The following is a 51,780-nucleotide window of genomic DNA, read 5'->3' on the forward strand; positions in this document are numbered from 1 at the left end:
CCGGTATCAACAAACTTGGCACACTATTGAGTTCTCAAACAACAGACACACCCGGCACCACCACAACCAAACAACCAGTCGCAGATCGCTCCGGAGCAACTTCCCAAACTTACCCGAATCCAAACCACATTGCAAACCAGCGTCTCCGCAACCTGCAAACCATTCAAACTCGCCCCCACCAAACCCGGAGCGCACGAAGCGCCGACCAGATCAGGTCTTGAAATTTAGGGGATTTGTCACCGTCGGTTCCCAGCTTTCCGCTGGTCTCCCTCTCGGCGACTTAGAAAACAATACACCCACCACGCCCCCACCGCAAACCCGCCTCCATTCGGCATCCCGAACGCGAAAATCCGCGCCGTTCCGCGGAGAAAGGATGACGTCCGCAGCAAAAGCCAGGTGCCGGCGTCGTAATTCCTTGTTGTGTGCTGCATCACCCGCAACCGGCCCCGGAAATCCAGCCGCCGTCAACGCAAAGAAGGGCCGGCAACCATTCGGTTGCCGGCCCTTCTCAGGCTGGATTCAGCGGTGCTGAATTACCAGGAAGACTTGGTGATACCCGGGAGCTCACCGCGGTGAGCCATGTCGCGGAAGCGAACACGGGAGATACCGAACTTCTGGAAGGTACCGCGGGGACGGCCATCGATGATGTCGCGGTTACGCAGACGTACCGGCGAGGCGTTGCGGGGCAGCTTCTGCAGGCCGAGGCGTGCGGCTTCGCGAACTTCGTCGGTCGAGTTGGGGTCAACCAGAGCCTTCTTCAGTTCGAGGCGCTTTGCAGCGTAACGCTCGACGATGACTTTACGCTGTTCGTTCTTAGCGATCATTGACTTCTTAGCCATGTGTTTAGCGCTCCTCTCGGAATTCGACGTGCTTGCGGATCTTGGGGTCGTACTTCTTCAGGACCATGCGGTCCGGGTCGTTACGACGGTTCTTACGGGTTACGTAGGTGTAACCCGTGCCCGCGGTCGACTTGAGCTTGATGATCGGACGTACGTCCTTGTCCTTAGCCACTAGAGCTTCACCCCTCGTGCCAGGATGGCGGCGACGACTACGTCGATGCCGCGTACGTCGATGGTCTTAATGCCCTTTGCAGAGACCTGCAGGGTGACATTGCGGCGCAGGGACGGAACCCAGTAGCGCTTCTTCTGAATGTTCGGGTCGAACCGGCGCTTGTTGCGGCGGTGCGAGTGCGAAATGCTGTGTCCAAAGCCCGGCTCGGCTCCGGTCACCTGGCAGTGTGCTGCCATGACGACTCTCCTCTGAAAAATAAATGAAACGGCTGGCAGAGTTCTGCGTTACCGTGCGGCAGGCGGCGTCCGCATCCAGCCCCCACGCGTTTCCGGTTTCCGCATGCCCGAAAATACCGGCGAAAAGCCAAGATTTCCTTGCTGCGGCGAAATACGATGAGCCACGGGCACCGGGCAGTGGAAACCACTGCGAAGTACCGGGATGCTGGGCGAATACAGGAATGCACGCAACTTGAGCCCCTAACTACCGGCCATTGGGACTGTCATTTCTGCTGACAGCCGCCGCCAACCGGAGCAATTGCACACGCTCCGCGCCACCTAGCGCCTACCAAGTCTACGAGACGTGCGAATTAAAGGCTAATCCGGCGGTGGAGGGTGTATAAGGGGAGCCTGCCGGCGCCACTCCCGCTGACAGGGAAGACACATCCGGGGAGAAGGATTTTCACAGGAAAATGAAAGCCTGGCAGCGGAGTCTTGAGACATGAACACAGACCTCCTTCCTTCGCCCGGGGCCGACGCCCTTCGGCGGCCCGGTCCTGGACAGCCCGCAAATCCCGGGCGCGGCCGCTTCGCCTCGCAGCACCGGCGCCGGCTTCTCCGCGCTGACGCCCTGACGGTAGCGGCGTGGGGATCGCTGGCGGCCTCGGTTGCGTTATGGCTGGCCGACGGCGGCATGACAGGGATCTCGACGCTCGGCGCCGGGATCACGGCCTTGGGGATTGTGGCCGGTCTCGCCGGCATGGACCTGGTGCTGCTCATGCTCCTGCTCGCAGCCCGGATTCCGCTCATCGACGGCGCGGTCGGGCATGACCGTGCCTTGGAGTTCCACCGGAAGCTCGGCAAACCGTCGCTCTACCTCCTGCTGGCTCACGGTGTCCTGATTGCTATCGGCTACGGCATGGCGGAAGGGCTGGACCCCGTGAGTGAGGCCGTGGCGCTGTGGGTCCTGGTGCCGGACATGTGGCTGGCATTCGTGTCCATGGCCCTGTTCATTGCCGTGGTGGTGACCTCGCTCGTGGCAGTCCGGCGGCGCTTCCCCTACGAGTTCTGGTACGTCGTCCATCTACTCACGTATGCGGCGGTGCTGACAGCCCTGCCGCACCAGTTCAGCGTGGGGGCACTGTTCGCTCCCGGAACGTGGCAGCGCTGGTACTGGCTCGCCATCTGCATCGCCACCGGCGCGGCGCTGCTGTACTACCGGGTGATGCAGCCGGTCCTCGCCACCTTCCGGCATCAGTTGACGGTTGAGCGCGTGACGGCGGTCGCCCCTGGAGTGGTCAATATCGAGATGAGCGGCCTGAACTTGAACACCTTGGCCGGCGCCGGCGGCCGGTTCTTCATCTGGCGCTTCCTGGCCCCCGGTCTCTGGTGGCACCCGCATCCGTTCAGCCTTTCCGCCGAGCCTTTGGACGTGGACCGGAATGGCCGCGGCCGGCTAAGGATTACCGTTCGGAATCTCGGCAAGGGGTCCGCTCAGCTGTCCCGGCTGAAACGGGGAACCAAGGTTGCCGTGGAAGGACCCTACGGCCTTTTCAGTTCCGCCGCCCGCAGCAAGGACCACGTGGTGATGATCGGCGCCGGAATCGGCATCACCCCTTTGCGGGCACTGCTGGAAACGACGCCTTTTGAGCCGGGGAAGGCGACGGTGCTCCTCCGCGGCCACAGCGACCAGGAGCTCTATCTCGGCGATGAAATTCTCGAACTGTGCCGTGCACGCGGTGCCACGCTTTTCCACCTGACCGGCTCCCGGGATCCGGGCTCCCGGGAGAGCTGGCTTCCCGCGAGCGAACAGCGGGCAGGCTACAGCCTCACGGACTACGCTCCGGAGGTCGCCGGCGCCGACATCTACGTGTGTGGCCCCGCTCGCTGGGCGGAGAACGTCCTGGACGCCGCCCGCTCGGCGGGCGTCCGCGAAGATCAGCTCCACTACGAAAGGTTTGACTGGTGAGAATCAGAGCAGCGGTTTCAGCCGCCTTGGCTTCGGCCGGAATCCTCCTGGTCGGCTGGCAGTCAGGCGTCCATGTGGCCGACACCCGCAGCGCTGTTGCGGCTGCGTCCACGGGGAATGAAACCGCCGGGACTTCGGCGGGGACGGGATCATCGGACACCAGCGGCCCGGCATCGTCCGGGACATCCGGATCTTCAGGCGCTGCCGGTTCGGCGGCCAAAGCCGGCGGCACCTACGACGGCGACATCGTCCAGACCCGCTTCGGCACCGTACAGGTGCAGGTCACCGTCAAGGCAGGCGCCATCACGGACGTCACCGCCCTCAAGCTGACCGACGCAGAAGGCAGATCCATGCAGATCAGCAACTACGCCGCCCCGATTCTTCGCAGCGAAGTACTTCAGGCACAGTCGGCGGAGGTCCAGACCGTCGGCGGCGCAACGGTGACCAGCAACGCCTACCTCACCTCACTCCAGGCGGCCCTCGATGCAGCAAACCTCTGAACCCAGGCACGGTCTGCGGGCACGGACCTTCAGCTGCATGGGGACGGTCATCAGCCTCACCATGCCGGCCGGTCCGCACAAAGCACCCCATGCTGCGGACGATGAGCTGGAAGCCGCAACCGCCGTCGTCGAACGCCTTTTCGCCCGGCTGGATGGGACCTTCAGCCTGTACCGTCCCGATTCCGAAGCCAGCAGGCTGGGGCGCGGCGAACTTGGGCTGCAGGAGGCGTCGGACGAAATGCGGGCACGGTATACGGAGGCATCCGAGTGGCGGCTCCTGACCGAAGGCGCGTTCACGGCCGAACGTCCGGACGGCATCCTGGACCTCTCCGGCCTCATCAAAGGCCATGCTATGAAGGAAGCGGGGATTTCTCTCCACGCCCTGGGACTGGAGGACTGGTGCCTCAATGCCGGCGGGGATGTGCTCGTCAGCGGCTCCCCTGATCCCGGCAGCGGCGAAGCGTGGCGGGCGGGGATCGTGGATCCGGCCGACCGCAGAACGCTGCTCGCCGGCTTTCCGCTGGGTGGCTTGCCGGGCGGGCTTGCGTCTGGACTCGCGGCCGACGGCGGTGCCCCCGGAAACACCGCCTCCCGGAGCAGGATGGCCCTGGCGACCTCGGGCTCAGCCGAACGCGGCGACCACATCTGGGCCGCGGGCGGGCGTGCCGCGGAATTCTGGCAGGTCTCCGTGGCGGCGGCCGACGCGGTCACCGCCGACGTCCTCGCGACGGCGATCGTGGCCGGCGGAACCGCGATGCTAAACCGCGCAGCCGAGTTGTGGGACGTCGAGGTGCTGGCTGTGCACAGGGACGGGGACCTCCTGGCGACGGCGGGATTTCGACGTTAGGTCTCGACCGGCGTCGACAGGCTCGACCAGCGTCGACAGGCTCGACCAGCGTCGGTGGGCTGGGCCCGCAGCGCCGCCGGCTCGTTAGAGCCGGGTGAGCTGGCCGTATTTCGGCTGGAGGCCGTCGCCGGAGGATTTGCCGGTGACCCGCCGAACCACCCAAGGGGCAGCGAATTCCTTGACCCAGCGGGCATTGGCCCGCACCGCCTCAGCGCGGCTGAGCTCCGGCACCGGCGTCATGGGCGGGACCTCGATCGAATGATCGTGTTCCAGGACGGTGAGGACGCGCTTGGCCATGTTCGTGTGGCCGGCGGCAGACATATGCATCCGGTCCTTGGCCCACATTCCCCAGTCGTAGTATTCGTTGAAGCGCCAGTAGTCGACGATCAACGCACCGTGGTCACCGGCGATGCCACGGACAAGTTCGTTGTAGATGGCGGTGCGGCCGCGCATGGTGCCGAACACTTTGGAGCCGCGGGCGTCGAAGCCGGTGAACATCACCACTGTGGCGCCGGTGGCCCTGAGTTTGCGGATACCGGCGTCGTACTCCTCAAGCAGGTCGTCGATGTCTATCTTAGGCCGGAGGATGTCGTTGGCGCCGGCGTAGATGCTTACGAGCGTCGGTTTGAGGCCGACGGCGGCGTCCACCTGATCGGCCATGATCTGGCGGAGTTTCTTGCCGCGGATGGCAAGGTTTGCGTAACCGAAGCCCGGGTCCGCGGCGCCGAGCTGTTCGGCCACCCGGTCTGCCCAGCCCCGGACGCCGTTGGGTCGGGTTGGGTCGTCGTCGCCGACTCCTTCCGTGAAGGAGTCTCCGAGGGCTACATAGCGGGACGTGAAATCCATGGATCCAGTCTGCCAGCAGTTGCCGCGAGCAACCAAGACGGCCGCCGGCGGCGCGGCTTCGGCTGACTGGCCGCGGCTACGGCTGCTCGCGGAGGATCCAGTGGTTGTTGTCCAGGCGCGCCACGATCTTTTCCCCAATCCGGGCGAGATCGGCGACGTCGCGCTCGGTCAGGGCGTCAAGAAACAGCGAGCGGACGGATTCCACGTGGCCTGGGGCTAGCTCCACAATGGTGGCCATCCCCTGCTCGGTCAGGTGCGCGGTGGTCACGCGGGCATCGCCCGGGTGCGGCCGGCGCTCCACCCAGCCGCGGTTCTGGAGTTTGGTCACCACATGGGAAAGCCGGGAAAGTGATGCGCTGGTCCGGGCCGCGAGTTCACTCATTGGCAGAAAGCGCCCCTCTGCCTCGGAGAGCATGGCCAGGACGTTGTAGTCGAACAGGGACACTTTGCCCGCTGCGTGCAGCTGGGTATCCAGGGCGGCTGGCAGCATGGTGTTGATGCTCAGCTGGGCGAGCCAGGCCCGGCGTTCATCGGCGTTGAGCCAGCGCGGTTCCGTCATGACTCCATCCTAGGAGAATTAAAGCTTGACAGTTCAAGCCGGGGCCGTTGAGGCGGGCCGCGGCGCCGGCGGCTGAAGGCGGCGCCGGCGGCTGAAGGCGGGCGCCGGCGGCTGTCACAGCCAGGGTTCTCCAGTAGTGGGTGGCGGTAGGCTGGCGGACATGTACGTAGTTTCCCTCACTTACAAGGTCGCCCAAGACATCGTCGACTACCACCTGGACGCCCACGTGGCCTGGCTCAAGGACGCCTTTGACCAGGGCGTGTTCCTGGCCGCCGGCAGGAAGGTCCCGCGCACGGGCGGTCTCCTGCTGTCGAAGGCTGACCGGGTGACACTGGACGACTCTCTGGCCAAAGACCCTTTCTACGTCAACGGCGTGGCCGAGTTCGAAGTCATGGAATTCGCCGCGGACAGGGTGGCCCCGGGGTTCGAAAACCTCCTGGATGAGCCAGCGCCGCGGAATTAACCCACTTTTGGGCCCCGGACGCGCTGTCCGGGGCACCATCGGGCAGGGTGTGGCCCACAACTCGGCTGGTTCAGCCCTGGGCGGGCCGGGCTAGGACTCCAAGACCAGGAGCTGGGCGCGCCCCGGATCCCATCCCACGAATACCTGGCCGCCGGGCTCGGGCCTGCAGGCCGAGTCCGCGCTGAGCTCGCGCAGCTGAAGATCGAGGCCGCCCGCCGTCAGACGGTGGCGGACCGTGGCCCCGAGGTTGGTGGAGGACACCAGTGTTGCTTCGCCACCGTTGCCGCCAGCGCCCTCCGGGCGGAATTTGAGGTGCTCCGGCCGGATGGAGACGGCGTAGTTTTCGCCGCTCGCTCCGCGGTCTGCGACCCGCGCTGTACCGAGGCCGCCAAGATCCACCAAGGCCTCTGAACCGTCGCGTTCCAGCACGGTGCACGGAATGAGGTTGGTGTCGCCGAGGAAACTGGCCACCCAGTCCGTCAAGGGCTGGTTGTAGACGTCCTCCGGCGGTCCTGACTGGACGATCTTGCCGTCCTTCATCACCACGATCCTGTCGGACATGGCCATGGCCTCGTCCTGGTCGTGGGTGACGAACAGCACCGAGATGCCGAGGCTCTTTTGCAAGGTCTTGATTTCCTCCTGCATCTGCTCGCGGAGCCGTTTGTCCAGGGCTGCCATAGGCTCGTCCAGGAGCAGCGCGGCCGGGTTGAAGACCAGCGCGCGGGCCAACGCGACGCGCTGTTGCTGGCCTCCTGACAGCTGGCGGGGCTTGCGGCCGCCCATTTTTCCGAGGCCCACGCGCTCAAGGGCCTCTTCTGCGCGCTGGCGGCGCTCTTCCTTGGGAATTTTGCGCATCCGGAGCGCAAATTCCACGTTTTCGAGCGCGCTCATGTGCGGGAACAGTGCGTAGTTCTGGAACACGACGCCCAGGTTGCGCTCCCGCGGGGGCAGTGTGTCCACCGGCTGGCCATCGATGAGCACCGATCCTGCGGTGTGTTCTTCGAAGCCGGCAACCATCATCATGGTGGTGGTTTTGCCGGACCCGCTTGGCCCGAGCAGCGTGACGAATTCGCCCGGCTGAACCACGAGGTCCAGCCGGTCCACGGCCACAACGTCGCCATAGTTCTTGCTGACGTTGCGGAGTTCAATGGCACCACGGGACGCGCTCCCGGTGCCGGCAATTGATTCTGCGGAGATCACTGATGTGGTCATCGGCATTCCTTTACGTTTGGGCCGACACTGCCAGCGGCAGCATCCGTGCGGTGGATCGGCGCCTGAGGACAAACAAGACCTGAAGGAGGAGCCCTATTGTGGCGACGCTGACCAGAAGCGCAGATGAAACAGCGATCTTCGGGGTCAGGTTGAACTGGATGTCGGTGAACATCTTGACCGGAAGCGTGGTGGCCCCCGGGGACTGCATGAACAGTGACATCACGGTCTCGTCGATCGAGACCGAGAAGGCAAACAAGGCCCCGGAGATCAGGCCCGGCAGGATGATCGGAAGGTATACGTGCCTTAATACGGACAACGGTCCCGCGCCGAGGCTCTGCGCTGACCTCACCAGGGCCGGGTTGAGGCCCGCCAGGGCCGCGCGGGTCGTCAGGTACACGTACGGGGTGGCAATCACGGCGTGGGCCAGGCCGATCGGGATGATGCTGCCCACCATCCCGATCGAGATGAAGAACTGGTAGAAGGCGAGTGCCAGTACCACTGTGGGTACGATCATGGGAGCCAGGATCAGTCCCATCACCGCCGATCTGCCGGGGAATTTCCGGCCGTGCAGGCCGATGGCCGCCGTGGAGCCAAGGAGCACTCCGATGACGACGGCGATTCCCGCCGATTGCAGGCTGGCAGTCAGTGCCGAGGTCCATGGCTTGTCCGCGAAGAAGCCGGCGACGGCCGCCAGGGAGAATCCTTCCGGCGGAAAAGTGATGTAGCGGCTGTCATTCAGCGCCACCGGCACCACGATCGCCGTCGGAATCACCAGAAACAGAAACACGGGGACGGAGAGCAGCGCCAGCAGGCGGTGCTGCGGATTAGTTGTCTTCATGTTGGCCTCCTGCCTTGAGAACGCGCTGATACACGGCCACCATGATGCTCACCATCACCGTCAGCACGACGGCAAGTGCCGCGGCGCCCGAGAAGTCCGTGAGCTGGCGGGCGTAGTAATCGATCTGGTTGGCGATCATCATGTCGCCCGGTCCGCCCATGACGACGGGCGTGATGAAGAAGCCGGTGCTGATGATGAACACCAACAACCCCGCCGCCGAGATGCCGGGAGCGGAGAGCGGCAGGGTGATCCGGCGGAACACCGATCCTTCCCGCGCACCCAGCGACCGGGCGGCCAGGCCCAGCCGGTCGTCGATGGCGGTCAGGGAGGAGAAGATCGGAAACACGGCGTACGGAAGGAGGCAGTGGACCATGCCGATGATGACGGCGAACCGGTTATGCAGCAGTTCGATCGGCGCATGGGTGAGCCCGATGCCTTGAAGGAACGCGTTGACGATGCCGTTGTCCTGCAGCAGCACCGCCCAGGCGAAGTTTTTCACCAGAATGCCGGTCCAGAACGGCAGAAGAACGACGGCGAACAGGATCACCCGGGTGACGGTGCCGGCACGCCACAGCACGAGTGCGATCACGTATCCCAGCACCACTGTCACGATCGTGGAAGCCAGGCTGATGCTCAAGGTGTTGACGAGCGAGCGAAGCACCAGCGGATCCTCGAGCACCCGCTGGTAGGCGTTGTCGGCAAAGCTTGAGGCCACCAGCTTTCCCAGCGGCGTAAGGAAGAGGACGACGTCGAAGGCCAGGATCGGTGCAAGCAGCAGCCACCAGCCGCTGAGCCGGCGCCGGCCCTTCGGCCTTCCCTCCCCCGGCGCGTGGCGGCCCTGCTCCAGGGCCGTCTGCAGAGTTGCGGCAGTCATGTCAGCTGGCCTGCCACAGCTTGAACTGCTGCTCGGTCTTCTTCAGGTTCTGAGACCACCACTTGTCATCACGCACGAGGATCTTGTCGGCCAACCGCGGGCTCGTGGGCAGCGTGTCCGCAACTGCCTTCGGCAGCTTGGACAGGGCCGGCGTGTTGGCCAGGGTCAGGTTGGTCACCTTGTCGAATGCGGCACCTGCTTCGGCGTCGTTTGACATGAAGTTCATGAGCTGGAACGCCGCTTCCTTGTTCTTGGCGCCCTTGGGGACCACAAAGTAGTCTCCGGCGAGGACCGCATTCTCGGGTGAGAAGTTCAGCTTCGCACCGTCCGTGCGGGCGGCGTTGATGCGGTTGTTGAAGCTTGTGGAAAGTGAGACCTCTCCGGACGTGAGCTGCTGGATCGGCTCCTGGTTCGCCGAGTGGTAGAGCAGCCTGTCCTTGCCCGGATGGTGTCCGAGGACGCGAAGGGCGCGGTCCACATCGAGGGGGTAGATCTTGTCGAACGGAACCCCGTCGGCCAGAAGGGCCGCCTCCAGAACCGAGCTGTCGGAGAGCTGGTTGTAGACGGAGCGCTTGGTGTTGTACTTGTCCTGGTCGAAGAACTGCGCCCAGTCCTTCGGTGCCTTGGCGTCCGGGATGACCTTCTGGTCCCAGGCCATGACGAACAGGAAGCTCAGGTACTTGATGCCGTATTCAGCCTTGGCGTACCCGGGCAGTCCTTTGTCGCTGATGATGTCGTAGTCGAACTTTTCCAGGAGTCCCTCGGCCACGGCCGTTTCATACTCCGGTGCGGTGATTTCCACGAGGTCCCACTGCACGTCGCCGGACTGCACCTGGGCCTTGAGCGCGGCAAGGCTGGTATTGGCCAGCAGCGTGGGCTGGATGCCCGTCTTCTTGGAGAACGGATCCAGGATGGTCTGCGTCAGCTGGTCATTGTAGGAGCCTCCGTAGGACGTGACCGTCACGGTCTTGTTCGCGGCCGCACTTTGGGCCGGCTTGGCGCCGCAACCGGACAGCGCCAGCCCGGCGAACGGTGTCAGCGCCGCAGCCTTCAGGAGCTTCCGGCGGTTGAAATGGAGGGATTTGCTGTCAGTCATGGCGGTGATGCCTCTCGTGGCGTGGCTCGCCCGGAACACGCAGAAAGAAGGCCCGCGTGAATGGGGAAGCAAGAGCTGGGATCCTGCTGTCACGTCGGGTTACCGGCGACGGCGGTTCGCGCCTTCGAGCGGTCCACGCAACGCTGGGCGGACTTGAAGCTTGATGCATTGACGGATTGTCAGTGCCGCAACACTAGCTGTGATGTTGCACACAAGTCAACAGCTGTTTACACTCAAAGTATCTGCTCGCCACCACGTCCGGGAGGAGCCGCAGGGACGACGAGTTTTCTCAGGCCGCGCTTGCGCGGAACCAATACCGGCCGGGGCCATCGCGGGCTGAGGTTGTCCCCCAGCGTGACGCCGCGGAGTTTCCGCCCGAACAGGGGCAGCACCCAGTCATTCAGCCAGAGCCGCTGCCGCCGCTCCCAGTCGCGCAGCGTCATCCTGACCGGGGGCTCCCACTCCTTGAGGCTGATCTTGTGGGGCACGCCGAGGTGGTCCAGGACTTGTGCCGCGAGGTACTTGTGGCCGGCCTTGGACATGTGCAGCCGGTCCGTGTCCCACATCCGGCGGTCGTGGAAGGCCTCGAAGCACCAGTAGTCCACCAGCACAGCCCCGTATTGGGCTGCCAGTTCCCTGACCCGTTGGTTATAAGAGGCGTTTCTCTTCTTCAGCGGCTCGAGCAGGGGGGACACCTTGATGTCGAAACCCGTGAAGAGCACCAGGGTGGCGCCGGTGTCAGCGAGTTTCGCCACGAGTGCTTCGTACTGCGCCATGAGCGCGTCCATGTCCGTCCCGAAATCCAGGATGTCGTTCCCGCCGGCGTACAGCGTGATGAGGGTCGGTTCCATGGCGAGCGCAGCTTCCAGCTGTTCGTCGATGATGTGGCGCAGCCGCTTGCTCCTGATGGCGAGGTTGGCGTACTCCCAGCCCGGTTCCGCCTTGGCGAGCCTCTCCGCCACCCGGTCCGCCCAGCCGCGCACCCCATTCGGCAGATGCTTGTTCCGGTCCCCGACCCCCTCAGTGAAGGAATCCCCCAAAGCGACAAACACCCGCCGCCCATCATGATCCGGAAGCAAAGGAGAGACACCCACCCCGGCACCCTAGTCACCGAAAGAAACGACAGGGTTAACGGCCAACGACAGGAACTGCGAGAGCGTTGGCCGTTACGCGACAGGAAGTGCGAGAGCGTTGGCCGTTACGCGACAGGAAGTGCGAGAGCGTTGGCGAGGTGTCTAAAGCGACGGCAAGTCGGCGGCGGAGGCGGACCAAGCACCGCCAGAGGCTCAGAGCTCGGCCTTCCCCTGCCGCCAGTACCCCATGAACGCGACCTGCTTCCGGTCGATCCCGACGTCGCGCACCAGGTACCGGCGCAGCTCCTTGATGACGGCCGCTTCACCGGCCAGCCACGCATAGAACGGCAGGGCGCCGGAGGGCAGACCCGGGTTTTTGGTGGCACTGATCGCGGCGGTATCCATGCGGGCCGGTGTTTCCCACAGGATGTCCCGGTCCACGTTGACGTCTTCCGGCTCGGGGCCCGCCGCGGCGTCAGGGAACGTCACGCCCACCCAGCCCGGCAGCTGCACGGCAGAACGGACCGCTTCCTGAAGCAGTTGCCCGTGCGGGCGGGAGCGGCCGATCGGGGCGCCGCGGGCCAGCCAGGTGATTTCGACGTCGGCTGCCGTGCTGAGATCCAGAAAGTCGCCGGCTTCAGGGACTTCCAGGAAGGCGTGACCGGTCATGTAGCCGGGGAGGTTTTCCAGGATGGCGCTGATGGCGGGAACGGCGGTCTCGTCGCCGGCCAGGAGTACCCGCTGGGCCAGGCCGGGCCGCCACTCGATGCCCGAGTAGGTTTCCGCCGTGACGCAATGCGCGGCACGGTTGTTCGGGCCGATCAGCGTCAGGGCGTCCCCCGGCTTGGCGTTGAGCGCCCAGTTCGCCGCAGGGCCGCCGTTCCCGTCGGCGTCAAAGTGCATCACGAAGTCGACGTCGATCTCCGGATAAACGGCGTCAAGCCGGGCCTGCCGGACAGTGTACGTTCGCATGGAGCCGCGAGTGGAGATTTCCATCGCCAGCCATTCCCGGTACCAACTGCTGTTCTCCATCCGGAACGTTGGCAGCGGATGCTGCATCCCGTCGTCGGCAAGGGACGGAATCATGAGCTTGATCCGCAGGTCCATGGTGTCCCCGTGCACGCCGAAGTCCCGCAGGGAATACCCGCCAAAAGTCACCCGCCGGAAGTTGGGGCTGAGTTCCTGGACCGCGGAGACGGTGACGTTGAAGGCCAGCGTCATGGGTTCGGTGGCGGGCTGTTGCCTGGCGGCCGCACTGTTCCTTCCGGCGCGCACCGCCAGCGGTGTGCGCTCGGGGCTGGGTCCTGATTTCATGAGGCCATCTCCAAGGTTGCGGTCGGGGATTCTGGGTCTGCGTGGTGCCTGCCCAGCGGAATCACGAGCGGCGTGCCGGAGACGGGGTCAGGCACCACCCGGGAGTCCAGTCCGAACACGCCGCGGACAAGCGCCTCGGTGACCACCTCGGCCGAAGGGCCCGCGGCCACCACGCGCCCGCCCTTCAGCGCAATGACATGGTCCGCGTAGCGCGCCGCCAGGTTCAGGTCGTGCAGCACGATCGCCACGGTGGTGCCGCGCTGCCGGTTAAGGTCGGTGACGAGATCCAGCACCTCCACCTGGTGCGCAAGGTCAAGGTAGGTCGTGGGTTCGTCCAGCAGGAGAACGTCCGTTTCCTGGGCGAGCGCCATGGCGATCCACACGCGCTGGCGCTGCCCGCCGGACAGCTCGTCGACGTTCCGCCCGGCGAGGTCCTGCGTTCCCGTCGCTTCCAGCGCGCGCTGCACCGCGGCGTCGTCCTTCTCCGACCAGCTGCGGAAGAAGCCCTGGTGCGGATAACGGCCGCGGCGCACCAGATCCCGGACGGAGATGCCGTCCGGCGCTGTGGGGTGCTGCGGGAGCAGGCCGAGCGTGCGGGCAAGTTCGCGCGCCGGAAGGGAGTGGATGTCCTTCCCGTCGAGGGTGACGGTGCCGCCGGCCGGCCTGAGCAGCCGTGAGAGTCCGCGCAGCAGAGTGGATTTTCCGCAGGCGTTGGCGCCCACAATCATGGTCACCTTGCCCTCTGGGATCTCCGCCGTGAGGCCTTCCACGACGCGGCGCTGGTCGTACTGGAGGGTCAGGTTGCTGGCTTTGAGACGGGCCATGTCAGGCATCCTTTCGGTTGGAAGTGACCAGAAGCCACAACAGGAAGGGCGCGCCGAGCGCGCCGGTGACCACGCCGACGGGCAGGACGGTGCCGTCCAGCAGCAGCGGGGCGATGTTGGCGGCAAAGTAGTCAGCGGCCAGGACGATCAGGGCACCGGTAAGGGCCGACGCCGGGAGGCTGGCCTTGCCGGCGTGGCGGCGGCCGATGGGACCGGCCAGGAAGGCGACGAATGCCACCGGCCCGGCCGCGGCGGTCGCCACTGCGGCGAGCGCGACGGCGGTGAGCACCAGACCCAGCCGGGTCCGGTCCACGCGGATGCCGAGCCCGGCGGCGGCGTCGTCTCCCAGTTCGAGAATCCGCAGCGGGGCGGCCAGCAGCGCGGCGGTAGGAACCAGGACCACGAACGCCGCAATGAGGACGCCGGCGCGGTCCCAGCTGGCGGAATTGAGCGAACCGTTGAGCCAGACGAGGGCGTCGGCGGCGGTGCGGATGTCCGTCCGCGTCAGCAGGAAGCTGACCACGGCGCTGAGTGCCGCGGCGATCCCGACTCCCGCGAGGATGAGCCGGCTTCCGGCGGAGCTTCCGCGGTTGCCGCCCCCGCCGCCTGTTCCAATGGAGCCGCTGCGGGAGATGCCGTAAATCAGTGCCGCCACTGCGACGGCGCCGCCCAGGGCCGCGCCTGAAATGGCGGCCCCCGACGCACCGAAAACGACGATGGCGGTGACGGCGGCGGCACTGGCGCCGTAGCTGATGCCGATGACGTCCGGACTGGCCAGCGGATTCCGGAGCATGGTCTGGAACAAGCCGCCGGACAGCCCGAACGCGATCCCGACGAGGGTGCCGGTCACCGCCCGCGGCAGCTTGGCCTCCATCACGATAAAACTGGCACCCGGAATCTTGTCTCCAGCGGTGAAGTGGGCGGTGAGGATCGTGAGGAAGTCCGGGATGGTGACTGTGTAGCTGCCCAGCAGGATGCTCGCGGCGAAGAGAAACACGACGGCGAGCGCCAGGACCGCGGTGCGGTTCAGCAAGCTCGGGCTCGGGAACGATGCGCGGGGCTTAAGTATTCGTTCGCGCTGGTCGGTTGGGGCAGGGTGCGCAGTCACGGGTCTCATAGGCCCGCCGCCTTGCCGCGGCGAACCAGCCAGACGAACACGGGCGCGCCCACCAGGGCCGTCATGATGCCCGCCGGGACCTCGCCCGGAAGCAGGACCACGCGCCCCACCACATCGGACACGAGCAGCAATGCCGGAGCCAGCACCAGCGAGAACGGCAGGATCCAGCGGTAATCCGGGCCGACGAGAAAGCGGACGGCATGCGGCACCACGAGGCCCACAAACCCGATCGGCCCGGCGAGGGCAGTCGCAGAGCCGCACAGCAGCACGATGCCCAGCGCCGTGATGCCGCGCGCCAGGCCCACCCGCTGGCCCAGGCCGCGGGCGATGTCGTCGCCGAGGGCCAGGCTGTTGAGGGTCCTTCCGGTGAACAGCACGATCAGCGCGCCCGCCGCGAGAAAAGGCAGACCCGGCAGCACCACTGACCAGTCCCGGCCGGCTATCCCGCCCACCTGCCAGAACCGGAACCGGTCCAGCGTGTCCTGGCTCGAGACGAGGATGACGTTCATGAGCGAATACAGCCCGGCGCTCAGGGCCGCGCCCGCAAGGGCGAGCTTCACCGGCGTCGCGCCGTCCCTGCCCATGGACGCGATCAGAAAGACGACGACGGCCGCCACTGCGGCACCGGTGAACGCGAACCAGATATACCCGCTCAACGAAGAGACGCCGAAGACATAGATTCCGGTGACCACGGCCAGGGCGGCGCCCGCGTTGACGCCGATGATGCCGGGGTCCGCGAGCGGGTTGCGGGCCACACCCTGCATGGCCGCACCGGCGAGGCCCAGGGCCCCGCCCGCGAGCAGACCGAGGACGGTTCGCGGGATCCGTGCCTGGACAACCGCATGGTCGCCGTTCCCCGCATCGGAATGGACCAGCGCCTGCCAGACGGTTTCCAGGGACATCCCCCGGGCGCCCACGGCCAGTGAAGCAGCGCAGACGGCAACAAGAACAACGACGGCGGCCAACAGCCAGGCAGCCGGCTGGCCTTGAGCATTCCCCCGCCCTTCAGCGCGAACGGACAGTTGGGGCCCTGTTCCGGCGGCGTCAGGTGCCTCAAGCGTCGGTTCGCGCGCGGTGATGGGGCTGGAAGGTGCCATGGCGGCAGTGCCGGCTGGCGCCGTCGTCGTTCTTGGTGTCATGGCCCGTTACTTGACCGCGTCGGCGGCTTTGCCCAGCTGCGGCAGGAAGGTGTCGAGCGACCACGGCAGGCTCAGCGGCGAGGAAGCCGAAATGGACAGCGTCAGGGTGTTATCCGAGTCGGCCACGAGGGCGCCGCTCTTGATGGCCGGAATCTGGCCGAGCAGGGGGTCTGCCTTGATGGCTTCGGTGGCTTTGGTGTCAGGGACCCAGGTCACGAAGATGTCGGATTCCAGCTCATTGGCCTTTTCGGCGGACCAGGGCAGGAAGAATTCCTTGGAGCCCTTCGACTTCTCCTCCACAACGGGCGCGAGCTTCATGCCGATGGCGGACAGGAACCTCGGGCGGTTGTCGTTGGCGGTGTAGACGTTGACGCCGTCGCCCTTGGCCGGTTCGAGGTTGCCGTAGATGTAGGACTTGCCCTGGATCTGCGGGTACCCGGCCACCTTGTCTCTGATGGTGGCTTCCGTGTCGGAGATCAGCTTGGCGGCCTCGGTCTGTTTGCCGAGGGCCTTGCCGATGATGCTGGTGGACTCCTGCCAGGACGTGCCGTAGGCGAGCTCCGGGTAGGCAACCATCGGGGCGATCTGGCTGAGCTTCTGGTAGTCCTCTTCGCTCAGGCCGGAGTAGGCGCCGAGGATGACGTCCGGATTGAGCTTGGCGATTTCGGTGAAATTGATGCCGTCTGCCTCGGAGAACTGGACCGGAGCCTTGTCCGTGCCGAAGCCGGCGCCGAGCGTCTCGAGCGCGGCATCCTTCCAGGGCGTGGAACCCTTGCCATTGCCGCCCCAGTCGTTCTTGGGCACGCCCACCGGAACCACTCCGAGGGCGATGGCGACGTCGTCGTTGACCCAGGAGACCGTGACAACCCGCTGTGGCTGAGTCTTGATGGTGGTCTGGCCGAAGGCGTGCTTGATGGTCACCGGGAACTGGGAACTGGCGGACTGAGACGCGGCTGCCCCGGGAGCGGAGGCACCGGTCCCCGTGGAGCACGCCGTGAGGGACAGTGCCGCGGCGGCCAGGATGGCGGTCGCCTTGCCGGCTGTTTTGAGCAGGGCGCGGCGGGTGGTGCCGCAGGCCGGGAATGTGCTGCGGCCGGCCGACTGGCCGGAAGAAAGAGGGGAAGCCACGGAACTCCTTAGGTCTATGAAGCAAACCTAAGTAAGGCTAGCCTACCCTCTGCAGAATTAGGAAAGCTTTGCGTCACGTAATTGTGATCGTGACGGAAAACATGAGCCCGTTCTTTGCCGCCACGGGGTGAACAGTGGTTCACTCGTTAGGAAGTAAACGCTCGTTCACCCTGGCGTTCACCGAAATCCTTCTTTCGAAAGCTCCCCCATGCCGAGTTCCACCGCCGCCGGGCAACTGTCCCGCACCCCGTCCCCGTCCGCCATCACAGCAGTCCTTGCACTGAGCGGTACGGTCGTGGCCCTGATGCAGACCCTCGTGGTGCCGCTGCTGCCGGACTTCCCCAAGATCCTGGGCGTCACGGCAGACGACGCGTCCTGGCTTGTGACCGCCACCCTGCTCTCCAGCGCCGTAGCCACCCCCATCGTGTCCCGCAGCGCCGACATGTACGGCAAGCGCAAGATGATGGTGGTGTGCCTGGCGATCATGGTGGCGGGTTCGGTGATGGCGGCACTGGGGGGATCGTTCCTGTGGCTCATCATCGGCCGCGCCCTCCAGGGGTTCTCGTCCGCGCTGATCCCGGTGGGCATCAGCATCATGCGTGACGAACTGCCCAAGGAAAAGATGGGCTCGGCAGTGGCACTGATGAGCGCGACCCTGGGCATCGGCAGCGCCATGGGGCTCCCTCTTGCCGGCGTCCTCTACGAGAGCCTCGGCTGGGAATCGATCTTCTGGGTTGCCGCAGGGGCCGGCTCCCTGCTGCTCCTTGCCGTGGTGCTGGTGGTTCCCGAGTCCAAGGTCCGAACGCCGGGCCGTTTCGATTTCGCTGGCGCCATGGTGCTGTCCGGGGCGCTGGCCGCCCTGCTGCTGGCCATCTCGAAGGGCGGCTCGTGGGGCTGGGGTTCGGAACCCGTGCTGCTTCTGTTCCTAGCGGCCGCGGTTCTTCTCGCTGCCTGGGTTCCCTACGAACTCAAAGTGGCGCAGCCGATGGTGGATCTGCGGACCTCGGCACGCCGACCGGTCCTCATGACCAACATGGCATCGTTGCTGATCGGTTTTGCCATGTTCGCCAACATGCTCCTGACCACGCAGCAGCTCCAGCTCCCCAGCGCCACGGGATACGGATTCCAGCTGAGCGTCATCACGGCCGGCCTGTGCATGGTGCCGTCAGGCCTGGCCATGGTTGTCTTCGCGCCGGTGTCCGGCCGCATCATCCGGGTCTTCGGCGGCAAAACCGCCCTCATGGCCGGAGCAGCCGTCATGATTGTGGGCTACGTCGGACGCGTCTTCTTCTATGACTCCATCGCCTCGGTAATCATCGGCTCCACCGTGGTGAGCGTCGGCACGGCCATCGCCTACGCCGCCATGCCCACCCTCATCATGGGCGCGGTGCCCATTACCGAGACCGCCTCCGCCAACGGCCTGAACAGCCTGGTGCGCTCGATCGGCACATCGACCTCAAGTGCCGCCGTCGCCGCTGTCCTCACCTCGGTGACCATCGGATCCACGCGGCTGCCCTCGTTCGACGCGTTCAAGGACGTGTTCTGGATGGCAGCCCTGGCATCGTCCGCCTCCGTCCTCGCCGCCTTCTTCATCCCGCGGGCCGCGGCAGCGCACCGCCCGGCGGTGCCTGCCGTGGCCGCTACCGAACTCGTGGTGCAGGGGCGCGTCCTCGCGGCGGACCACCGCCCCCTGACCCCCGCCGTCGTCACCGTCCTCCAGACCGACGGCGAGCCGGTGGACTGGAGCCGGGTGGACACGGACGGAAACTATTCCGTGGCGCTGCCGGGCGCAGGCAAGTACCTCATGGTGGCGAACGCCGCCGGGTGGGCGCCGATGGCGGAAGTCTTCGAGTTCGACGGCCGCACCCTCCGGCAGAACTTCCTGCTGCAGGACCGCTTGGAACTAAGCGGGACGGCCAGCCTGGACGGCGAACGTGTTTCCGGCGCCGTGGTCACCCTGCTTCAGGCCAGCGGCGAGCATGTGGCCACCACCCTGACGGACGCCGACGGCGTGTACACACTTCCGCTGCCCGTCGCAGGCCGCTACGTGGTGACCATGCTTCATCCCGTGACGCATCAGGCCATGGCGCGGAAGCTCGCCGTCGACAACCGATCCGTGACCGTGGACCTTGCCGCCCCGCTACTGACGGAACAGGCTTCCGCGTGAGCAGCCCCAGCCATGAAGCCATCCTGGATGCGGCCGGCCGGCTGTTCGGCGAGCGCGGCTACCGTGCAGTGACCGTCCGGGACATCGCCGCCGGGGCCGGCGTCTCGGCTGCCCTGGTGATGAAGCTTTTCGCGTCCAAGGACAAGTTGTTTGCCGCCGTCCAGCCGGACGAATCGCTGCTCGCGGAACTGGACGTCCCGACGTCGGAACTCGGCAGTGCGCTCGTGTTCCGTGTGCTGATGCGGCGGGAGAGGGGCATGCAGGAGCCGTGGGCCATGATCCCGTTCAGCATCCACGACTCCCCCGACCCCGGCGCGGCCCGGGCCGAAGTGCGCGAGCGTTACCTCAGCAGCATCGCGGGGCTGATCGGGGACGCGACGCCGGAACGCCGCTTCGCGTCGACAGTGACTGCCCTGATGACCGGCTTCGGCGAGACTGTGCGGACACTCGGGCTGTTCGACGGCTGGGACTTTGACGATCTCGTGGCCCACTACGGGGCGATCGTCCAGGCCCAGATCGACGCTTGCGCGGCAACCCGCGCGTAGCCGTCCGCCCCCTCCCCCAACGCTCTCTCACCTCCCGCACACTTCCCCCCAACGCTCTCTCACCTCCCGCACACTTCCCCCCAACGCTCTCTCACCTCCCGCGTTGCCGAGATGGCCCGGATTTGGGAGGATGGCGAGGCGGGCCAGTGGTGCCCGCCGACAGGCGATGGGCATCGGCCGGGAACGAGGGGATGAGCATGCTGAGGACCACTGAGGTCATCGCAGCCGTGGGAAGCGGGGCGGCCACAATGGCCTGCTTGGCCTCTGCAGCAACGCCAGCCTTCCCGCGCCGGACCTGCCTTTAGCCGTCCCGACGAGCAATGCCCAAGAACGGGCTTTCTTTAGTGTGCGCGGATCCGCTGACACGGACCGTCATGCCCCCGAGGGGGACCATTCAAATTCGAAAGCTCATGACCATGCAAAAAATTACTCAGCAGCAGATCCGCTCGTCCTTCGTAAATGCAAGCCGCTCGGAGGCGGCCAAGCTGACGTTACCCAGGGACTTCGACACCCTGGACTGGGACAGGCTGGACTTCCTCGGGTGGCGGGACGGCAAGATGCCGCTACGCGGCTATCTGGTCCTGCCTCGGACCGGAGGTCTCACGGGGATTATGCTTCGTGCGCCTGAAGGCGGAGCAAGGAAAAGCCGTGCCGTGCTCTGCGAGCTGTGCCGCGACGTGTTCTCGAAGGACGACGTCCTGTTGTGGGTCGCGAAACGAGCCGGGCAATCCGGCAGGGACGGCAACACCGTCGGGACGCTGATCTGCGCCGACTTCCTGTGCTGCGGCAACGTGCGCGTGGAGCCACCGGTCAACGAGATCAACCCGGACCCTGCCGCCGTCGTACTTCGGCAGATCGATGGACTGATGGCAAGGACCGAGCTGTTCCTGGACCGGGTTCAAGGACGCTAGCGCCCGACGCTCCATCAGATCCTGCCGTCTCAGCCGCGGACGCTCGCTCACATCCAGTGGGAGAGCGTCCGCGGCATTCCCGCAGGAAGTGAGAGAGCGTCGGGATGGACCGGGCGAAAGGTGAGAGAGCGTCCGGGAAAACACCGCAGGAAGTGAGAGAGCGTCCTGATGGGCCGGCCGGACGGGGTCAGCGGAGCACGATGTCCACGGGGTTGGCTTCGGACCGCCATTGCCCTCCGGACCCGGGTTTCGGCGCGATCACCGGGGCCGTCAGCACGCCCGAGCGGTTGGTGCGTTTGTCGCGCAGGATTTCAGTGACGGAACCAAGGTGCCGCGACAGGTCGATGACGTTTTCCGGAGCGGCCAGGAGCAGCTGGAAACCAAATTCATGCAGCGCCTTGATGCCCGCACCGGCGAACTCTTCGGACGCCAAAACGAAGGCCTCATCCATCATCACGGTGCCGTAGGTGGTGAAGCCCTGCTCTGCGATGCCCAGCTGGTAGCTCAGCGCCGCGGCCATGATGAACGCCGTGAACCGCTGCCGCTCGCCGCCGGACATGGAGCCGGTGTCCGCGTGCATGAACACCTCGTTCTTCGTGCCCGCTTTGGCGCCTTTCTTTCCGGCAGGAACGTCCACCTCGCGGTGCTCCTTGCACTGGATGAATAAGTGCCCGCGCACGTCCAGCACCTCGGCGCGCCAGCGCCGGTCCTCCGGCGTCTGCGACCCCAGCCGCTTCACGAGAGTTTCCAGCGACTTGTAACGGTTGGTGAGCTCGGCGTCGTCGTCCGTTTCCGAAGCAGCCGCGCCCGCAGCGCGCGAGGGCCGCGTATGCCGCGTCTTCAGCGCGTTCTGGATGGCGTCCTTGAACTGCTTCGCGGTGGGCGGCAGCGTCGGCTTGATGTCCAGTTCCAAGAAGCTGCCCTCGTGGAAATTGACCTCGGACAGGATGCCGTTCAGCGGCAGGATGCGGCTGGTGATGGAGCGCCGCTCCTCGTCCAACAGATGCAGCAGCGTGCTGAACGATTCGTGCGTGCGCTGGTTGAAAAACTGCCGGAACTCGGCCTCCTGCGCGGGCAGTCCATCGCTGACAATCGCATGGTAGCGGGCTTCGAACTCGCTGGCCGCGCCGATCGACGTGCCGTGGTCGGCGGAGATGGCGGTGCCCCATTCGCGCACGAAGCCCTCGAAAAGGCGCGTGAGCCGCTCGGACGTGGCCTGCCCGCGCGATTCCGCCGCATGCAGCTCGCCCAGCAGCTGGGTCTTGACCCTGGCGGCGAGGTTGTCGAGCTCATGCATTTCCGTAACGTCGCCAAAACCGGTGAAGTACGGTTCCAGCGCGGTGACTGTGGAGTCCGACGGCGGCGCCTGGTTCAGGCGGGCCCGCGCGGCTTCCAGCAGCGAATCGGAGGTGGTGAGCTGGTGGTCCAGCGCCTTGTATTCGCTCTGCAGCACGGCGGCGGACTCGGTGCTGGACTGGTGTTTCTGGCGTGCCGTCTCGATGTTGGCGCGCAGCGGTTCGAGGTCGGCCTGGGCCGCGAGGGCGTCCTTGAGCCGCTGCTCGATCCGGGTGAGTTCGTGCGTGGCAACGGCTGCCGAGACCTGGTCCCACGGGCGGTGGTCCTCGGCCACCCGGCGCAGCGCCTCGAGCTGCCGGGTCATGCCCTGGTGCGATTCCTCCCTGCTCTGGGCAAGCTCCGCGGCCTTGGCGAGTTCCTGCCGCAGGTCCGCCACCTGCCCGGCCACCAGTTCGAGCTTGGAGGCGTTGTCGAAGCCGAGGACGTAGTCCTGGCGGCTGTTGAATCGGTCGTCCTTTTCCACGGTGTGCCGGTTCCGTTTGACCACGCCGCCCAGGCTCAGGCCCCGGTCCAGCCGGGCCAGTTCGTCCGGGTCTTCCACGCAAGGGTAGGCGAAGTCGAGGGCGATGCGTTCGCGGATCCACTGCCCGGCGTCGGCCACGGACCCGGTGGTGAGGATGTCCAGCTTGGTCAGCAGGTCGCCGTCGGACACGTCCTCCACAGCCAGCGCGCCGCCGGCAAGGGGCTTGGACACGTCAACTGCGCGGAGGGCACCGCGGACGGTGTGGTCGTTCAGGTACCGCGTGACGGCGGCGAAGTGCTCGCCCGGAACCAGCAGCGTGGTCGCCAGGTTGCGGAGCGCGCGCTCGGCGGCCGGCCGCCACTGTTCCTCACCCTCGGCAAGGTCGATGAGCTCTCCCCCGAAGGGCATCAGCTCCTCGGGGACGCCCGCCGCGGCCGCGATGGCGGCCCGGTTTTCGATGCTCGACGGCGGCAACAGGGACTTCCGCGTCTTCAGCGACACGAGCTCCTGCTCGGCGGCGGCGAGCTCGCGCTTCCTGGTGGCGTGGCCATCAAAAGCCTCGAAACGGAGCTCCTTCAACGCCTCCGAATCATCCTTGAGTTCGGCGGAGCGGGCGGCAGCCTGCTCGTGGGCCTGCTCCCAGCCCTCGGCCGACCAGTGCAGCTGAAGGCCGGCGTCGGCCAGCGCCTGGCGGGCGGCCTCCTCCACCTGCTCGCGTAGCTTGAGCCCCACCCGGGCATTCTCGAGCGATTGCTCGATGGATGAGATGGCGTTGCCGCCCTGGTTGTTGTAGTCGGCTTCGAGCTGGCGCAGCTCTTTGGCCAGGCCGTCGCGGACAGCACGTTCGGCCCCGAGCTCCTTGGCCTTTACCTGCGCGAGTGCCTTGAAGCGGGCCAGGGTCTTCCCGTGCACCGCGACGGCCAGCTGCTGCCGGTAGGCCTCGAATTCCCCGCCTGCCAGTTCCCGGAGCCGGTTCGCGTCCAGCAGCGAATGGGCGTATTCCCTGTTCAGCTCCGGAACCGGGGCGAGCTGGTCGCGCTGCTGGCGCACGTCCTCGAGCCGCTGCCGGATGGACATGAGGTTGCTGAATTCCTCAACGACGCCGTCCGCCGCGGCCAGCGTGGCCGGGGCATCCAGAACCTGGTCGCGGAAAAAGGTGTTGACGCTCCCGCCCAGGCCTTTTCCGGCCTGGATCACGCGGAGCAGCGGCAGCGCCTGGTCAGAGTTGATGCCCAGGAGGCGCCGGAAACGCTCGGCGAAGGCCTTATGGACATCAAAGATCTGCGCGTCCGGGAAGATGCTTTCCAGCGCAGCCTTGGTGAAGCGCTTCTCGGCGATGTCCTCAATCGCGGGCAGGTCCAGCGGCACGTTGTCGATCAGGTAGTACCGGCCGACGCTCGACTCCGTGCCGTTCTTCGGCAGGTCGAACAGGGCGGACACCGTCACCTTGGTGCCGGCCGCGTTGTCGAACGTCAGGGCGACGGCGGACCAGGTGGCACCGGGGCGCTGGAAGGCACTGGCCGAGCCCTCGCCTACTGCTTTGTCCCCCACCTTGCCGCGCATGTACGTGAACGTGGTCCTCTTGTCCTCGACAGCTCCGCCGGAGCGCTGGGCGGCAGCCTCGTTGGAGCGCGGCCGGGCGTCGAACACGCGGAGCATGGCGTCGAACAGCGTTGACTTGCCGACGCCCGAGTTGCCCGTAAGCAGTGTGCCGTTGCGGTCCACGTGCATCGTATGCGCTCCGTGGAACGTCCCCCAGTTGACCACTTGGACCAGCGCGAGGCGCATCTGGCCGGGGTTGGTGAGCTCGCCCATCGGGAGCATGGTTGCGATGCTCACTTGGCCGCCTCCACTTCGTCAGTGTCATCGTCAGTTTCGGCAGGCTCAACCAGCGTACTGTCGTCGAGCTCTATCAGCGCTTCCGTACCTGTGGGGTCGGCAGTGGCTGCGACCAGGGCTTCGATCTGGGCCGGGATGTCTCCGATGTTTTCGAAGGGGAGGGCCAGCGGGAGGGCGTTGGAGATTGTGTAGACGTCGTCCAGGCCTGTGGTGAGCAGGAGTTGGCGGGCCAGGAGCTTGGTGATTGCCCGGTTGACCACGTCTGAGTCGCGGAGGGCGTCCTGCTGGCCGGCCGGCTGGTAGTGCGCCACGAGCTCGGCGATTTCCTCGCGGGTGATCGTGGGATCGGTTTGGGCCGTGACGTGGCGGTCCAGCAGGAGTCTGAGGCGGAGCAGCACGATTGTTTCCACCCGGCTCAGGGCACGCTGCTGGCGAAGGATGCTCGAACGGGTGCTGCCGCCGATGGCTTCGGGGTCCACCGGGCGCAGCACAGCAATCTTGCGTTCATGGTCCAGCTGGAGCGTGAGGAACAGTTCGGAGAGCCGGCTGCGAAGGATCAGCTGGTTGTCGAGGAGGGTTGTCCAGAGTTTCTCGTCGCGGCCGCCATCCACGTACGGGCCCTTCAGCAGCTTCACGAGGGCTTGGCGCACCTTCATGGAAAGCACGCCGGTGTCGCCCGGGAAGAGCGCGGCGCCGTCCACGAAGGTGTCGCGCGGGGTGACTCCGCCGCTGATTGAGCTTGTCGAAATCCCGGCCTCCTGGGGCTCGACAGGCTCGACCACCGGTGCGTGCTCGTCCACCGGGGTTTCCGTCGTCGTAATCTCTTCAGTCATCGGAATCCTTCTTGAGCGTGACCACCGGCAGGAAAGCCTTGCGGGTGGTGCCGTCGATCTGTTTGAACTCGACGGCGTCCCAGGCCTCGCGGTGGAAGCCTGCGCCGTCGTGGAGGGCGTGCGAGAGAAGCGCGCGGATGGAGTTGATGTGCCGTTCCTCCGGTGCGAGCTGCTCCCACGCCTCGGAAAGTGACGCTGCACCCGCAAGCGCTGCCCGGATGGCCTCGGGGCGGGCCTTGCCGGTGCGCGGCGAGCGCACGCGGTCCGAGTCGCTGAACGCGATGGGGTCGGCGAGCTTGGGCGGGGCCGCGAACTCGTCGGGATCGAACAGCTTCACCATGGCAAGGGACTCGAAGCCTGCGTTGAACAGCACCGGGCCGCGGACCATGCCGGGCTGCTCGCGTTCGTAGGGCAGGGAACGGATGGCCTGTTCGGCCTCGCGCAGCACCTTGCGGAGCCGGACAGACTGGCGGAAATCGTCGCTCTGGACGTAGGTGTTCAGGCTCTCGCTGAGCTTGCCGTAGATGCGCTGGATCTGGCTGTGCTGCTGCCTGAGCTCGGCCACGAGGTTCTTCAGTGTTTCGCGGTCCTCAGGTGAAAGGTCGTCCGCGAACTGCCGGCTCAGGACCTCGCCGATCGCCGAGCGGAAGCGCAGCTGCTGCTGCGGGTCCTCGAGGAAGGCGGCAAAGGAGCGGAAAGTCCTGCCCTCGGGGCTCTGCCTCAGCCGCTTGTCCGCCTCCAGCACCTGCGCCATGGTAGCGCCCTTGCTCAGCGATTCCTCAATGATCTGGTTGCGCAGCCCGCCGACGAGCTCCTCGATGCGGTCACGCATTTTCTTGTAGTCCGCGGGCAGGCTGGCCGCGAGGTCCAGGATGTTGCCCGCCGCTTCCACGGCCTCGTCGTCATCCAGCAGCCCGTCGAAATCGCCGGAACTGATGTCCTGGATGAGCTGCTGCCGCTCCTCGATCTCCTCTTCCAGCGACTCCAGACGGGCGCTCTGGTCCGGGTTGGTCTCGTTGGCCAGCTTCTCCACGTCACCCAGCAGGGTTCCCAGCCGGGATCCGTTCAGGGTGGAACGTTCACTGGAAAGACTGTCCAGGAACGCCAGCACGCGGGCCGCCGGTTCTGTGACTTCGTAAACGATCTGTCCGGACTGGTTCCGCCGGGTCAGGAACTGCTTGCGTGTCCATTCGTCACCGAAGGACTTGCCGTTGGCGCTGCCACCCAGCCCCGGCTCCTGGCGGCGGAGCTGCTCAAGGAAGGAATCGACGTCGGCATGGAACTCTTCCAGCGGAAGCTGCGGCCGCGTGCGGGTGAAGGATGCCTGCAGCACCGCGATCACCCAGGGCGCGGAGCGCGTGAGCGCCCAGGCGGGCCCCCTGGTGAGGAGCTCGAGGTCCCGGAGCCGTGCGCTGATGGCGTCAGCGGAGGACGTGGCTGACCGGGGCACACACTCTCCTTAAGCTGAGTTGGGGATGGTCTCGGCAGAGGAAACCGGAAAACTGCCAACTACAAGGTTAACGCAGAGGGCCTTTCACCTAAGGCGTGAGGGTGCGCTGGGCCAGGCCTGGGCCAACGAGCGTCCCGATTGGGCTGCCGCTGACCGCGCGTTGACGGGGGAAAAACGTCAGGCATGTTGCTGGTGGGGTTGCTGAGACAAAGCCGTGACCTACGGAGCAGTATGATTTCGATCCCGTATCAACAGGCGCGACCCGCCATGCAGCCTGTGGATGGACCCGGCGGCCCGCCCTAAGCTCGTGCTACTGATCCAACCGCAGCAAAGGCGCAGGGGGAAGCATGGAGTTCGACCTAAGTGCAGTGGAGACGGCAACCTTGGTGTTCACAGGAACGCTGGTTTTTGCCATGGTGCTGGTCCTGTTCGTGGCGGCGGCGGCATGTGCCGCGTTGGTCCTGGTGGGGGTGGGGCGGCTGGCCTGGCTGATCGTCGCCGGCACCCTGCTCGGGCTGGTCCACGGCATCAACCATTTGTGGGACCGGCTGGTGCACCATGCCTCCACCGTGGAGCTGCCCGGAGATTTTCAGGGCCAGCCCTCCCCTAGCACCGGTACTTACCCGCGGGTAGCATTGAGGGACAGCTGAAGGGTTCTCCACCCGCGGCGGACCCAGGGCTCAAGCCGGTCACCGGTTAGAGGAGATGCCCCGTGAGCTCCGCCACTGAGAGTCCCGCCACCGAAGGCCAGCCCGCCCCCGCAGAAACAACGGGTCACGGCACCATCCCGACTATCGACAGCCCGGCCTCCGAAACGCCGGTGGCCGCCGAGAAGATCGGCGCCGGCGCCTCCGCGGAGGACGCCCGCGCCGTCGCCGAGGCGGCCCGCGAGACCGCCTGGGAGCGGCCGAGCTTTGCCAAAGGCCTGTACCTCGGCAGCTTCGACCTCAGCCTCATCCATCCCTGGCCCGCGGCCAAGGCCGATGACGTGGAGCGCGGCGAAGCCTTCATGGAGCGTCTCACGGAGCTCTGCCGGACCATGTCCGGCAGGCTGATCGAGCGTGAGGCCAAAGTCCCGGACGAATACCTCAGGGGCCTGGCCGACCTCGGCGTGTTCGGCATGAAGATCCCGCTGGAGTACGGCGGCCTGGGGCTGTCGCTGGTGTATTACGGCCGCGCCCTCGCGCTGCTGGGTTCGGTGCACCCCAGCCTCGGCGCGCTGCTGTCCGCCCACCAGTCCATCGGCGTGCCCGAGCCGGTAAAGGTGTTCGGCACCGCTGAACAGAAGCAGGAATACCTGCCGCGATGCGCGGGCGGCGCCATTACCGCCTTCCTCCTCACCGAGCCCGACGTCGGCAGCGACCCCGCCAGGATGGGCAGCACCGCCGTGCCCACGGACGACGGCGAGGCATACGTTTTGGACGGCGTGAAACTTTGGACCACCAACGGAGTGATCGCGGAACTTGTGGTGGTAATGGCCGTGGTGCCGCGGCACACCGACGCCGACGGAACCGTCCACAAAGGCGGCATCACCGCCTTCGTCGTGGAGATGGACACGCCGGGCATCACGGTGGAAAACAGGAATGCCTTCATGGGCCTGCGCGGCATCGAGAACGGCGTCACCCGCTTCCACCGGGTCAGGGTTCCGGCGGCCAACAGGCTGGGCCGCGAGGGCCAGGGCCTGAAAATCGCGCTGACAACCCTCAACACGGGCCGCCTCTCCATCCCCGCACTGTGTGTTGCGTCGGGCCGGTGGAGCCTGAAGATTGCCCGGGAATGGTCCAACGCCCGCACCCAGTGGGGCCGCCCGGTGGGACAGCACGAGGCCGTCAGCAAGAAAATTGCCTACATCGCCGCCACCGCCTTCGCCCTCGACGCGGTGTTTGAACTGTCCGCTGAACTGGCCGATGCCGGCCAAAAGGATGTGCGGATCGAGGCCGCCCTGGCGAAGCTGTGGTCCACCGAACGCAGCTGCCAGATTGCCGACGAACTCGTGCAGATCCGTGGCGGCCGCGGCTTCGAAACCGCCGATTCGCTGGAGGCCCGCGGCGAGCGCGCCGTCCCCGCGGAGCAGCAGCTGCGCGACCTGCGCATCAACCGGATCTTTGAAGGATCCTCGGAGATCATGAAGCTGCTCATCGCCCGTGAAGCCGTGGACGCCCACCTGGCCGCCGCCGGGGACCTGGCGTCCGTGGACGCCAGCCTCTCGGACAAGGCGAGGGCCGCCGTCGGGGCGTCCGGCTTCTACGCGAAGTGGCTGCCCAAACTCCTGGCGGGCGCCGGCATGGACCCGCGGTCCTACAGCGAGTTCGGCCGGCTCGCCAAGCAGCTCCGCTTTGTGGAACGGTCCTCGCGGCGGCTCGCCCGACAGACGTTCTACGGCATGGGGCGCTGGCAGGCCAAGCTGGAGCATAAGCAGGCGTTCCTGGGACGGATCGTGGACATCGGCGCCGAGCTCTTCGCCATGGCCGCGTGCTGCTCCCGGGCGGAGATGCTGCTCCGCACGGCTCCAGAGCGCGGCGCCACCGCGTTCGAGCTGGCCGAGGCCTTTTGCGAGCAGGCCCGCGTCCGGGTGGACGAATACTTCGACCAGCTGTGGCGCAACACCGACGACGGCGACCGTGAACTCTCGCGCAAAGTCCTCGCCGGAGACTACGAGTGGCTCGAAGCCGGTGTGCTGGACCAGTCCGAGGGCACCGGGCCGTGGATTGCCGACGCCGCACCCCGGGCCTCGGTAAAGGAGGACCTACACCGGAAATACCGCTGAGCGCGGGACGGAACCCGCTTGCCGGCCGGCAGACGGCACGAAAACCAAATAGTAAGCATCCTTGCTAAGTGGGATTGAACGGAGTTAGCTAGAACTGAGGCCAGCGCCTTGGCCTCGGCATTGCGTTGCCCGGCTTAGATCTGAGCCCGGTCCGTTCAATGAAAGCGAGACGTTCAATGAGCAGCCCCATAAGTTCCGAGGACAGGCGCCCCCGCCGCACCCAATCCCAACCCAGCACCGACGACACCCCGGTTTACGACGCCACGCAATCAGGCGACACGGACGCATGGAGCACGGACGAGCGCGAGGGCGGCCGGAGGGACACCGACACGCGGGCCATGAACACCCAGGCGCCCTACGCTGAGCGCGACTACACACAGGAGGCGCACACCAGCGCGGTCCCGCGTACCGATCCCGGGATGGCGTCGCGGGAGATCGCCGTGGCCCGTGAAAAGGAGGCCTTCGGCGGTATCCAGGTGGGCTCGGCGTTCTTCGGCTGGCTGGCCGCTACGGGCATGGCCGTCCTGCTGACCGCCCTGGTGGCGGCCGCCGGGACAGCCGTCGGCCTCGCCACGAACACTGATGTGAACGCGGCTGTCGGACAGGCGACGACGAATCAGACAGTGGGCGTCGTGGGCATCATTATGCTGCTGGTCATCCTGTTCGTCTCCTACTACAGCGGCGGCTATGTCGCCGGCCGGATGGCGCGCTTCAACGGGGCCAAGCAGGGCTTCATGGTGTGGATCTGGGCCCTGATCGCCGCCGTGATCGTGGCCGTGCTGGGCCTGATCGCCGGGGAGCGGTTCAATATCCTCGCACAGTTGAACAGCTTCCCGAGGATTCCCATTAACGAAGGCCAGCTCAACACCACGAGCATCATCGCCGCCGTTGTGGTGGCTGCGGTGGCCCTGGTGGGCGCCGTGCTGGGCGGGATGACCGGCATGCACTTCCACCGCAAGGTGGACCGCGCCGGCTTCACGCCCACCGCGGACTACGATGACCGCCATTAAGGGCTGCGATCAGGCCTGGTGCAGAACGACGGCGTCCAAGTAGTACCAGCGCCGGTCCACCCTTAGAAAGCGGCTCGTTTCGTGGTGGACGCCGCGTTCGCCGTCCTGCCTGAAGTGCGCCCTGAATTCCACCGTGCCCTGGGTGTCCAGCGGGCCGCCGCGGCTCGTGGACACGACGTCCAGCCGGCGCCACTCAAGGCCAGGATCGAGCTCCAGCTCCGAGGGCCGCGTGTCCGGATGCCAGGTTTTGAGCAGATAACCGGCATCGAGGAGGACGAACGCGCTGTAGCGGGAACGCATCAGCTGTTCTGCCGTTGCGGCTTCAGCGGATCCGCGGTGGAAACGGCCGCAGCAGTCCGCGTACTGCTCTCCGGAGAGGCACGGGCAGTTACCGGCAAAGGGCTCTGGCTGGGTCACGGCATCCCCTGGAAAATGTGGTGTTTACTTGCTAATTCCGACTATATGCCTGCCGGGAGGGGCGCATCCGATAACAGGTTCGAAACAACACCGGCGGGTCCTTGTCATGCGGGCATGTCGGCAGTAAATAGTCCGTATGGTGGTTAGGGGCTGTTTCCGGTTGTGGCTGTCGCGGGATGCGGCAGCCGCGGGCTGTTAGGAGGGTGAAGTGGGAGATCCGACAACGATTGCACTGAACCTGACATTTTTTGGCACGGTGTTTGTGGCCTTTGTCATGTTCATTGGGCTCTTCATTATTTTCACGGCCATGCTGCTGATCGCCGGGACCGGCCGCCTCACCGCCCTGATCGTCATGGCCCTGTTCGGCAGGTTCCCCAAAACCGACACCATCGAGCTGGTGCGGCTGTCCGCGGACGGCCAGATCGCCCGGAGTGTGCCCGTCGCAGAGTCCGCCAACAGCCACCCCGCCGAGGATCGGCCGGGAAAGGCCCGGCCCGCAAAGCCCCGGCTGCCCAAGACGCAAAGCACTTCCCGCCCGGTTCGCGCGCCGCGCCCTCCCATCGACTGGAAGAAACTGCTGACCCGCGCCGGACTCGAAGAGGCGCTGCGCACCGCCGTCGTTCATCACCCCCTGGTGACAGCAGCGTGCCCGGTACCGCCGGTCCTCGCGAAGGACTGGGCGGACGCCGTTGCCGCGGCGGATGCCCGTGCCGTGGCGCGGGCCCGCGCGGCGGCTCCCACGATCGATGTCCCGGTCCGCGACGTTCCCGTCACGGGCACCGGCGAAATCGTGAAAGTTGCGCCGCTGGTGGAATCCGCCCTGCACCATGGCGCCCGCGCACCGCTCACCCAGGTCCCGCCGCCGCCGTCCCACGCGCCCGGCGAAAACGGCAGCGGAAACGGAGCAAAGAGCCCGCAGCCGGCGCAGCCATCGACCGCGAAGTCCGCCCAGCCGGCAAGGCCCGCCAAGAAGCCTGCCAACGCCGGCCACATGGCCATCCTGGATACCGGGTCCATGGTCTCGCTGTCGCAGCACACCGAATCACGCATCCGGTCCTGACACCGCGGGGGACGGCAGCGCAGGGGACCCCCCGTGCCAGCTAACCCCGCGGCAGCCCTGCGGGTGACACGGCCGGCGGATGATCGGCCTGTATCCCTTACCCTGAGCAACCATCTCCGCTAGCGTGAAACCCATGGAATTCAGATACCTCGGAAACAGCGGCTTCAAGATCTCGGAAATCACGTTCGGCAACTGGCTGACGCACGGCTCCCAGGTGGAGAACGACGTCGCCACCCAATGCGTGCGGGCAGCGCTGGACGCCGGCATCAGCACCTTTGACACCGCCGACGTCTACGCCAACACCGCCGCGGAGACCGTCCTCGGCGAAGCACTCAAGGGCGAACGGCGCCAGTCCCTCGAAATTTTCACCAAGGTCTTCGGTCCCACCGGGCCCAAGGGCAAGAACGATCTCGGCCTGTCCCGCAAGCACATCATGGAGTCGATAGACGGCTCGCTCAGCAGGCTGCAGACGGACTACGTGGACCTGTACCAGGCACACCGCTACGACGTCGAGACACCGCTGGAAGAGACCATGCAGGCGTTCGCGGACATCGTGCGGCAGGGCAAAGCGCTGTACATCGGCGTCAGCGAATGGACCGCGGAGCAGCTCAGGAACGGGCACGCGCTGGCGAAGGAACTCGGCTTCCAGCTGATCTCCAACCAGCCGCAATACTCCATGCTCTGGCGGGTCATCGAGGAAGAGGTGGTCCCGGCGTCGGAGGAACTGGGCGTCTCCCAGATCGTGTGGTCCCCCATGGCGCAGGGCGTGCTGAGCGGCAAGTACCTGCCCGGCCAGCCGCTGCCGGAGGGCAGCCGCGCCACGGATGAAAAGGGCGGCGCCAAGATGATCCAGCGCTGGATGCGCGACGACGTCCTCACCGGCGTGCAGGAGCTCAAGCCGATCGCCGACGAAGCCGGGCTGACCATGCCGCAGTTGGCGGTGGCCTGGGTGCTGCAGAACCCGAACGTGGCGTCCGCCATTATTGGCGCCTCGCGGCCCGAGCAGATCGCGGACACTGTGGCTGCATCGGGAGTCACGCTTGAGGCGGACATCATGAAGAAGATCGACGCCGCGATCGGTTCACTCGCCGAGCGTGATCCTTCCCAGACGAAGTCCCCCGAAACGCGCGAAGGCTAGGAGGGGCCATGACAGATCTCCCTGACCTTGCCGTGACCGGCTCCACCGGCGTGCTCGGAGGGATGGTGGCGCGCCAGCTTGCGGATGCCGGCTTCTCCCAGCGCCTGCTGGTGCGCGACGCCGGCCGCGCACCGGAGCTGCAGGACGCACCGTCCGCCGTGGTCAGCTACGCGGATCCGGTGCTTGCACGTTCCGCCCTTGACGGCGTGAAGACGCTGTTCATGGTTTCCGCGGCCGAGGCCGAGGACCGGCTGCAGCAGCACTACACGTTCGTGGACGCCGCTGCCGCGGCCGGGGTGCAGCACATTGTCTACACCTCGTTCTTCGGTGCGGCGCCGGACGCGTCCTTCACCCTGGCGCGGGACCACTACGCCACGGAGGAGCGGATCCGGACGTCCGGCATGGCCTTCACGTTCCTGCGGGACAACTTCTACCTGGACTTCCTGCCGATGCTGGCCGGGGAGGACGGCGTGGTCCGGGGGCCCGCCGGGGACGGCGTCATGGCTGCCGTGGCCCGGGAAGACATTGCCCGGAGCGCAGTGGCGGTGCTGCGGGACCCCGCGGTGCATGCGGGCTTCACCTACAACCTCACCGGGCCGGAGGACATCTCGCTGGCCCGCGCGGCCGAAGTGCTTTCCAACGCCACGGGAAGGACCGTCACGTACCACAATGAAACGCTCGAGGAGGCGTACTCCTCGCGGGCTTCCTACGGCGCTCCGGCGTGGCAGGTCAAGGCCTGGGTGAGCACGTACACGGCGATCGCGAACCGGGAGCTGGCCGGGCCGACGTCGGATGTGCACGGCCTGACGGGGCAGGACCCCATCGGGCTCGCGGAGTTCGTGAAGCTGCCGCAGATTTAGCTGGCCGGCTCGCGCGGCTAATCAGGCGCTGACGGTCCTGGGATTGACGGTCCCGGGATTGACGGTCCTGGGGGCGCGGCGTAAACCTGTGAAGTGGGGGGACGCCCGTCCGCAGAACCGAGCAGAATCGCAATGCCATGTCCAAGCTGATCTACAGACGCCGTCAGTCCGCCCGGCCGGCTCCGCATGCTGGGGAACCCACCTATGGTCCGCTCACCGCAGAGGAACTGCAGCTCGCGGTGCGAAACCACTCAATGCCGCTGGAGGCGCTCCGGGAGGACATCACGCCGCCCGGACTGCATTATGTTCTGACGCATTTCGATATCCCGCACATCGACGCCGGGTCCTGGCATTTGCGGATCGGCGGCGCCGTGGAGCGGTCGCTGGAACTGAGCCTGGCCGCACTGAAGAAGGACCCGGCCATCAGCGTCCCTGTGACGCTGGAGTGTGCCGGCAACGGGCGCTCACTCCTGAAACCGAGGCCGCTGAGCCAGCCGTGGACGCTCGAAGCAGTGGGCACCGCGGTGTGGACGGGGGTTCCGCTGGCTTACCTGCTGGCGCAGGCCCGCGTGGAGCCCGAAGCCGTTGAGATCGTGTTCACCGGGTTGGACGAGGGAATCCAGGGCGGCGTCCGGCAGCAGTACGCGCGGAGCCTGCCGATCGCGGAGGCGCTCCGGGCCGACGTCGTGCTTGCCTACAAGATGAACGGCAGCGAGCTCCCGCCGCAGCACGGCTATCCGCTGCGGCTGGTGGTTCCCGGTTGGTACGGCATGACGAGCGTCAAGTGGCTGCAGTCCATCCAGGTGGTGACCGTGCCGTTCCACGGCTTCCAGCAGTCGGTCGCGTACCGCTACCAGCACACCGCGGACGACGCCGGCGCGCCGGTTTCGCGGATCAGGATCCGTTCGCTGATGCTTCCGCCGGGCATTCCGGACTTCTATACACGCCGGCGCATCCTTTCCCGCGGCCCGGTGATGCTGCGCGGCCGGGCCTGGTCCGGTGAAGGCGCCGTGACGGGTGTGGACGTCGGTATCGACGGCAAGTGGGCGCCCGCGCAGCTGGAGAAGGCCGCCGGCGCTTTTGCATGGCGCGGCTGGAGCTTCCCGTGGGTCGCCGATCCCGGCGAGCATGAGCTGGCCTGCCGGGCCACGGACGCAACCGGCGCCGTCCAGCCGCTCGAGCAGCACTGGAACTACCAGGGCATGGGCAACAACGTGGTCCAGCGGGTAAAGGTCAGGGTGGAGTAGCCGGGACGCTGGCACTCCGCTCCGCCCGTACTCTGGGCACATGAGCAAGCAACCAACAACGTGGCACGAAGAGCATAAGGCCCAGTTAAGCCGGGGGCAACGCGCGGCCGACGTCATGCGGAACGGCATGGGCAGCTGGCCGTTTGTGGGCGGCTTCATCGGGTTCATGATTGCCTGGGCATTGGTGAATTCCCTCGTCCTTGCGTCCAAGGCGTGGGATCCCTACCCGTACATCCTGCTGAACCTGTTCCTTTCCATGCTCGCCGGGCTGCAGGGCGCCATCCTGCTCATCGCCGCCAAACGCCAGGATGCCATCGCGGCGGTTATGGCCCAGCACGACTACGACACCGATGTGCAGGCCGAAGCCGAGATCGAGCGGCTGACGGCCATCAACAACCAGCAGCTGGAGATCCTCCACGAGCTGCGCCAGCTTCTTCGCGACCGCGGTGACGCGGCGCAGCGGGAGGGTGGTCACTCCCAGTAGTTCCCGCCGGGCGTGCCCTTTTGATAGATCACCCGTCATGTTATTCGGCGGCCGGGCTGCAGAGGGTCGGAATGGGGGCCGCTATACTCGGCAGCAGTCATGAGCAGCCTTCCTTCAGCACCCGCCACGGTCCGCATTGATGCCTGGCTGTGGGCCATCCGTGCCTACAAGACACGCTCCGCGGCCACTGCTGCATGCCGCGCCGGACACGTCCGGCTCAACGGAAACCCGGCCAAGGCGTCGCATTCGCTGGTCCCGGGCGACACCGTCCGCGTCCGCCAGCCGGGATATGAGCGCATCCTTGAGGTGCGCCGGCTCATCGCCAAGCGCGTCGGCGCGGAGGCGGCCTCGCACTGCTTCACCGACCACACGCCCCCGCGGCCCGCGGCCCCGGCTCTCGGCCTCCCACAGCGTGACCGCGGAACCGGGCGGCCCACCAAGAAGGACCGCCGCGAGATGGAGCGCCTCAAGGGTTCCGGCGGCTAAATGCAACGCGGGGTCACATAACGCCCAATCGGTCGTCGATATTGGGCCGTATCTGACCCCGCGTTGCTCTATTTCGGCGAGGCGGCGGCTCAGTCCCGGACGCGCTCCCGCCCGTCCCGCACCTCGAACTCCCCCACGTCCAACTCTCCGGCGCCGAACGCCGTGGGCAGCAGGGTCAGGTGGACGGCGCCGGCAGCCGTCGCTTTGTGCCCGGCCAGGGTAAAGGCCGACGGCGCGGAGCCGGTGTCGAACAGGCGCTTGCCCTGCCCCAGCACCACCGGGAACACGAAGAGCCGGTACTCGTCCACCAGACCGGCGTTGTGCAGGGCTCGGGCCAAAACGTGGCTGCCGTGCACCTGAAGTTCACGACCGGGGCTGGATTTGAGGTCGTCGATGGCCTCGAGAATGTTGCCGGACAGAATCGTGGTGTTGTTCCATGTGGCTTCGCTGAGGGTGTTTGAGACCACGTACTTGGGCAGGCCGTTGAGCGCGGCCGCCACTGCGTTATCCGGGTCCGAGACCTGTTCCCAATAGGGTTGGAACAGCTGGTATGTGGTGCGGCCCAAGAGGATGGCGTCGGCCTCGGCGAACCAGCCGTCCACGATCCTGCCCATGTCCTCGTCCGCGTGCGGGACAAGCCAGCCGCCAAGTTCGAATCCGCCGCTGGCGTCCTCTTCCTTTCCGCCCGGGCCCTGCATGACTCCATCCAGGCTCAGGAACGTGTTGACAGTCAGTTTCATGGTTCACCTCTCGGGGGATTGCCGGGTTGGGTTCCGTAGAAATCGGCCGGACCCATGTCGAGGCGGAACGGCGGATACTCGTCCCGCATGAGTGCCACATAGGCGGCCACCCGGTACACCCAGCGGTTCAGGCCGAGCAACAGGTCAAACAGACTCCCGAGGTAGCTCCCGGTGAACAGCAGGATGACGCCGGCGATGAAGGCCAGGAGCGATATCAGAGCGACTCCGCCGCCAGACGAGTAGCGGGCGGCACCACCTGCAAAGTCGTCGTCGGACGCCGCCCAGGTGCGGGAGTTGCCCGCCAGCACGCCCACGATCAGCAGGTGCGGGATGGCCAGCAGCCATGACTTCACCAGGACCAGGCCGCGGGAGAGGTGTTCCGGATAGTCGACGTCGAAGTCGGCCGGATAGTCCGTGCGGGCCAAGGTGAAGGGCGGGTAGCGGTCCGTGCCGATCGCGGAGAAGGCGTAGAAAGACACCCGCCAGCTCCAGCGCAGCACGCCTACGTTGAAGTTGAACAGCGAACGCGGGTAGCGGGCGGTGAACAGGATGGCGAACCACGCCACGATGGTGGTGATGACCAGGGCGAACCAGAGGAAGAACAGCACGATGAGGTGCGGAATCGCAAGGAACCACTTGACCAGCCACATCCAGCGCGACAGCCCCGGATCGAGGTGCCCGCTCAGGCGGGCCGGGTATGGTGCGTTCGAAAACAGCCCGACGGCGGGTGGCGGCGGTGGTACGGCCGCCCCGCTGCCCGGGACGCCTCCGCCGTACGGAGTGCCGGCCCCATACGGGGGACCGGCACCATACTGGGGGCCAGCGGCTGCATTGGCGAGTGGAGCGGTGCCGCCGGGTCCAGCGGCGTGCGGTCCCGCCGTCGGATATTGCGGCGGCGGGCCGTGCCGTCCGAGACCCATGGCACCGGCGACGATCAGCGGGACGCCGACGGCCAGGAGCACGATGCCGGAGATCAGCAGTCCCACGAACAAGGGCCACAGCAGGTCCGAACGGATGCCGCCCTGCAGTTCGGCGGCGATGGGCGCGCTGGCGTCTGCATTCATCACCACGATTGCCCAGCTGCCGGGGCGAAGGTCCCACCTGAGTTCCTGGGTGCCGGCGCCAGTGGCAGAAGCCGTCCAGAAGGTCTGGACACTGGGGCGTGCAGGGGTGCGCGCGCCCGGAATTTCACGGTAAGCAACCCTGAAGGGCCTTGTTTCAAGGTCCCGGATTTCCGACCGTTTGACCCCCTCCAGATACCGCTCCATGTCCGGCTCCGGGGCGATGCCGATAAAGATTTCCTTGCCGGCTGTGCCTGACGCGCCGCGGATGAGGATGCTGCCGGCGCTGTCAGACGGGATGACATCGGGGAGACGTTGGCCCGCCATGATGTCCAGCCCGACGGATGTGATGGCGTTGGAGCTGGCCTCGAAGCGCTCCGTTGACGAGGTGAAGTAGCCCTCGTCGCGCTGCTGGAAGTTGAGCCATCCGACTCCCGCTGCGCCGGCGAGCAGCCCCAGGCCCAGAAGCGCCGAGAGCGTGCCCAGGACGAGCATCACGATGCGGCTTGGTTTCATGGCCGCGTTCCTTTCCTGATGAGTGGCCTACGGCGCACTACGGGTGCAAAGCCGCGAGGAGTTCCTTTGCCCAGGCGGTGGCCTTCTCAAGTTCTCCGGGGCGCAGCGGTCCCTCGCTGCCGCGGACGTAGAAGGGCATCGGCTTGGCAATGATGTGGGCACCGTCTGCCCGGAGCGTTTCCGTGATCTTCCGGGCCGCGTCGCCGTGGATGAAGAGCCGGATGCGGGTGTCGAACGCGGCGGCCCTAACGCCGTCGAGCTGTCCGTTGCCGAGCGCTGACAGCAGCTCGTTGATTTTCGGCGTCGGACGCCAGCCGTTGATCGGGCTCCCGACGACGAGGAGGTCGCCCAGAGCCAGGTCACCGGGGTTGAAGTCACCTACCGGCACGGCCTCGGCAGGAAGCGGATCCAGTGATGCCGCGATCGTCGTGGCGACCTCCTTCGTGTTGCCGTAGGCGGAGTCGTAGACAATGTGCGCCTTCATACTCTCTCCCGGCTCTTTGCTGCCGGCGGTGGATCCAGGATGCGCAAAGGGCAAAGCAGCCCTGAACTTCCGGCAGCGGCCGCCAGGCGGTTGAGCTGGGCTGGATCGTGAAGGGCCGTGACGGCATCCGACGCAGCGCGCGCATGGGTCAGGTCTATGACGATCTCCCGGCCGGGCAGGAGAGCGCTTGTCCGGCGGGCCACCACATATAGTGCCCTCAGGTTCGCGGCCGTCAGCGTGCCACGCACGTCGATGCGCGCCGATTCCATGTTGGCGTCGATGTGGACGTGGACTTTAAGCCGGTGCTGGGTGGAGGTTCTGTCCACCGCGGTCACGCCTCTCCGGCGGGGAGCGTGAGTCCGGCGGGCAGCGGCGGTGGCTGACGAATCTGTCCAGGGTCAATCTGCTTCTTCATGCGGCCGCGGCCTCCCCGTTTCCTGCTCCTGCGGGAAACGGCGGGTTCACGGTGCCATTCCCCAACACGTGGTGAGACCCGGTGACGCCAGCGACCACGGATCCTCCCCCGGACTTCTTTGTCAGAACCGCGTCACGTCCAGAATGCACCTTCAGGCGTGCGCTGTGAAGAGGGCTAAAGTCGCGGGCAGGAGGTCCTGCCCGGATTGTTGCCCGGGCATTCGGCCCATAACCTGTTTCCTATGCTCTTCGACCAAGAGGGACACCCACTGCCTGACATCATTCTGGCTTCCGTCAGGCAGCCGGGGGACCCTGCACTGTTGAACATCCACATCTCAGACGGCGCGGTCACCCGGCTCAGCCCTGCGGGCGAGCGGCCGCCCGCCGATGTCCCCGTGATTGACCTCGATGGCCGGCACGTCATTCCAGGGCTGTGGGACGAGCACGTGCACATGACGCAGTGGGCCCTGGCGGCCAACCGGATCGATCTTTCCCTGGCGGCGTCGGCGCGGGAGGCCGCGGGGGTGGTGCGCGCCCGGTTGGCGGACGCCGACCGGAGCCTGACTGTGGTGGGGGTCGGGTTCCGCGATGCGGTGTGGAAGGACGTCCCCAGCCGTGAAATGCTCGACGACGTCACTCACCGGGTGCCGACGGCACTGATCAGCCACGACCTCCACTGCGTGTGGCTGAACTCAGCCGCGGCTTCGAGATACGGCGTTGAGGTGGATGCCGGCGGCCTGCTACGCGAGGACGCTGCGTTCGCCCTGACCCGCGAGCTGGGACGTTTGCCTGATGAGGTTGTTGATTCGTGGGTCCGGACTGCTTCTCGGGAGGCCGCCGCACGGGGAATCGTGGGCGTGGTCGACTTCGAGATGACCTGGAACCGCGACGTCTGGCTGCGCCGGGTGGCAGGCGGCTTCGACTCGTTCAGGATCGACGCGGGCGTCTATCCGGATGACCTGGCCCGGGCGGTCGCCGCGGGCATGCGGACCGGGCAGGAGCCCGACGGCGGGGCAGGCCTTTTGCGCGTCGGCCCGCTGAAGGTGCTCATAGACGGATCCCTGAACACGCGCACCGCGTACTGCGTGGACCCGTATCCGCACGGCGGCCACGGGATGCTGACCGTCAGCGAAGCGGAGCTGCTGGCGCTGCTGGTCACGGCCCGGGAGTCCGGGTTCGTTCCGGCCGTCCATGCGATTGGCGACGGCGCAAACCAGGTGGCACTGGATGCTTTCGCCGCTGCCGGGATCCCGGGCCGGATTGAGCATGCCCAGTTTGTGCGGCACGAGGACTTTGCCCGCTTTGGCGAGCTGGGCCTGACCGCCAGCGTCCAGCCCGCGCATGCCCTGGACGACCGGGACGCCGCCGAGGCCAACTGGAGCGGGCGCACCGACCGGGCCTTCCCGCTGCGGTCCCTGCTCGAGGCCGGCGCGGTGCTGGCACTCGGCTCCGATGCGCCGGTGGCTGTACTTGATCCGTGGGTAGCGATGTCGGCCGCGACCACCCGGTCGCGTGTGGACGGGCGCGGACCGTGGCATCCGGAGCAGGGTCTCACTCGGCGGGAAGCGCTCATGGCTTCGACCCGGGGACGCGGCCTGATCCGGGTAGGGGACCCTGCGGACATCGCTGTGCTCGACGCCGATCCGCTGTCCGTGCCGGACGAGGTGTTCGCCGGGATGCCGGTCGCTGCGACACTGGTGGCGGGCAGGTTTACGCACCGCGGCTCCGGCGTTTAGACCCCTTTGGCCCGGGCCTGGACGAGGTTGGCGAAGGGGAGCCTGCCGAAGTGTTCGCGGAATTCGCCGTGGTACCTGGCTTCGGCGAGGTTCACCTCCTCTGCGGCCAGCTCCTTCCACGCGATGAGCAGGGTCCGGGAGTCGGCGAGCTGCCAAATCAGTCGACCGTCCCAGTGCCCGGGCGGCTTGCCCTTTCCGAAGTCCACGAACTCCTGGATCTGCCTGCGGAGGCCGCGGTTTCCCTTGCTTCCGGGGCCGGCCTTACCCAGGTAAATAACGTCCGCGTCCTCGACCCATTCGGCGTGGAGCGCTTCCGCCCGGAGCGACGGGTCCTTCTTCTTGAACACCCCGGCGGTGCTCTTGGCCAGGAACCGCGGCTCGAAGCCCTCGGGGCGGAGCACTGCGAAGATCCCGGGCCGCTGCGGAATCCGGTTGATTTCGAGGTCCCTGACAAGCCGGAATCCGGTGAACCCGTCGTCCTTCAGCGTTTGTTTGGAGATAGGCAATGGGTTCCTTGGATCGGGGCGGTCATTCCCTTGAAGCTTACGAAAGTACTCCGGCCCTCACTCGCGGGTGAAGGTGCCGAGCCCCGTCTGGTCGTAGAAGTCGAGCCTGACGCTGGCTGCCGTGCCGCCCGCCCCTTCGGTGAAGATTGCGCCTGCCAGGCCGTTGCCATTCTCTCCAATGGATTCAAAGCTGAACGTATCGCCGTCGAAGTGGGTGAGCCTGAACGTTGTGGCCTTGGCAGCCGGGCCCATTTTCAGGGCAAGTCCGCGGCCATCCTCGGCGACAGCCAGTGCCCCGTAGTAGGAATTGGCGTAGCTGCCGGTGTAGAAAGTGCTGGTCCGCGCTGGTTGGGTGTGCTCTGGTGCCTTGGAGTAGTCCGTCTTCGGCTTCTCCGCCTCATCGATCTGCCGGAACGCCCGGGCGGTAAAACCAAGCCAGTCGACGGTCGGCGCACCGTTCTGAGCCGCGTCCAAGAAGCCCGCGCTGATGGCTTCCGGGATTCCCTGGGGACGTCCGTTGGTGAGGACCACGATGCCAAGCTGCTCACCCGGAAGCATGGAGACGGCGGTCGCTGCTCCAAGGTTGAAGGCTCCGGAGTGCCCCAACAGGAGCCGGGCATGGTCGTCGTAGGAGACATTCCAGCCGAGGCCGTAAAAGCGTGTGCGGGCTCCCGGCGTGGCGGGCAGCCCTGAGACGGCGTGTGGAACGTGGGTGACGCCAAGGGCCTCCGGCTCGATGATCTGCTTTCCCTCATAGCTGCCGTTGGCGAGCTGCAGACGGGGCCAGCGGGCAAGGTCCCGGATTGCGCCCGCGGTGTAGCCGAAGTTGCTGTAGTTGTAGCTGGCCCGGAATGAGTCCAGCGGCTGCTGGTCGAGGTGGCTGAGGATATAGGACCCGTCGGCTCCGGCCGCCACTGTGGAGGCAAGCGGTTTGGACACCGACGCCAGCTGGAAGACCGTGTCGGCGTCGACCTGCTCCGTCTTCCCCGCCGCCCGCACGCCGAAACCCTTGGCGTACACGGACTGGTCCCGGTAGACCACCGCCACGGCGATCCCGGGAACCCCAGTGCTCGCCATGGCGCTTTGGACCATCCCGTCGAGCTTGGCCAGTGCATCGCTGACCTTCTGCGGGTTGAGCAGCGGCTTGACCTGTGGTTCCGGCGCAGGGAGCAACGACGCCGGCGTGCTCGGGTCGCCGGGCTCGCCGGCGGGCCTGGCTGCGGCAGTGCAGGCGGACAGAAGCGGGGTCCCCGCAATTCCAGCGGCTCCGATCCCTATCAATTTCAGAAGCGACCGGCGGTCCGGGGATGCCGAACTGGTCCTGGTCACGGCGATCATCTCAAGTTCATGGGCACCAGGCTCGCCCCTCGCGCCGAGGAGGGCGGTCGCGCTGGCTTTCATCCTTCATGATGAACCTGTGCCGGCGCCGGAGAAAGATCCAATGCCCAGGTAGCACCACCCATCCGCCCATTTCGAGGACTGAACAGCCGGAAGACGCCGGTCCGCAGCCACGACTGTGAACTCCCCCGCGCACCCAAACCGGCAAAAGCGTACAGTGGAACAAGACGCCTGATTCTGGACGCCTTGCTGCTGAGGGAGAGATCGTGACGATTGACTGGGACGAAAAAAAGGCCCTGCTACAGGAACCGAACATTGCGGCGGTAACGCAGCTGTGCGACGAACTCATGGAAAAGAAGCCGGGATCCACCGTCCCCTACATTGACCCCATCCATGACGAGGACGAGTGCCGCATCGTCAGCCTCCACGTCAGCCCGGGCAAGGGCACCGAGTCCGGATTCGTGTCCCACTTCAACGACGATGAAGCCGCCCGCCGGGCCACCCAGATCTACGAGCTCGCGGAACTCGACCCTCGCTACGTCATGCCGTGGAACGCCTACCCCTGGGTTCGGGATCCTGACCTTCCGTCGGCCCTGAATGTCCAGGAGAAAACGGACGGCCTGCGCCCCTTCCGCCAGTTCCTGAAAATCAATAAACGCGTCTCGGCCGTCATCGCCCACGGCACCGACGCCTCGACCTTCCTGACCCTCTTCGAGAAGACCTACCACTCCTCACTGAAGAACAACGGCATCAAAATCTACAAGGCCAGCGCGCTCGGCGGGCGGGCCTTTGCTGTTTCCGAGGCCAAGCAGGAGGAGCTCCTCACCAAGAGCGTGGACATCTACAAGGACGCCATGCAGCGGGCGGGCATCCAGCACCTGTAGTTCCGCCACATCCGACAAATTACAGGCCAATGGGCGCCGGGAGGGATATCCCAGCGCCCATTTTCCCGTCGTAGGAGTCTACGGCCGTAGGCGTTTAAGGTGCCGCGTTGACCACTGTGGTCCGAACGGACGTCCACGACGTGGCGGTCCCGGCAGGAAAGTCTGGGGTGGCCTTGAGCAGGACGTCCCGTTCTCCGATCATTAGACCGGTGGCCGGATCGATGATGATGTCTCGCCTGCTTCTGCCGTCCGGTCCTACAATGCCAATGGCGACGCCGGTTTTTCCGTCGAGGGTGGCTTGGCGGTCCACCATCGTGACGCCGGGGACGAGAGCCGCAGCCTTGTAGAGAGACGCCCGCAGGTCCGCAGGAATGATGCCCGTACGCAGGGTATCCGCAATGGTCACCAATGCCTCGGCTTCCGGTGAAACCCCTGCGCCCTTGGTGCGGGAGTAGATCAGGTCCAGGAGCGCTTTGGGATCGCGGGGAAGCTTGGCGGCTTCATCCAGCCGCATGCCGTTGATCACTGTCTGTTCTCCGCCGTAGAAAGCACCGCCCGGGGCGCGCAGGGTTTCGGCCCCGGCCCCCTTGGAGCCGGAAACTGATTCCTGCATCTTGGCCGCCGCCTTCTTGGCTGCGTCGCTGAAGAAAGTCCCCGGGACCCGGTCTTCCCGGGTCCACACCCATACGCCGGTGCGGTCCGCTGGGACGTAAACCTGGCCTCCTGTCCTTTCCAGCCAGGACAACTGGCTCCCGTCTGCAAACGCTTGGGTTGTGCCGTAAACGGCGTTGGTATCGATCTTCAGGTACTGCCCCGGTTTCACCACCGGGTCGGAGGTCTTGATCGTGGCCGTGGCAGCCCTGCTGAGGACTTCGGCGGCCTCGGCGGTGGCGCCTTTGTGCGCCCCGGGAATGATGACGTCGGCGGCGACCATGGCCCCGACGAGCAGCGCGGCGGCCGCGGAGGCCAAGACCGCCCGGCGGACAATCCTCCGCGGCCTCACCCCGCTGGTGGTGGCCCGGGCATCCGGCGCTCCGATTTTGGCCATGAGGGTATTCCGGCCCCGGGCAAGTGTGGCCTGGGGTGCCGAGCCAACATCGCTACGCATTGCGCGGAGCAGCTGCAAATCGTCCATGATCGTTCTCCGTATCTTCAAGTCGTTCCAGGCCCAGCGTGTCCCGCAGTGTTTTGCGGGCGCGGTTCAGACGGGACCTCACGGTGCCCACCGGCACGTCCATCGCCTGGGAGATTCCTTCGTATGTCAGGTCGGCCCAGGCGTAGAGCAGCAGGGTTTCCCGGTCTATGGCTGCCATGGATTTCAGCGTGCCGGCGATCCGGGCCGTCGCTACGGTGGCGTCAACCTGCGCCGCGATCCGGTCCGAACTGTCATCCACTCCCTCCCGGGGAGCGGACCTGGCCAGGGTCTTCAGGGTGCGCGCCTCGGCCCGGTGGTGCCGCCGCAGCAGATTGGTGGCGATGCCGAACAGCCAGGGCCTGGCGTCGTCCCGCCCGTGGTCGAAGGTGTCCAGCCGCTCGAAGGCGACCAGGAAGGTCTCGGACGTGACGTCGTCGGCCGCGAAGTCCCCCGCCCGCCTGGCCGCGTACCGGTAGATGACTGAGGCGTGTCTGTCGTACAGCTCCCCAAACGCTGCGGGGCTGTCGCGGGACCGCCTGATGATGTCGCTGTCTGTACTCACACTCTGTATTGCCCGCTGCCCGGGAAAGGGTTCACGGAACATATCCTCCGGCGCCGGCTCACCCTTCCAGCAGCCTCCGCCGGTGCTTCAGCTCCTTCACCCACGCCCGGGTGACCATGTCCGGAAAAGGCGAGCCGCCGCCGTCGTGCGTTGTCGCGAACGCAGTGCCCGCCTCCAGGTCTGCGAGCAGCGGGCCCGCTGCTTTCAGCGTCAGGTCCACCACCTGGACCGACGCACGCTCCGTCAGCCCCAGGGCCGCGGCCCAGCTTAGGAAATGCTTCCGGGAGATGCCGCTGCGCTTGCCGGCGAGCGTCAGGGCGAGTGTCTTGTCGCCGTAGACGACGGTGGAGGGGATGTCGTACACCGGCGCGACGGACCACTCCCCTGACGGCTGCTGCACCATGGACACATTCTTGGCGTGCAGGTCGCCGTTGCCGCTCAGCCACGCAAACGCGACCTGGATAGCCAGGTTCCGCAGCGCCGGCAGCGGCGCCGCGCAGTATTCCGCCAAGGCATGGCAGACCGTCCCGAACCCCACGTTGTACTTGTCCGCCGGGTACAGCTTGAGCACCTGGGCACCGTCCTCGACGGCGAGGCGCTGCACCGCGTCCGATGCACCTGCCGCTCCGGGCCGTTCCGCCAGCGGCACCCGGTCGAATCGCTCCACAAGCAGGCCCGGGCGGCCTGCGACATCGCGCATCAGCTGCACGCGGCTCAACGGAATCCGCAGCTTGGCCGCGTAGCGGAACATGATGAACTCGTTCTCCACCACGTGCGGGAACTCGGGCGCATTGAGCTTGAGGATGAACCGCCGGCCGGCGCTGGCCACGGGCATCGAAATCATCCCGGCAGACAGTTTGTCCTGCACGCCCGCGAGCGCCACGGGATCGATCAGCCCGGAATCGCCGAGCAGCTCGTCGAAGTCCACCGGCTTCCGCGGGTCCACCTCGACGGCATGTTCCTCGGGGTCCAGAGTCTCCCCGTGCCCCACGATCTGCACGTCGCCCACCGGGTTACCGCCCGCGGCGATGAGCAGCGACAGGTCATCGTCCGCGCTGGTCTTGATGGACCGGCGCAGCGCGTTGAGCCGGCGCCCCTCCGGCAGCAGCCCGGTGAAATAGGGCGGGGCGGCGCCTGCCGCGGACAGCACCGGCTCCGCGGAGAGCGGCAGGGAACTGGCGACGGCGGGACCGCCCGCCTGCAGGTACGCCGGCAGATAGGCGAACCTTGTGCCGCCCTCGTGCCGTTCCAGGCGCGCGGCCAGGATGCCCCGCTTGTAGATGTCCGCCACGCGGTGCCTCATGGCCGGGCGCTGCTTTCAGGTTCAGCTGCTCCAGAGGCGCCGTCCGACGCCGGCTGGCTCGCGAGGGCGCGTGCCGCCTCCCTCGACCGTGTGGCGAGCCGAAGCTCCAGGCCCAGTGTCTCCAGGACGGCCATCAGCGAGTCCAGCTGGACGCTCGGCTTGCCCTGCTCGACGAACCGGACAAACCGCTCGGAGACTCCCGCCATGTCCGCAAGGTCCTGCTGGCTGAGCCGCAGGACGGCCCTGCGCGCGCGGACTTCACCGGCAAGGTGATCGGGGAAGGATGTGGCCACAAATACCCTCTTAATAGGAACGAACGTGCCGAAATTTGCTCAGATTCAGTGTAAAACGCTTTTTGGGGCTCGGGCAACGGTATTTCGGCACGAACGTGCCGAAGGGGAATCCACACAGAATTCGGACCCATTCTATTTCTTAGAGATTTCTTGGCAGCCCGCTCCCACACTTGAATCAGGCACAGCACCACGCATGCCGAAAACGAAAGGGACAGCCTGTGACCAGGACAGAGCCGGCAACAGACAGTACGCCGGACCGCACCCGCATGGCAACGCTGCCACAGCTCCGCCACTGGATCGTGCTGCCGCTGGTCTTTGCTGCCCTGATCGTGGCCGCAGGGCTGACACTCGGCTCCGTCCCCGCCCTTACCGCTGCCGACCTGTCCGTGGATGCCGAACTCAGCCACGGCCACTCGCCCCCGCTGACCGCGATCGCCCTGTTCTTCAACGTCGTGTTCAGCCCGGTCGGCGGCGTGCTGATGATCGCCGCGCTGTGCCTGTTCCTGCTCTTCGCCCGCCGGAGCCCGGTGAACGCGGTGGCCACCGGGCTGGTGGCGTCCGCCGCGTGGGTCAGCAGCGAACTGTTCAAGCTGGTTGTCGCCCGGCATCGGCCGGATTCCGCCGCCCTCTTCGATCCCCTGACGCCCGAGCCCGGCACCGACAGCTTCCCCAGCGGGCACACCGCCTTGGCCGCGGCCCTCGCGATCGCCGTGTTCCTCCTGGCCCGCGGCACCCGCTGGCAGTGGCCAGCCCTGGTCGGCGGAGCCCTCGTGGCCGTCGCGGTGGCCCTGTCCCGCATCTATCTGGGCGTCCACTACCCAACTGACGTGGCGGCGTCGTTCCTGTCAGCCCTGACCGGGGCGTCGTTTATCACGGGGCTGTGGAACACTTACGGGCTGGCGGTCCTGTCCCGCATACCCCTCCTGGCCCGGCTGGGCCCCGTTCCCGCAGCGAGCGCGTGAGCACCGCCTCCGCGCGGGCCGCCGCATCCTGTTGGCACAATCCCCCGTGTTGGCAGAATGGTGCGTAATGGACGCCAACCGAAAGAAGCGCGTGCTGCTGGTCGAGGATGACCGGCAGCTCGGCCCCCTCATCGCCGAGCTCATCGGTGACGATTTCAACGTGACCCTCGCACGGGACGGGCAGGAGGGCCTGCACCTCGGCCTGACGCAGGAGTGGGACGCCCTGGTGGTGGACCGCGGACTCCCGCTGCTCGACGGCGCCGCGCTCGTCGCAGCGCTGCGCGGCAAGGGCGTCAGCACTCCGGTGCTGATCCTCACCGCCCTGGGCACCGTGCAGGACAAGGTGGACGGGCTGGACGCCGGGGCCAATGACTACCTGGTCAAGCCGTTCGACGCCGCAGAGCTCGCCGCCCGCCTCCGCGCCCTGACCCGCACCTACGAGGCTCCGCTGCGGTCCCTGCCGCTCGGCGACTGGACGTACGACGCCGATGCCCGGCTCCTGCTCTCGCCTTACGGCGACCGCGTGTCCCTTTCCCCCAGGGAGGGGTCGCTGCTCGAAGTGCTGGCCACCGAACCGGAGCGGGTCTTCTCCCGCACCGAGCTCCTCGGCAAGGTGTTCACGGAAGGTGACCAGCCCGGCGCCGTCGACACTTACGTCCATTACCTCCGCCGGAAGGCAGGCCGGGACATCGTCCGCACGGTCCACGGCACGGGCTACCAGCTGGGAGAGCCGTCATGAACCCGTCCGATGCCGACCGGCTTATCCTGCGCACGGCTGCCCGCAAGGTCAGCACGCAGATCGCGCTCGTGTGCGCGGCGTGCGTCGCCGTCGTCATCCTGGCGCTCGTGCTGTTCGCGGTCTACCGGTCACAGCCGGCCGAGCTCGCCCAACACCCTGCCGGCGCCGGCAGGATCTACATCGACGAAGCCGACGGACTGCTGGCGCTGATCTTTGGCGGCGTCCTGGGCGTGGTGCTTGCGGCAGCCGCCGGACTGGTCAGCGCGAGGAGCGCCGTGAGGCCGCTCGGCGAAGCCCTTGCGGTGCAACGGCGCTTCGTCCAGGATGCAAGCCACGAACTGCGCACGCCGCTGGCCATCCTGGACGCACGGCTGCAGCTTGCCCAGCGCAAGGCCGGTCCGGACAGCCCCGCGGCGACCACGCTTGCCCGACTCCGCGAGGACAGCGCCGGTCTCGCCGAACTGGTGGACGACCTGCTGCTGTTGTCCGCGCCCGCCTCCATCGAGGCCACCGAGCCCGTGGACGCGGCCACGGTCGTTGCGGCAGTGACGGACGACCTCCAGCTCCTCGCCGGCGCCGCGGGCATTGAGCTGGCCTGCTCAGCAGCCGGCCCGGCAGGCGTGCGCATTCCGCCGCATTTGCTGCGGAGGATGGTCACCGCACTGGTGGAGAACGCCATTTCCCACACCCCCGATTCGGGCCGTATCAGCGTGGTCGTGACTGCCACCGGCCGCATGATCAGGATCAGCGTCCGGGACACCGGCCCGGGCATCACGGACATCGAACCGGACCGAGTGTTCGAACGGTTTGCGCGCGGGAGGCCGGCAGACCATGAGGCGGCGCGGCATAGCTACGGAATCGGGCTGGCACTGGTCAAGGACGCGGCCATGCGCCACGGCGGCGACGTGACCGTGAAGGAAACCGGCCCCAGCGGAACGGTGCTGAGCCTCGAGCTTCCGGCTTCGTAATCCAGGCGGCCGGCGGCAGCCGCCCAATTCACAGTTGACAGTCCGGTGTGACCCGTGCCATATTTTTAAGCGTGAACCTGTCAGACAGCCGGACAGCCGGACAGCAAAGCGGAGGAAACACCTCCCCCCTTGCCCGCCTCAGCGCCGCCGAGGCTGTCTTCAACGCCATCCGCGGCGACATCGAGGGCGGCAGGGTGGGCGTGGGCGCCAAGCTCAACTCCGAGGCGGCCCTGGCCCAGCAGTACGGCGTGAGCCGATCGGTGATCCGTGAGGCCCTCCGCTCCTGCACCGCCCTCGGCCTGACCATGACGCGCACAGGCCGGGGCACGTTTGTCGTGGCCGACCACGTAGCCAACGACCTCGTCCTCGGCCAGTTCTCCGCCCGCGACCTCACCGAGGCCCGGCCGCATATCGAAGTCCCCGCCGCGGGCCTCGCCGCCGAACGGAGGACAGCCGAAGACCTCGACATCCTCCGCGCCATGGTCACCTCCATGGCCGTGGAGACCGATCCCGAAGCCTGGGTGGCGCTCGATTCCGGCTACCACGCCGCCATCGCCCGAGCCAGCGGCAACAAGGTCTTCGAAAGCGTGGTGGCCGACATCCGCGATGCCCTGGCCCACCAGTCCGAAACCCTGAACCTGGTGACCGACCGCCAGCACGCCTCCAACGAAGAGCACCAGCGCATCCTCGACGCCATCGAAGCCGGCTCCGCCTCAGACGCCAGCGCCGCCATGAGCGAGCACCTCCGCGCCGTCGGCGAGGCCCTCGACTCCATCCTCAACCAGTAACCGCCAGCAACAATCCAACAGCCCAAGGACTCCATGCCCTCCCCTGCCATGCCGGCAAGCCCCCAGATTCCCGCGCCCGCCGCAGCTGCCCCCTGGGCAACCGCGCCCCATGCGTCTAAAAGGCTGCCCCGGCACGAACCGCTGGCCTTCCAGACCCGCGACGGACTTGTCGAAAGCATCCATTACGGCTCGCTCATCGCCACCGCGCCTGGCGGCAGGACCCTTCTTTCCGCCGGTGACCCGCTGGCGGCTTTCTACCCGCGGTCCTCGCTCAAGCCGCTGCAGGCAGTGGCCATGGTCCGCGCCGGGCTTGATCTCCCCGGCGATCTTCTGGCCCTTGCCGCCGCAAGCCACTCCGGCGGCGCCAGGCACCGCGACGGCACCAGCCGGATCCTGCAGCTCCACGGGCTCACGGCCGCCGCGCTGGAAAACACCACCGACCTCCCGTACGGCGTGGGCGAACGCGAGGAGTGGCTCCGCGAGGGCGGCCAGGCCACCCAGATCGCCCAGAACTGCTCGGGCAAGCACGCCGCCATGGCGGCCACGTGCGTCATCAACGGCTGGCCGGTGGAGGGTTACCTCGACCCCGGGCACCCGCTGCAGAAGATCGTGGCGGAAACCGTGACGGAGCTGACCGGCGAAGAACCGTCCGGGATCAGCACGGACGGCTGCGGCACGCCGCTGTTCGCCCTGACCCTCGCCGGCATGGCGCGCGCCTTCGGCCGTCTCGCGTCCGCAGAACTGCCGGACGGTGCGTCCGCCCCCGAGAGCCCGGAAGCCGCCGTCGCGCATGCCATGCGGCACTACCCGGAGATGGTGGCAGGCGAAGGCCGGGACGTCACCGAGCTCATGCGCCTCGTGCCGGGGCTCCTGGCCAAGGACGGTTTTGAGGGCGTCCAGCTCGTGGGACTGCCGGACGGCCGCGGCATTGCAGTCAAGATTTCCGACGGCGGCGACCGCGCCCGCATGCCTGTCACCGTCCGCGCACTGGAAGCGCTCGACGTCGACACGTCACCGCTGGCGGGCATCGCGACCAGCGCAGTGCTGGGCGGCGGCCGGCCCGTGGGTCTGCTTCAGGCCGCCGATTTTCACTCCACAGCTCCCGCAATTTCCCCAGCCAACGACGCCTTCTAAGGATTGCAAGTGACCATCACCAATACCGCTCCGGACGTCCGTTCCGAGCATGATCTCCTGGGCGACCGGGACGTTCCGGCCGCCGCGTACTGGGGTGTGCACACGCTCCGGGCCGTGGAGAACTTCCCCATCACCGGCCAGCCGCTGTCCACGAACATG

At 66.6% G+C, this 51,780-nt stretch carries 52 protein-coding genes and 1 pseudogene; 24 read left to right on the forward strand and 29 right to left on the reverse strand.

Going from position 1 to position 51,780, the window contains the following annotated elements; translation table 11 throughout:
* Positions 1-533: 533 nt before the first annotated feature.
* From rpsN to rpmB, 3 genes are read right to left on the reverse strand one after another with little or no spacing between them, the layout of a single operon-like run.
* Complete coding sequence (gene rpsN, locus AC1DD3_RS19490) at positions 534-839, reverse strand: 30S ribosomal protein S14 (RefSeq protein WP_026266887.1); 306 nt, start codon at positions 837-839, stop codon at positions 534-536.
* A gap of 4 nt (positions 840-843) precedes the next feature.
* Positions 844-1,011, reverse strand: coding sequence for a 50S ribosomal protein L33 (rpmG, locus tag AC1DD3_RS19495; RefSeq protein ID WP_078026306.1), 168 nt, complete (start codon positions 1,009-1,011; stop codon positions 844-846).
* Entirely contained in the window at positions 1,011-1,247 is a 237-nt protein-coding gene (gene rpmB, locus AC1DD3_RS19500) for a 50S ribosomal protein L28 (protein WP_050687447.1), read from the reverse strand. Before rpmB ends, rpmG begins: the two co-directional genes overlap by 1 nt.
* A 481-nt stretch (positions 1,248-1,728) precedes the next feature.
* On the opposite strand from rpmB, the gene AC1DD3_RS19505 reads away from it, so the two are divergent.
* The 3 genes from AC1DD3_RS19505 to AC1DD3_RS19515 are packed head-to-tail and all read left to right on the forward strand — an operon-like array spanning position 1,729 to position 4,542.
* The gene (locus tag AC1DD3_RS19505) at positions 1,729-3,195 is read left to right on the forward strand and encodes a ferredoxin reductase family protein (protein WP_476882318.1); all 1,467 of its coding nucleotides are present in this window, start codon (positions 1,729-1,731) and stop codon (positions 3,193-3,195) included.
* Entirely contained in the window at positions 3,192-3,695 is a 504-nt protein-coding gene (locus tag AC1DD3_RS19510) for an FMN-binding protein (RefSeq protein WP_476882319.1), read from the forward strand. The genes AC1DD3_RS19505 and AC1DD3_RS19510 overlap by 4 nt, the downstream gene beginning before the upstream one ends.
* Positions 3,679-4,542 carry an FAD:protein FMN transferase gene (locus tag AC1DD3_RS19515; RefSeq protein ID WP_476882320.1) on the forward strand — a complete coding sequence of 288 codons (864 nt, stop codon included), beginning with the start codon at positions 3,679-3,681 and terminating at the stop codon, positions 4,540-4,542. The genes AC1DD3_RS19510 and AC1DD3_RS19515 overlap by 17 nt, the downstream gene beginning before the upstream one ends.
* A gap of 84 nt (positions 4,543-4,626) precedes the next feature.
* Here AC1DD3_RS19515 and AC1DD3_RS19520 read toward each other — a convergent pair whose 3' ends face one another.
* Together AC1DD3_RS19520 and AC1DD3_RS19525 are read right to left on the reverse strand one after the other, a co-directional pair.
* The gene (locus tag AC1DD3_RS19520; RefSeq protein ID WP_230121192.1) at positions 4,627-5,388 is read right to left on the reverse strand and encodes an SGNH/GDSL hydrolase family protein; all 762 of its coding nucleotides are present in this window, start codon (positions 5,386-5,388) and stop codon (positions 4,627-4,629) included.
* A gap of 76 nt (positions 5,389-5,464) precedes the next feature.
* The gene (locus AC1DD3_RS19525; RefSeq protein ID WP_230121194.1) at positions 5,465-5,947 is read right to left on the reverse strand and encodes a MarR family winged helix-turn-helix transcriptional regulator; all 483 of its coding nucleotides are present in this window, start codon (positions 5,945-5,947) and stop codon (positions 5,465-5,467) included.
* Between the two features lie 160 nt (positions 5,948-6,107).
* Between AC1DD3_RS19525 and AC1DD3_RS19530 the strand changes: the two genes are divergently transcribed.
* Positions 6,108-6,410: a YciI family protein gene (locus AC1DD3_RS19530; protein WP_230121196.1), complete on the forward strand. Its 303-nt coding sequence runs from the start codon at positions 6,108-6,110 to the stop codon at positions 6,408-6,410.
* A 90-nt stretch (positions 6,411-6,500) separates the two neighbouring features.
* Here AC1DD3_RS19530 and AC1DD3_RS19535 read toward each other — a convergent pair whose 3' ends face one another.
* The 10 genes from AC1DD3_RS19535 to AC1DD3_RS19580 form a co-directional block, all read right to left on the reverse strand.
* Positions 6,501-7,622, reverse strand: coding sequence for an ABC transporter ATP-binding protein (locus AC1DD3_RS19535; RefSeq protein ID WP_476882321.1), 1,122 nt, complete (start codon positions 7,620-7,622; stop codon positions 6,501-6,503).
* Between the two features lie 10 nt (positions 7,623-7,632).
* A complete protein-coding gene (locus tag AC1DD3_RS19540) occupies positions 7,633-8,460 on the reverse strand; it encodes an ABC transporter permease (RefSeq protein WP_476882322.1) in 828 nt (275 codons plus the stop codon).
* On the reverse strand, positions 8,447-9,334 hold the full coding sequence (locus AC1DD3_RS19545; RefSeq protein ID WP_476882323.1) for an ABC transporter permease: 888 nt from the start codon (positions 9,332-9,334) through the stop codon (positions 8,447-8,449). The genes AC1DD3_RS19540 and AC1DD3_RS19545 overlap by 14 nt, the downstream gene beginning before the upstream one ends.
* A 1-nt stretch (position 9,335) precedes the next feature.
* Positions 9,336-10,430 carry an extracellular solute-binding protein gene (locus AC1DD3_RS19550; protein ID WP_476882324.1) on the reverse strand — a complete coding sequence of 365 codons (1,095 nt, stop codon included), beginning with the start codon at positions 10,428-10,430 and terminating at the stop codon, positions 9,336-9,338.
* A gap of 233 nt (positions 10,431-10,663) precedes the next feature.
* Positions 10,664-11,482 carry an SGNH/GDSL hydrolase family protein gene (locus AC1DD3_RS19555; protein WP_476882325.1) on the reverse strand — a complete coding sequence of 273 codons (819 nt, stop codon included), beginning with the start codon at positions 11,480-11,482 and terminating at the stop codon, positions 10,664-10,666.
* A 234-nt stretch (positions 11,483-11,716) separates the two neighbouring features.
* The gene (locus tag AC1DD3_RS19560; protein WP_476882346.1) at positions 11,717-12,724 is read right to left on the reverse strand and encodes a siderophore-interacting protein; all 1,008 of its coding nucleotides are present in this window, start codon (positions 12,722-12,724) and stop codon (positions 11,717-11,719) included.
* A gap of 89 nt (positions 12,725-12,813) precedes the next feature.
* Entirely contained in the window at positions 12,814-13,641 is an 828-nt protein-coding gene (locus tag AC1DD3_RS19565; RefSeq protein ID WP_230121203.1) for an ABC transporter ATP-binding protein, read from the reverse strand.
* Position 13,642: 1 nt separating this feature from the next.
* Positions 13,643-14,758, reverse strand: a complete 1,116-nt coding sequence (locus AC1DD3_RS19570; RefSeq protein WP_476882326.1) for a FecCD family ABC transporter permease — start codon at positions 14,756-14,758, stop codon at positions 13,643-13,645.
* Positions 14,755-15,855, reverse strand: a complete 1,101-nt coding sequence (locus AC1DD3_RS19575; protein ID WP_476882347.1) for a FecCD family ABC transporter permease — start codon at positions 15,853-15,855, stop codon at positions 14,755-14,757. Before AC1DD3_RS19575 ends, AC1DD3_RS19570 begins: the two co-directional genes overlap by 4 nt.
* A gap of 48 nt (positions 15,856-15,903) precedes the next feature.
* Positions 15,904-17,025 carry an iron-siderophore ABC transporter substrate-binding protein gene (locus tag AC1DD3_RS19580; RefSeq protein ID WP_476882327.1) on the reverse strand — a complete coding sequence of 374 codons (1,122 nt, stop codon included), beginning with the start codon at positions 17,023-17,025 and terminating at the stop codon, positions 15,904-15,906.
* 208 nt (positions 17,026-17,233) lie between these two features.
* Between AC1DD3_RS19580 and AC1DD3_RS19585 the strand changes: the two genes are divergently transcribed.
* From AC1DD3_RS19585 to AC1DD3_RS19595, 3 genes are all read left to right on the forward strand, one after another.
* On the forward strand, positions 17,234-19,192 hold the full coding sequence (locus tag AC1DD3_RS19585) for an MFS transporter (RefSeq protein ID WP_230121206.1): 1,959 nt from the start codon (positions 17,234-17,236) through the stop codon (positions 19,190-19,192).
* On the forward strand, positions 19,189-19,737 hold the full coding sequence (locus AC1DD3_RS19590) for a TetR/AcrR family transcriptional regulator (protein WP_476882328.1): 549 nt from the start codon (positions 19,189-19,191) through the stop codon (positions 19,735-19,737). Before AC1DD3_RS19585 ends, AC1DD3_RS19590 begins: the two co-directional genes overlap by 4 nt.
* A gap of 416 nt (positions 19,738-20,153) precedes the next feature.
* Positions 20,154-20,648, forward strand: coding sequence for an FBP domain-containing protein (locus AC1DD3_RS19595; RefSeq protein WP_230120274.1), 495 nt, complete (start codon positions 20,154-20,156; stop codon positions 20,646-20,648).
* Between the two features lie 187 nt (positions 20,649-20,835).
* On the opposite strand, the gene AC1DD3_RS19600 is transcribed toward AC1DD3_RS19595, so the two are convergent.
* The 3 genes from AC1DD3_RS19600 to AC1DD3_RS19610 are packed head-to-tail and all read right to left on the reverse strand — an operon-like array spanning position 20,836 to position 26,589.
* Positions 20,836-24,306, reverse strand: a complete 3,471-nt coding sequence (locus AC1DD3_RS19600; RefSeq protein WP_476882329.1) for an ATP-binding protein — start codon at positions 24,304-24,306, stop codon at positions 20,836-20,838.
* Positions 24,303-25,139, reverse strand: coding sequence for a DUF4194 domain-containing protein (locus AC1DD3_RS19605; protein WP_230120278.1), 837 nt, complete (start codon positions 25,137-25,139; stop codon positions 24,303-24,305). The genes AC1DD3_RS19600 and AC1DD3_RS19605 overlap by 4 nt, the downstream gene beginning before the upstream one ends.
* Entirely contained in the window at positions 25,132-26,589 is a 1,458-nt protein-coding gene (locus tag AC1DD3_RS19610) for a DUF3375 family protein (RefSeq protein ID WP_476882330.1), read from the reverse strand. Before AC1DD3_RS19610 ends, AC1DD3_RS19605 begins: the two co-directional genes overlap by 8 nt.
* Positions 26,590-26,936: 347 nt before the next feature.
* Between AC1DD3_RS19610 and AC1DD3_RS19615 the strand changes: the two genes are divergently transcribed.
* The 3 genes from AC1DD3_RS19615 to AC1DD3_RS19625 all read left to right on the forward strand — a co-directional run bounded on the left by AC1DD3_RS19615 (position 26,937) and on the right by AC1DD3_RS19625 (position 30,366).
* Entirely contained in the window at positions 26,937-27,239 is a 303-nt protein-coding gene (locus AC1DD3_RS19615) for a hypothetical protein (protein ID WP_230120282.1), read from the forward strand.
* Between the two features lie 62 nt (positions 27,240-27,301).
* Positions 27,302-29,356 carry an acyl-CoA dehydrogenase family protein gene (locus AC1DD3_RS19620; RefSeq protein ID WP_476882331.1) on the forward strand — a complete coding sequence of 685 codons (2,055 nt, stop codon included), beginning with the start codon at positions 27,302-27,304 and terminating at the stop codon, positions 29,354-29,356.
* Positions 29,357-29,532: 176 nt separating this feature from the next.
* Entirely contained in the window at positions 29,533-30,366 is an 834-nt protein-coding gene (locus AC1DD3_RS19625; protein ID WP_476882332.1) for a TIGR04086 family membrane protein, read from the forward strand.
* A gap of 9 nt (positions 30,367-30,375) precedes the next feature.
* Here AC1DD3_RS19625 and AC1DD3_RS19630 read toward each other — a convergent pair whose 3' ends face one another.
* The gene (locus AC1DD3_RS19630; protein ID WP_230120286.1) at positions 30,376-30,783 is read right to left on the reverse strand and encodes a YchJ family protein; all 408 of its coding nucleotides are present in this window, start codon (positions 30,781-30,783) and stop codon (positions 30,376-30,378) included.
* Positions 30,784-30,991: 208 nt separating this feature from the next.
* Between AC1DD3_RS19630 and AC1DD3_RS19635 the strand changes: the two genes are divergently transcribed.
* The 6 genes from AC1DD3_RS19635 to AC1DD3_RS19660 all read left to right on the forward strand — a co-directional run bounded on the left by AC1DD3_RS19635 (position 30,992) and on the right by AC1DD3_RS19660 (position 36,058).
* Positions 30,992-31,843: a hypothetical protein gene (locus AC1DD3_RS19635; RefSeq protein ID WP_476882333.1), complete on the forward strand. Its 852-nt coding sequence runs from the start codon at positions 30,992-30,994 to the stop codon at positions 31,841-31,843.
* A 133-nt stretch (positions 31,844-31,976) separates the two neighbouring features.
* Positions 31,977-32,981, forward strand: a complete 1,005-nt coding sequence (locus AC1DD3_RS19640; protein ID WP_230120289.1) for an aldo/keto reductase family protein — start codon at positions 31,977-31,979, stop codon at positions 32,979-32,981.
* Between the two features lie 8 nt (positions 32,982-32,989).
* The gene (locus AC1DD3_RS19645; protein ID WP_476882334.1) at positions 32,990-33,841 is read left to right on the forward strand and encodes an SDR family oxidoreductase; all 852 of its coding nucleotides are present in this window, start codon (positions 32,990-32,992) and stop codon (positions 33,839-33,841) included.
* A gap of 137 nt (positions 33,842-33,978) precedes the next feature.
* Positions 33,979-35,088, forward strand: a complete 1,110-nt coding sequence (locus AC1DD3_RS19650; RefSeq protein WP_230120291.1) for a sulfite oxidase — start codon at positions 33,979-33,981, stop codon at positions 35,086-35,088.
* Positions 35,089-35,128: 40 nt separating this feature from the next.
* Positions 35,129-35,572 (forward strand): DUF1003 domain-containing protein, encoded by a 444-nt coding sequence (locus tag AC1DD3_RS19655; RefSeq protein WP_230120292.1) that lies wholly within the window; start codon positions 35,129-35,131, stop codon positions 35,570-35,572.
* Positions 35,573-35,671: 99 nt separating this feature from the next.
* Positions 35,672-36,058 (forward strand): RNA-binding S4 domain-containing protein, encoded by a 387-nt coding sequence (locus tag AC1DD3_RS19660; protein ID WP_230120293.1) that lies wholly within the window; start codon positions 35,672-35,674, stop codon positions 36,056-36,058.
* Positions 36,059-36,147: 89 nt separating this feature from the next.
* On the opposite strand, the gene AC1DD3_RS19665 is transcribed toward AC1DD3_RS19660, so the two are convergent.
* Genes AC1DD3_RS19665 through AC1DD3_RS19680 form a run of 4 tightly spaced genes read right to left on the reverse strand, consistent with a single transcriptional unit; the run spans position 36,148 to position 39,185 of the window.
* On the reverse strand, positions 36,148-36,798 hold the full coding sequence (locus AC1DD3_RS19665) for a dihydrofolate reductase family protein (RefSeq protein ID WP_230120294.1): 651 nt from the start codon (positions 36,796-36,798) through the stop codon (positions 36,148-36,150).
* The gene (locus AC1DD3_RS19670) at positions 36,795-38,375 is read right to left on the reverse strand and encodes a DUF4389 domain-containing protein (protein ID WP_476882335.1); all 1,581 of its coding nucleotides are present in this window, start codon (positions 38,373-38,375) and stop codon (positions 36,795-36,797) included. The genes AC1DD3_RS19665 and AC1DD3_RS19670 overlap by 4 nt, the downstream gene beginning before the upstream one ends.
* Positions 38,376-38,412: 37 nt before the next feature.
* Positions 38,413-38,859, reverse strand: a complete 447-nt coding sequence (locus AC1DD3_RS19675; RefSeq protein ID WP_476882336.1) for a flavodoxin family protein — start codon at positions 38,857-38,859, stop codon at positions 38,413-38,415.
* Positions 38,856-39,185: a hypothetical protein gene (locus AC1DD3_RS19680; RefSeq protein WP_476882337.1), complete on the reverse strand. Its 330-nt coding sequence runs from the start codon at positions 39,183-39,185 to the stop codon at positions 38,856-38,858. Before AC1DD3_RS19680 ends, AC1DD3_RS19675 begins: the two co-directional genes overlap by 4 nt.
* Before the next feature lie 330 nt (positions 39,186-39,515).
* On the opposite strand from AC1DD3_RS19680, the gene AC1DD3_RS19685 reads away from it, so the two are divergent.
* On the forward strand, positions 39,516-41,009 hold the full coding sequence (locus AC1DD3_RS19685; RefSeq protein ID WP_476882338.1) for an amidohydrolase: 1,494 nt from the start codon (positions 39,516-39,518) through the stop codon (positions 41,007-41,009).
* Here the strand turns inward: AC1DD3_RS19685 and AC1DD3_RS19690 are convergent.
* Entirely contained in the window at positions 41,006-41,515 is a 510-nt protein-coding gene (locus AC1DD3_RS19690) for a hypothetical protein (protein WP_476882339.1), read from the reverse strand. The genes AC1DD3_RS19685 and AC1DD3_RS19690 overlap by 4 nt on opposite strands.
* A gap of 57 nt (positions 41,516-41,572) precedes the next feature.
* Positions 41,573-42,916 (reverse strand): serine hydrolase, encoded by a 1,344-nt coding sequence (locus tag AC1DD3_RS19695; RefSeq protein ID WP_476882340.1) that lies wholly within the window; start codon positions 42,914-42,916, stop codon positions 41,573-41,575.
* 203 nt (positions 42,917-43,119) lie between these two features.
* Here AC1DD3_RS19695 and AC1DD3_RS19700 point away from each other — a divergent pair, with 203 nt between their 5' ends.
* Positions 43,120-43,737, forward strand: coding sequence for a uracil-DNA glycosylase family protein (locus AC1DD3_RS19700; RefSeq protein ID WP_230120308.1), 618 nt, complete (start codon positions 43,120-43,122; stop codon positions 43,735-43,737).
* 94 nt (positions 43,738-43,831) lie between these two features.
* Here AC1DD3_RS19700 and AC1DD3_RS19705 read toward each other — a convergent pair whose 3' ends face one another.
* From AC1DD3_RS19705 to AC1DD3_RS19720, 4 genes are read right to left on the reverse strand one after another with little or no spacing between them, the layout of a single operon-like run.
* Positions 43,832-44,872: a CU044_5270 family protein gene (locus AC1DD3_RS19705; protein ID WP_476882341.1), complete on the reverse strand. Its 1,041-nt coding sequence runs from the start codon at positions 44,870-44,872 to the stop codon at positions 43,832-43,834.
* Positions 44,838-45,434: an RNA polymerase sigma factor gene (locus AC1DD3_RS19710; RefSeq protein ID WP_230120311.1), complete on the reverse strand. Its 597-nt coding sequence runs from the start codon at positions 45,432-45,434 to the stop codon at positions 44,838-44,840. Before AC1DD3_RS19710 ends, AC1DD3_RS19705 begins: the two co-directional genes overlap by 35 nt.
* A 58-nt stretch (positions 45,435-45,492) precedes the next feature.
* Positions 45,493-46,737, reverse strand: a complete 1,245-nt coding sequence (locus tag AC1DD3_RS19715) for a type II toxin-antitoxin system HipA family toxin (RefSeq protein WP_476882342.1) — start codon at positions 46,735-46,737, stop codon at positions 45,493-45,495.
* Positions 46,734-47,030, reverse strand: coding sequence for a helix-turn-helix transcriptional regulator (locus AC1DD3_RS19720; protein WP_230120315.1), 297 nt, complete (start codon positions 47,028-47,030; stop codon positions 46,734-46,736). Before AC1DD3_RS19720 ends, AC1DD3_RS19715 begins: the two co-directional genes overlap by 4 nt.
* 218 nt (positions 47,031-47,248) lie before the next feature.
* Between AC1DD3_RS19720 and AC1DD3_RS19725 the strand changes: the two genes are divergently transcribed.
* From AC1DD3_RS19725 to aspA, 6 genes and pseudogenes are all read left to right on the forward strand, one after another.
* Entirely contained in the window at positions 47,249-47,992 is a 744-nt protein-coding gene (locus tag AC1DD3_RS19725) for a phosphatase PAP2 family protein (RefSeq protein ID WP_230120319.1), read from the forward strand.
* Between the two features lie 67 nt (positions 47,993-48,059).
* Positions 48,060-48,731 (forward strand): response regulator transcription factor, encoded by a 672-nt coding sequence (locus AC1DD3_RS19730; RefSeq protein ID WP_476882343.1) that lies wholly within the window; start codon positions 48,060-48,062, stop codon positions 48,729-48,731.
* Positions 48,728-49,699, forward strand: a complete 972-nt coding sequence (locus AC1DD3_RS19735; protein WP_476882344.1) for a sensor histidine kinase — start codon at positions 48,728-48,730, stop codon at positions 49,697-49,699. Before AC1DD3_RS19730 ends, AC1DD3_RS19735 begins: the two co-directional genes overlap by 4 nt.
* Positions 49,700-49,770: 71 nt before the next feature.
* Positions 49,771-50,487 (forward strand): FadR/GntR family transcriptional regulator, encoded by a 717-nt coding sequence (locus AC1DD3_RS19740; RefSeq protein WP_230120323.1) that lies wholly within the window; start codon positions 49,771-49,773, stop codon positions 50,485-50,487.
* Positions 50,488-50,520: 33 nt separating this feature from the next.
* Entirely contained in the window at positions 50,521-51,621 is a 1,101-nt protein-coding gene (locus tag AC1DD3_RS19745; protein WP_476882345.1) for an asparaginase, read from the forward strand.
* 9 nt (positions 51,622-51,630) lie between these two features.
* Positions 51,631-51,780, forward strand: a pseudogene (gene aspA / locus AC1DD3_RS19750) (aspartate ammonia-lyase); the annotation flags it as partial.

Source organism: Arthrobacter sp. 05T444 (assembly GCF_056395905.1).

Coding starts and splice junctions, on each gene's coding strand:
- rpsN (WP_026266887.1), bottom strand. CDS start 839: ATGGCTAAGAAGTCAATGATCGCTAAGAACGAACAGCGTAAAGTCATC.
- rpmB (WP_050687447.1), bottom strand. CDS start 1,247: ATGGCAGCACACTGCCAGGTGACCGGAGCCGAGCCGGGCTTTGGACAC.
- AC1DD3_RS19505 (WP_476882318.1), top strand. CDS start 1,729: ATGAACACAGACCTCCTTCCTTCGCCCGGGGCCGACGCCCTTCGGCGG.
- AC1DD3_RS19515 (WP_476882320.1), top strand. CDS start 3,679: ATGCAGCAAACCTCTGAACCCAGGCACGGTCTGCGGGCACGGACCTTC.
- AC1DD3_RS19520 (WP_230121192.1), bottom strand. CDS start 5,388: ATGGATTTCACGTCCCGCTATGTAGCCCTCGGAGACTCCTTCACGGAA.
- AC1DD3_RS19525 (WP_230121194.1), bottom strand. CDS start 5,947: ATGACGGAACCGCGCTGGCTCAACGCCGATGAACGCCGGGCCTGGCTC.
- AC1DD3_RS19530 (WP_230121196.1), top strand. CDS start 6,108: ATGTACGTAGTTTCCCTCACTTACAAGGTCGCCCAAGACATCGTCGAC.
- AC1DD3_RS19535 (WP_476882321.1), bottom strand. CDS start 7,622: ATGACCACATCAGTGATCTCCGCAGAATCAATTGCCGGCACCGGGAGC.
- AC1DD3_RS19540 (WP_476882322.1), bottom strand. CDS start 8,460: ATGAAGACAACTAATCCGCAGCACCGCCTGCTGGCGCTGCTCTCCGTC.
- AC1DD3_RS19545 (WP_476882323.1), bottom strand. CDS start 9,334: ATGACTGCCGCAACTCTGCAGACGGCCCTGGAGCAGGGCCGCCACGCG.
- AC1DD3_RS19550 (WP_476882324.1), bottom strand. CDS start 10,430: ATGACTGACAGCAAATCCCTCCATTTCAACCGCCGGAAGCTCCTGAAG.
- AC1DD3_RS19560 (WP_476882346.1), bottom strand. CDS start 12,724: ATGACGCTGGCCTTCAACGTCACCGTCTCCGCGGTCCAGGAACTCAGC.
- AC1DD3_RS19565 (WP_230121203.1), bottom strand. CDS start 13,641: ATGGCCCGTCTCAAAGCCAGCAACCTGACCCTCCAGTACGACCAGCGC.
- AC1DD3_RS19570 (WP_476882326.1), bottom strand. CDS start 14,758: ATGAGACCCGTGACTGCGCACCCTGCCCCAACCGACCAGCGCGAACGA.
- AC1DD3_RS19575 (WP_476882347.1), bottom strand. CDS start 15,855: ATGGCACCTTCCAGCCCCATCACCGCGCGCGAACCGACGCTTGAGGCA.
- AC1DD3_RS19585 (WP_230121206.1), top strand. CDS start 17,234: ATGCCGAGTTCCACCGCCGCCGGGCAACTGTCCCGCACCCCGTCCCCG.
- AC1DD3_RS19595 (WP_230120274.1), top strand. CDS start 20,154: ATGCAAAAAATTACTCAGCAGCAGATCCGCTCGTCCTTCGTAAATGCA.
- AC1DD3_RS19605 (WP_230120278.1), bottom strand. CDS start 25,139: ATGACTGAAGAGATTACGACGACGGAAACCCCGGTGGACGAGCACGCA.
- AC1DD3_RS19615 (WP_230120282.1), top strand. CDS start 26,937: ATGGAGTTCGACCTAAGTGCAGTGGAGACGGCAACCTTGGTGTTCACA.
- AC1DD3_RS19625 (WP_476882332.1), top strand. CDS start 29,533: ATGAGCAGCCCCATAAGTTCCGAGGACAGGCGCCCCCGCCGCACCCAA.
- AC1DD3_RS19640 (WP_230120289.1), top strand. CDS start 31,977: ATGGAATTCAGATACCTCGGAAACAGCGGCTTCAAGATCTCGGAAATC.
- AC1DD3_RS19645 (WP_476882334.1), top strand. CDS start 32,990: ATGACAGATCTCCCTGACCTTGCCGTGACCGGCTCCACCGGCGTGCTC.
- AC1DD3_RS19650 (WP_230120291.1), top strand. CDS start 33,979: ATGTCCAAGCTGATCTACAGACGCCGTCAGTCCGCCCGGCCGGCTCCG.
- AC1DD3_RS19655 (WP_230120292.1), top strand. CDS start 35,129: ATGAGCAAGCAACCAACAACGTGGCACGAAGAGCATAAGGCCCAGTTA.
- AC1DD3_RS19660 (WP_230120293.1), top strand. CDS start 35,672: ATGAGCAGCCTTCCTTCAGCACCCGCCACGGTCCGCATTGATGCCTGG.
- AC1DD3_RS19665 (WP_230120294.1), bottom strand. CDS start 36,798: ATGAAACTGACTGTCAACACGTTCCTGAGCCTGGATGGAGTCATGCAG.
- AC1DD3_RS19670 (WP_476882335.1), bottom strand. CDS start 38,375: ATGAAACCAAGCCGCATCGTGATGCTCGTCCTGGGCACGCTCTCGGCG.
- AC1DD3_RS19675 (WP_476882336.1), bottom strand. CDS start 38,859: ATGAAGGCGCACATTGTCTACGACTCCGCCTACGGCAACACGAAGGAG.
- AC1DD3_RS19685 (WP_476882338.1), top strand. CDS start 39,516: ATGCTCTTCGACCAAGAGGGACACCCACTGCCTGACATCATTCTGGCT.
- AC1DD3_RS19695 (WP_476882340.1), bottom strand. CDS start 42,916: ATGAAAGCCAGCGCGACCGCCCTCCTCGGCGCGAGGGGCGAGCCTGGT.
- AC1DD3_RS19705 (WP_476882341.1), bottom strand. CDS start 44,872: ATGGACGATTTGCAGCTGCTCCGCGCAATGCGTAGCGATGTTGGCTCG.
- AC1DD3_RS19715 (WP_476882342.1), bottom strand. CDS start 46,737: ATGAGGCACCGCGTGGCGGACATCTACAAGCGGGGCATCCTGGCCGCG.
- AC1DD3_RS19730 (WP_476882343.1), top strand. CDS start 48,060: ATGGACGCCAACCGAAAGAAGCGCGTGCTGCTGGTCGAGGATGACCGG.
- AC1DD3_RS19735 (WP_476882344.1), top strand. CDS start 48,728: ATGAACCCGTCCGATGCCGACCGGCTTATCCTGCGCACGGCTGCCCGC.
- AC1DD3_RS19745 (WP_476882345.1), top strand. CDS start 50,521: ATGCCCTCCCCTGCCATGCCGGCAAGCCCCCAGATTCCCGCGCCCGCC.